The organism is Antarcticimicrobium luteum (assembly GCF_004358185.1).
GTDB classification, from domain to species: domain Bacteria; phylum Pseudomonadota; class Alphaproteobacteria; order Rhodobacterales; family Rhodobacteraceae; genus Antarcticimicrobium; species Antarcticimicrobium luteum.
Genome location: NZ_SMUV01000072.1, coordinates 166,766 through 221,159, shown reverse-complemented (window position 1 = coordinate 221,159; position 54,394 = coordinate 166,766). Strand labels below are relative to the sequence as shown.

Sequence of the window (54,394 nt, the reverse complement as noted above, 5' to 3'; positions counted from 1 at the left end):
TGCGCCAGTTCGCCCGGGGGCAAGAGGCGCTGGTGGTGCGCAACGGCTGGTTCTCCTATCGCTGGTCGCAGATCGTGGAAACCGGCGGGCTGACCACCAGGACCACGGTGATGAAGGCGCGCCAGACCGGCAATGCGCAGCCCGCCCCCTTTGCGCCGGCCCCTGTAGAGGAGGTGGTCGCGGCGATCCGGGCGGAACGGCCCGGCGTCGTCTTCGCCCCGCATGTGGAGACCGCGGCGGGGGTGATCCTGCCCGACGATTACGTCACCGCGCTGGCTTCGGCCGCGCATGAGGTCGGCGCGCTGATGGTGCTCGATTGCATCGCCTCCGGTTGTGCCTGGGTCGACATGGGCAAGACCGGCGTCGATGTGCTGATCTCGGCCCCGCAGAAGGGCTGGAGCGCCTCGCCCTCGGCCGGGCTGGTGATGCTGTCGGAGCGCGCGGAGGCGCGGCTGGCCGAGACCGAGAGCGACAGTTTCGCGCTGGATCTCAAGAAATGGCGGCAGATCATGCAGGCCTATGAGAACGGCGGTCACGCCTATCACGCCACCATGCCGACCGATGCGCTGCGCGTCTTCCGCGACACCATGGCCGAGACGCGGGAGTATGGGTTCGACAAGCTGTGCGCCGCACAGTGGGAGCTGGGCAATTCCGTGCGCGCGATGCTGAAGGACAAGGGCGTCGTTTCCGTCGCCGCCGAGGGCTTCGGTGCGCCGGGGGTGGTGGTCAGCTATACCGGCGATCCGGAGATCCAGAACGGCAAGAAATTCGCCGCATTGGGGATGCAGATCGCCGCCGGCGTGCCGCTGCAATGCGATGAGCCGGAGGATTTCAGGACCTTCCGGCTGGGGCTCTTCGGGCTCGACAAGCTTTACGACGTGCCGGCCACGGTGGCGCGGCTGAAGGCGGTTATCGACCAGGTGCTGTAAAGCGCGACGCTGAACCAACGTTCCGCCGGGCGTTTTCGCCGGGCAGCGCCCGTCCGCCCCCATGGGCGGGCGCTTCGCTTCCGCCCGCGGCCGGGCGCCGCCCTAAGTTCTTTTGAATACGCCTTTCAGCGCACGCCCAGACCCATCTGCATCAGCGTCTTGCGCACCGGGGCCAGCGAATAGAGCGCGCTGAGCCCTGCGGCGCGAACATCGCGCAGCGGCTGCGCGCCCGCCATGGAGGCGCGGTTCAGCAGGTCGATGCCGGTCACCCGCACCATCACCTCGGAATGGCGCGCCTTGTGATAGGCCTCCAGCATCTGGGCATCGCCCAGCCCCTCGGGCCGGGCCTCGGCCAGCTCCAGCAGGGCGCGCAGATCGCCCAGCGACATGTTCAGCCCCTGCGCGCCGATCGGCGGCACCACATGCGCCGCCTCGGCCATCAGCGCCACGCGCTCGCCGGCCATCCGCTCGGCCCGCTGGCTGATGATCGGCCAGACCGTGCGGCGCGAGGCGAGTTGCAGGGGCCCGAACAGGCTGCAGGAGCGTTCGGTCATCGCCGCATTGAAGGCCTCGGCCTCCATCTGCATCAGCTCCATCGCGCGCGGTCCGCGCTCCATCCACACCACGGCGGAGGAGGGGCTGCCCTGATAGTCGGGCAGCGGCACCAGCGTGAACGGCCCGCCGGAGCGGTGGATCTCGGTCGAGACGTTTTCATGCGGGATCGGATGGGTGGTGGCGAAGGCCAGCGCCTTTTGCCCGTACCGCATGGCGTGCACCGGGATGCCGGCGGCCTCGCGCATTGGCGAGGTACGCCCGTCGCAGGCCAGCACCAGCCGGGCGGTGACACGGGCCCCGTCGGAGAGGCCGACGCGGGCCTCGGCGGTGCGGGTGAACAGCGTGGTGGTGCCGGTTCCGGGGCGGAAATCCACGTTGGGCAGCCCGGCCAGATGCGCCACCAGCTCGCGCCGCAGCAGCCAGTTGGGCAGGTTCCAGCCGAACGGCTGTTCGGAGATGTCGGCGGCGTTGAATTCGCGCACCACGCGCGGTTCCGGCATTTCGCCGCCGGCGTCGACGATGCGCATGATCTGCAATGCGGCGGCCTCACCGGCCAGCCGGTCCCACAGCCCGCAACGCGCCATCAGCGCCTGACCGGGTTGCAGAATCGCGGTGGTGCGCAGGTCCGAGCCTTCGGCATCGCGTTCGGTCACCGGCGGGGCCGGATCGACGCAGATCACATCGAATCCCGCATGGCCAAAGGCGGCGGCCGCGGTCAGGCCGGCGATGCCGCCGCCGGAAATCAGGATGTCGCAGGTTTGGCTCATGGCGTGCCTCCGGGCTTTGCCACATTCCTAGTGCGTCGGCGGGGCAGAGGCCAGACGACATCCTGACCCGGGGGACAGGTCAGCCCCAGGCGATGGTGATCAGCAGAAGGTAGATCACCGGCACCAGCGCCAGCGCCGGGATGTACAGGCCGGGAATGCCGAACAGCGCGACCGAGGTGGCCCAGAGCGCGAGAAAGAGGACGACGGCAACCAGCACCCAGACGGTGGTTCGGGTGTCGGGATGGTTTGAGCCATGGTGATCGGACGCGTGATCGGGCGCGGAGGCGGACATGTTCAACCTTTCGAGTTGGGGTATCGGAACCGTCTAGGTATGGAATGCTGCCGCAATTTGAACGCGCGAATTGTCGCAATGCTGCAATGCGGCGCCTTTGGGCCGATGCTCAGGTCAATTGGGACAGGAACTCTGTCAAATTGTCGGTGTGATGATGGATATGCTCGGCGTCATGCCGGTCGGGGGCCACATGCACGGTGCGCATTCCCATCTGGTGCGGCGCGGCCAGGTTGCGCGGGTCGTCCTCGAACATCGCGGCGCGAGCGGGCTCGACCCCGTCGCGGGCGAACACCGCCTCGAAGGCTTCCCGCTCGGGCTTGGGGCGAAAGTCCGCGTGTTCGACGCCATAGACCGCGTCGAACAGCCCCGCCAGACCGCGCGCCTCCAGCACCCGTTCGGCATAGGGGGCTGAGCCGTTTGTATAGACGATGCGCCGGCCCGGCAGATCGGCGATATGGGCGGCCAGATCGCTGTCCCGTTCGAGATGATCGAGCGAGATGTCATGCACCTCGACCAGATAGCGGGCTGGGTCTATCCCGTGCACCCGCATCAGCCCGGCCAGGGTGGTGCCGTACTCTGCCCAGTAGGTCTTGCGCAGCCGGTCGGCCTCGGGCCGGGTGAGGTTCAGCGTCTCCATCACATAGCGGGTCATGCGCTGCTCGATCTGGTCGAACAGCCGCGCCTGCGGCGGATAGAGCGTGTTGTCCAGGTCGAAGACCCAGTGCGAGACGTGGTGAAAGGCGTGTTTGACCATGGCTCCGATGTAATCCTGCATTACCCATGTGACAATGGCGTCCTTGATCGGCCGGTGCCAGGGACTGTATGCATCTTCCACCAAGAGGAGAGTAACCGCCGCATGAACCAGAGCAAGCAACCGCCCAAGGACGCCTATTCCCTGATCCTCGAGGCGATCGACATTGGCGTCTACCGACCCGGCGACCGACTGGTGGAGAGCGAACTGGCCGAGCGCTTCGGCATGTCGCGCACGCCGATCCGCGAGGCGTTGCAGCGGCTGGAGACGCAATCGCTGCTGGAACGCGACGGGCGGTCGCTGATCGTGGCCTCGCTGGATCACAACCAGATGGCCGAGCTCTATGTCGTGCGGCGCGAGCTGGAGGGGCTGGCCGCGCGCCTGGCGGCGCGCCACGCCACCGAGGAAGAGGTCGGCGTTCTGCGCGAGATGGTCCGCGATGACGATGCGCTGGTCGGCGACCCGGTGGCGCTGTCGCGGGCCAACCGGCGGTTCCACAAGCAGATCCACCTGGCCTCGCACAACCGCTATCTGGTGCAGCAGCTCGATCTGGTGCACCGGACCATGGCATTGATGGCGACCACCTCGCTGGCGGCCGAGGGGCGCGGCGAGATCGCCCAGAACGAACATGCCGGTATCGTCGCCGCGATCGAGGCGCGCGATGAGGAGGGGGCGGAAAAGGCGCTGAAAGAGCACATCTCGATCGCCTTCATGACCCGTCTGAAGCAGGACGCGAACGAGCGCGAGACCGCGCGCTGAGCCGGTCGGTGCGGACCCGGGGGCGGTCTGGCCGGACCTGACCGTGCCGGGTCTTGTCCCAGTAGAAGGGTTTGAGAAACAGCTCGTACATCGCCTTGTAGACGGCGACGATGCCCAGAATGTAATACAGCGTCAGCGTCGGCACCCAGCCTTGCAGAAACCGCCGCTCCGGGCTGGAGACGGCCACCAGCCCGATCAGCATCGCCAGAACCTCGGCCGAGATCGACAGGGTGATCCCGGCCTCCAGCACCGAATGCGGCACCAGCGGCCCGATCGGGTGTGGCAGGCCCAACGCCAGCATCCAGAACGACCAGATCAGCGGCGCCAGCAGAAACTGTCCCAGCGTGCCAAGGAAAAACGCCTGCATCCCGAGAAAACGCCGCGGACCCAGGTCCGACCAGAGCTGCGCCGGATGGCGCATGTGAACCAGATAGGTCACCATGAACCCCTTGAGCCAGCGGGAGCGCTGGCGGACCCAGGGCCAGGGGCGGCAGGCGGCCTCCTCATAGGTGACGGTGTCGAGCATCTCGGTGCGGTAGCCGGCGCGATAAAGCCGCACACCCAGATCGGCATCCTCGGTCACATTATGCGCATCCCATCCGCCCAACGCCTCGAGCGCGGCACGGCGGAAAAAATGCGTGGTCCCGCCCAGCGGCACCACCAGCCCCAGCCGGGCGATGCCGGGCAAGATAACCCGGAACCAGCTTGCATATTCGATGGCGAAACAGCGGGCACGCCAGTTGGTGCAGGGGTTGTAGAAATCGAGGATGCCTTGGATGCAGGCAACCTCGGGCGCGGCGGTGGAAAAGCTGGCGACGATGCGGTCGATCTGGTCGGGGGCGGGGGCGTCCTCGGCATCCCAGACGCCGATCAGCTCGCCGCGGCAGAAATCCAGCGCATAGTTCAGCGCCCGCGGCTTGGTGGTGAGGCCGCGATGGGCCGGCACCTCGAGGACGCGCATCCAGGGCGGCAACTCGATCCGAGCCAGCGTGCGGCGGGTGGTGGCGTCATGCTCCTCCAGCACCAGAAAGACCTCAAGCAGCGCCTTGGGATACCGCAGCCGCGACAGACGGCGGATCAGCGCGCCGGCGATCTCGCGTTCCCGGTAGAGCGGCACCAGGACCGAGACGCGGGGCAGGCGGTGGGGCCGGGAGAGGGCCGCCGGCGATACCGGATCGGGGGCGGTGAGATGCCGGTGGCTGAGCAGATGGGCCACGCCGCCGGTCAGCCGCAGCGCCATGAACAGCAGCAGGGTCAGCATCGCCATGGCGCTGGCCAAAGACAGGCTGGCCATCGGCGCCCAGGTGATGACGCCGGCGCCGCAGAGCATTGCCAGCGCGATGTTGCGCCGGCTGCCCGGGGTCCAGCCCCGGCAGCTCAGCCGCGCGGGCACCCGGGTGCAGGCGCCCTCGGCCAGTTCGATTGGGCAGGCGCGCGCGATGGCCGACTGGACCTGGATCGGGGTGGCCAGCACCGGCCGGACCGGGCCGAACACCTCGGCGAGGACCGTGCGCAGGTGGCCGAAGCGGTGCGGCTCGGCTGTCGCGATCTCGACCAGACCGCCGGTCCGGCGCAGCGGGATCAATTCATGCGCGGCCCAGAACCGCGCCGGCAGGCGCGTGGTCAGGTCCGGGTCGGGCGTCTCGCGCAGGGGATCGACCGCCTGCAGCCCGAATTGCAGGGCAAGGGCGGCATAGACGGCGCGCTGCGTCGTCCAGCCCTCGGCCACCAGAATCTCGCCGATCCGGGCATTGAGCCGAAGCTGCATCTGCAGCCCGACGACCAGCTGGCCCGGTGTGATCGCTCCGCTCTCCACCAGGATACGGCCAAGCGGAACCACAGCCGTGGCCGCGTGAAAGGGCGACGCCGCCGCCCTGTGGCGCAATTGCTGCATGCCCACACCCAGAAACACACTTGTACACAGGGGCGCAGTCTGGGGTGGTCAGCGTTAACGAGTGATTAAGGCCAGGTCCGACCGCCCGGCGCAGCCGCGCGCCGGGGCAAGTGGGGCAGGTCGGGCATGCCCGGGGTCAGGCGGGCAGTTTGCGCGCCTCCATCGCCTCGGCAAAGCGCTCGAACAGATAGAAACTGTCCTGCGGGCCGGGGCTGGCCTCGGGGTGGTACTGCACCGACCAGACCGGGCGGCCCTGCATGCGGATGCCGCAGTTGGAGCCGTCGAACAGCGAGCGGTGGGTTTCCACCACGCCCTCGGGCAGGGTCTGGGCATCGACGGCAAAGCCGTGGTTCATCGAGGTGATCTCGACCTTGCCGGTTTCCAGATCCTTGACCGGGTGGTTGGCGCCGTGATGGCCGTGGTTCATCTTGACGGTCTTGGCCCCCAGCGCCAGCGCCAGCATCTGGTGGCCCAGGCAGATGCCGAAGACCGGCAGATCGGTCTTGTCCAGGATCGCGCGGATCATCGGCACCGCGTATACCCCGGTGGCGGCCGGATCGCCGGGGCCGTTGGACAGGAACACGCCGTCGGGTTCATGCGCCAGCACCTCGTCGGCGGTGGCCGTCGCGGGCAGCACGGTGACGTCGCAGCCGGTGCTGGCCAGACAGCGCAGAATGTTCCGCTTGGCGCCATAGTCCAGCGCTACCACCTTGTATCTGGGCGATTTCTGCGGGCTGTACCCCTCGGGCCAGGCCCAGCGCATTTCGTCCCAGCGATAGGACTGCGCGCAGGTCACCGTCTTGGCCAGGTCCAGCCCCTCAAGCCCGCAGAAGCCGCGGGCGGCGGCGACCATCGCCTCGATGTCGAACTTGCCCTCGGGGTCATGGGCCAGCGCCACATGCGGCGCGCCCTGCTGGCGGATGACGCGGGTCAGCCGGCGGGTGTCGATGCCGCCGATGGCGATGCGGCCGCGCCGTTCAAGCCAGCCGGTCAGATTTTCGGCGCTGCGCCAGTTCGAGGGGGCGGTCGGATCCCATTTCACCACCATGCCGTCGGCGACCGGATCGCCGGTCTCGTCGTCTTCGGGGTTGACGCCGACATTGCCGATATGGGGGAAGGTGAAGGTGACGATCTGGCCGGCGTAGGAAGGATCGGTCATGATCTCCTGATAGCCGGTCATCGCGGTGTTGAAGCAGAGCTCGGCGACGGTCTGGCCGGTGGCGCCAAAGCCGGTGCCGTAGAACACGGTCCCATTGGCGAGCACGAGGCAGGCGGTGGGCTTGGTCGGGGCAGTCAGGGCCATGGCGCGACTCTCCTTACGGTCAAATTGGTGGATAGGTAAGGGGCGCCGGGTTCGGGGTCAAGTCCGGCTGAATTTTGGGAGGTTTATATTAATCAATGACTTAGGTGAAATGCGCCGGGTTGTCCCAGGCTTTTTCGTCCTATAGTGTCAGGAGTTCGATTCCATGGGGATGGACGGAACAGATGGATATGCGCACGCGGGTCAACACGGCCCTGAAACAGGCGATGAGGGAAAAGGCAGCCGCGCGGCTGTCGACGCTCCGTCTGATCAACGCAGCGATCAAGGACAGGGAGATCGCCGCCCGCGGCGATGGCGAGGATGCCTCGGTCAGCGACAGCGAAGTGCTGGAAATCCTTGGGAAAATGACCAAGCAGCGCAAAGAGAGCGCGCGCGCCTACGAAGAGGGCGGTCGGCTGGATCTGGCCGCGCGCGAACGCGAGGAAATCGCGGTGATCGAAGAGTTCCTGCCGCGTCAGCTGAGCGAGGACGAGGTCGAAAAGGCGGTCCGCGAGACGGTGATGGAGACCGGGGCCGAGTCGATCCGCGACATGGGCAAGGTGATGGCGGCGCTGAAATCGCGCTATACCGGACGAATGGACTTCGGCAAGGTCGGCCCGAAGGTCAAGGACCAGCTCTGCGCCGGCGGCGGCTGCTGAGGCCCGGGCGGGCCGTTTACCCGGGTTAACGGGCCGCTCCGCCGGTGAATCCGTGCCCCGCGCCGGGCCGGGCCCGGGGGCCGAACGGGGAGTTTCGCGGCCGTTTCGTACAGTCCCCATCGGGCGCGCCGCAGATCGCGGCGGCGCATTGGGGGGTTTTCCCCGCATTCCGTACAAATGACGCAGGATCATGCCACCCGCGCCGCGCGTTGCGGTAGCAGAGGTTAACGGCGCGGCGGTTCGTCTCCGGGCGCGTCCTCTCCGGGCATGAGAAGGCGCAGGTTGCGTGGATTCAGCCGCGCACCGGTTTCGTCGTCGCAGAGCACCGGGGTGACCCTCTGGCCGGTCTGGCGCGAGACCAGGCGATAAGGCGAACCCTCGGGCGAGGGCAGGGCGCAGTTGGCCCAGGTGATCAGCGAGACCAACACCGGGAACAGATCCTTGCCGGTTTCGGTAAGGCGGTATTCGAACCGCGGCGGGCGCTCCTGATACTGTTCACGGCGCAGCAGGCCCTTGGCCTCCAGCGTCTTCAGCCGGTCGGCGAGCAGATGGCGGGTGATGCCGAGGCTCGCCTGGAAATCGTCGAACCGGCGCACCCCCAGAAAACAGTCCCGCAGGATCAGCAGGGTCCAGCGTTCGCCGATGACCGAGAGGCCACGGGCGACGGGGCAGGCTTCGTTCTCAAGGTCGGTCCAGCGCATGGGGTGTCTTTAGCACGTCTTGACGAGTTCTGAAAAGGAACTTAGTTACCGAGTCGGTTCCGAAAAGGAACTTAGTGATTGGTCGATGACCTGTATGGAGCCGGCGCGCATCCCCTTGCCGCGACCGGGGCAGAGAAGGAAGGGCTTTTGTCATGACGGAAACTGCAACGCAGGAGAGCCGGCCGATCCGCCGTCGCGGCCGGGGAAAACGAGCGGGCAAACCCTCACCTCCCTTGTTCGGTCTGGTCCGGGGCGCGGCGCGGGGTCTGTCCCTGGCCGCCCCCGCCCTGGCCGCGATCTTGCTTGAGCGGGTGTTCCTGACGCCGCGCCGCTACCGGATGCCGGAGCGGGAAAAGGTCTGGATGGCGGGGGCGGAGGTCTGGCGCATTCCCTTCGATGCGGGGCGGCTGATACCGCTTTACGCCTGGGGGGAGGGGCCGGTGGTTCTGCTGGTGCACGGGTTTGCCGGGCGGGGCAGCCAGATGGGCGCATTCATCGCGCCGCTGCGGGCGCAGGGCTATCGCGTGGTGACCTTCGATGCGCCGGCGCATGGCGCGGCGGACGGGCGGCAAAGCTCGGTTCCCGAGGCGGCCGAGGCGCTGGTCAGGGTGGCGGCACATCTGGGGCCGCTGGCCGCGGTGATCGCGCATTCCGCCGGGGCGGCGGCCTGTAGCGTGGCGCTGGCCCGCGGCATGGACTGCGGCAAGGTGGTCTATATCGCACCGAACGAGGATCTGGGCGGGTTCCTGGGCCGCGCGGCCGGGTTCCTAGGAATGACGGACCGGGTGGCGAAAAAGACCCGGGCGCGGATCGAGGTGCGCTATGGCGTGGGCTTCGAGGCGCTGCGCGGCGCGGCGCTGGCCGCGGAACAGAGCATTCCGGCGCTGATCGTGCATGACCGCGAGGACGAGATGATCCACTTCGAGGACGGCGCGCGGATCGCGCGGGCCTGGCCGGGGGCCGAGATGATCGAGACCCGGGGGCTGGGCCATGCGCGTATCTTGCGCGACGATGGTGTGGTGGAGGCGGCGGCGCGGTTCATCGGACCGGCCGGCGCGCCCGCCTAGGGCCGCAGGGCGGTGACCAGATCGTCATAGAGCGCCTTGCGCTCGTCCTCGGAGAGAAAGGCGCCGATCTCGACCTCGCGGCCGCCGCCGCGCAGGGTGACATAATTGGGCACCGGGCCGCCATGGGCGTGCAGCTCGGGGCTGGCCCAGTAGCGGTTGCAATCCCATTCCTGCACCTGGCCGTCGGGATTGTGGCGGGTCAGGTGGGCGTGGTCGCGGGTGAGGGTGAGCACCTCGAGAATGCGTCGCTGGTGATAGCTGCGGGTGAGCGCGAACCAGAGGCCGCCCACTGCCAGCAGGATGAACGGCAGGATCCCCCAGAGCAGCACCGATCCCAGCAGCGCCAGCAGCGGCACCATCAGCAGGGTGAAGGTGCTGAGGACAAAGATCGCCAGCCCCCGCGGCGGCAGCGAGTTGTGCGGCCAGAGGTGCAGCTCGCGGGTCTCGGCCGCGGTATCGGGATCGGTCCAGTTGTACGGCATGGCTGTGCATTCAGGATTTAGCATGTCACGGCGGTTTGTCGAGACAGGCGGGCGGGATTTTGCCCGCGACGCGCGGCGGGGCCGGACCGCTGCCGAAAACGCGGGCAAGAGCGCCGGCGACGGACAGGGTGCCGGCCGGATGCCGGGTGCGGGCGAGGGGATGCGGCAGAGGGCCCGGATCGCCGCGATGGGACGGCGGGGCGGGTTCCCTTGGAGCCAACGAAAAAGGCCCCGGCACTGTGCCGGGGCCTTTGGATCGTTCGTGTGGGGGGCACCGTTAGTGGGCGTGGCCCTTGTCCCAGTCCTCGCGCTTGGGCAGCTGCTCGAACGTGTGTTCGGGCGGCGGCGAGGGCAGGGTCCATTCCAGCGTGTCCGCGTATTCGTTCCAGTAGTTGTTTTCGGTCACGCGGCGCCCCTTGAGCAGGGCGTAGATCACGATGCCGAAGAACAGCAGGAACGAGGCGAAGGACAGCAGCGCGCCATAGGAGCTGATCTTGTTCCAATAGGCGAAGGCCTCGGGATAGTCGATGTAGCGGCGCGGCATGCCCTGACGGCCGAGGAAGTGCTGCGGGAAGAAGGTCAGGTTGACGCCGATGAAGAACATCCAGAAGTGCAGCTTGGCCAAAGGCTCGGAATACTGCCGGCCGGTCATCTTGCCGAAGTAGAAGTACATCCCGGCGAAGATGGTGAAGGCCGCCCCCATCGACATGGTGTAGTGGAAGTGGGCCACCACATAGTATGTGTCGTGATAGGCCCGGTCCACGCCCGCCTGGCTGAGCACGATGCCGGTGACACCGCCGATGGTGAACAGGATCAGGAAGCCGAAGGCGAACAGCATCGGCGCCTTGAACTCGACCGAGCCGCCCCACATGGTGGCGATCCAGCTGAAGATCTTGACCCCTGTCGGGACCGCGATGACCATGGTCGCCAGCATGAAATAGGCCTGCTGGTTGAGGCTCATGCCGACGGTGTACATGTGGTGCGCCCAGACGACAAAGCCCAGAACCCCGATCGCGATCAGCGCCCAGACCATCGGCAGGTAACCGAAGATCGGCTTGCGCGAGAAGGTGGCGATCACGTGGGAGACCAGGCCAAAGCCGGGCAGGATCACGATGTAAACTTCCGGGTGGCCGAAGAACCACAGGATGTGCTGATACAGGATCGGGTCACCGCCACCGGCCGGATCGAAGAAGGTGAAGCCGAAGTTGCGGTCCATCAGCAGCATGGTGATGGCGCCGGCCAGAACCGGCAGCGACAGCAGGATCAGCCAGGAGGTGACGAAGATCGACCAGGCGAACAGCGGCACCTTGAACAGGGTCATGCCGGGGGCACGCATGTTCAGGAAGGTGGTGATCATGTTGATCGCGCCGAGGATCGAGCTGGCGCCCGAGACGTGAACCGCGAAGATCGCCAGGTCCATCGACATGCCGCCCTCGTTCACCGACAGCGGCGGGTAGAGCACCCAGCCCACGCCGGAGCCGAGCTGGTCGTTGCCGCCAGGGGTCAGCATCGAGGCCACGCCCAGCGAGGTGCCGGCGACATAGAGCCAGAACGACAGGTTGTTCATCCGCGGGAACGCCATGTCCGGCGCGCCGATCTGCAGCGGCATGAAATAGTTGCCGAAGCCGCCGAACAGGGCCGGGATGACGACGAAGAACATCATCAGCACGCCGTGATAGGTGATCAGCACGTTCCACAGGTGGCCGTTGGGGGTGCATTCCCCGGCACCCGCGCCGAACAGGCGGAACCCCTCGAGGCACATGTACTGGACGCCGGGTTCCATAAGTTCCAGGCGCATGAAAACGGTGAAGGTCACGGAAATCAGACCGGCGAGGGCCGAGAAGATCAGGTAGAGAAGCCCGATATCCTTGTGGTTGGTCGACATGAACCAGCGGGTAAAGAAACCGCGCTGGTCCTCGTGCTCGTGACCATGAATGGCTGCGTCTGCCATTTGGTGCCTCCTGTTGCGTGTGACAGCGTGCCGCCCTTGAGAGCGCACGTATTCATGCAGGTTTTAGAATGACCGAGGGGGGGCATCAATGACAGAATTTGATCTGGATCAAGATTAATTGTCGCGCCCCCCGCCCCGTTTGGGCCGATCGCGCGGCTGGTCCGGGGGCGGATCGGGCGAGAACCCAGGGATAGCGGACGGCTTGACGGGCCGGGCGCGGGCGCCCAAAACGGGCGCGACCGAGGACAACAACCGCGAGCCGGACCCAAGCCATGACCTATGATCCCGACAACATCTTTGCCAAGATCCTGCGCGGCGAGCTGCCGTGCCACAAGCTTTATGAGGATGAGGAGACCTTTGTCTTCCTGGACATCATGCCGCGCGCCGACGGCCATTGTCTGGTGATTCCCAAGACGCCGTGCCGCAACATCCTGGACGCCAGCGAGGCGCAAATGGCGGCGGTGATGCGCACCACGCAGAAGATGGCGCGGGCGCTGATGGCCGCCTTCGACGCGCCCGGTGTGACGGTGCAGCAGTTCAACGAGGCCGCCGGCGGGCAGGAGGTGTTCCACCTGCATTTCCATCTGCTGCCGCGCCAGGAGGGCGACCGGCTGCGCCCGCCGGGGCAAATGGCCGATCAGGCGGTGCTGGCCGGTCACGCCGAAAAGATCCGGGCGGCGCTGGCGCAGATGTGAGAAAAGGGGGCGGTCCGCCCCCTCCTGGCCGGTGGCCAGATCATTCCCGGGAATATCGAAAGCCGGAAAAGACCGGGGCGCCCGCGGATCGCGCCGGGCGCCCCGATCTTGGTTTCAATGAGCCCCGCCGCAGGGACGGTGATCGCCAAAGGCGTGGAGCACAGCGCAGGCGCCGTCCTCGTGGCCGTCGCAGGCCCCGGAGATGCGGGCGAGTTCACGCTCCAGCCGTTGCAATTTGGCGATTCGCGCGCGCAGGTGCTGGCGTTGGCGGCGCGCGATGTCATGGGCGCGGTCGAGCTCTGAGCCGGAGGCCCCTTCGAGCGAGATCAGCGCGGCGATATCCTCCAGCGGCAGGCCAAGATCGCGGGCGTGGCGGATGAAGCCCAGCCGGGCGAGCGCGGCCTGGGTGTAGCGGCGCTGGTTCCCGGGGGTGCGGGCGGCGGCCTCCAGCAGGCCCTTGTCCTCGTAAAACCGGATGGTTGGCACCTTGACCCCGGTGCGCCGCGACATTTCGCCGATGGAAATCATGATTGGCCCCTTGAAGCTCTAGCGACTAGAGAGATTAGGTTGCCTGGCGACTCAGGACAAGGAGCGCGGGCATGCCGCAGGATCAATCCCATCATCACAACCACCATCATCATGTGAGCGCCGAGACCGGCGATGCCCGGGTGGCCTGGGCGGTGGCGGTGAACATGGCGCTGACGGTGGCGCAGATCGTGGGGGGGATTCTGTCCGGCTCGCTGGCGCTGATCGCCGATGCGCTGCACAATTTCTCGGACGCGATCGCGCTGATCATCGCCTTTGGGGCGCGGCGGATCGCGCGGCGTCCGGCGGATGCGGCGATGAGTTTCGGGTATGGCAGGGCCGAGGTGGTGGCGGCGCTGATCAACTACACCACGCTGGTGGTGCTGGCGCTTTATCTGATCTACGAGGGCGTCATGCGCGTGCTCGAGCCCGAGCCGGTCGATGGCTGGCTGGTGGTCTGGATCGCGGTTCTGGCGCTGGCGGTGGATCTGGCGACGGCGGCGCTGACCTATGCGATGAGCCGCGACAGCCTGAACATCCGCGCCGCCTTTCTGCACAACCTGGCCGATGCGATGGGTTCGGTCGCGGTGATCGTGGCCGGCTCGCTGGTGATCCTCAAGGGCTGGACCTGGGTCGATCCGGTGGTGACGCTGCTGATCGCGGGCTACATCCTGTGGCATGTGAAGGCCGACGCCGGCGAGGTGATCCGGGTTCTGATGCTGGCGAGCCCGCCGTCGATGGCCGCCGAGGAGGTGGCCGGCGCGGTCGAGGCGGTGGACGGGGTGGCCGAGGTGCATCACGTGCATCTCTGGGCGATGCAGGAGCGGGCGGCGGCGCTGGATGCGCATCTGGTGATCGCCCCCGGAGACTGGGGCCGCGCCGACGCGGTCAAGGCGGCGGTCAAGGCGATGCTGGCCGAGCGCTTTGGCATCGGCCACAGCACGCTGGAACTGGAATGCGCGCGCCACGCCTGCATGGGGGCCGCGCGGTTTGGCGACGGGGCCGCCTAGGCTGCGGGCGTAACGGAGGGCGCTGCGCGGCGGCGCTTGCGCGCCATGATTCCGGGCAAGGGGGAGTTTTACTCCTCCGCCCCGAACACCTGCTCGAAACTGCGCTTCAGCGCGACGTCGAGGTCGTCCATGGTGACCGGCAGGCCGAGGTCCACGAGGCTGGTCACCCCGTATTCGGTGATGCCGCAGGGGACGATGCCGGTGAAATGCTCCAGCTCGGGATCGACGTTGATCGAGATGCCGTGAAAGCTGACCCATTTGCGCAGGCGGATGCCGATGGCGGCGATCTTATCTTCGGCCAGGGCTCCGGTGACGGTGCGCGGCTTTTCCGGGCGTTCGACCCAGACGCCGACGCGCCCCTCGCGGATATGGCCGGTGACGTTGAATTCGGCCAGCGCCGCGATCACCCAGGCCTCGAGCATCTGGACGAAACGGCGCACGTCGCGGCCGCGGCGGTTGAGGTCGAGCATGACGTAAACCACACGCTGGCCAGGGCCGTGATAGGTATATTGCCCGCCGCGCCTGGCCTCGAATACGGGAAAGCGGTCCGGGTCGGTCAGATCCTCGGGGCGGGCGCTGGTGCCGGCGGTGTAGAGGGGCGGGTGTTCCAGCAGCCAGACGCATTCGGCGGCCTCGCCGGCGGCGATGGCGGCGGCGCGGGTCTCCATGAAGGCGAGGGCGGTGTCATAGCCGGTCAGCCCGTCGGTGATTTTCCATTCGACCATCCTGCGCCTCTCCTGTGCCGCTGCGGGAGAATCTGATAGACCCGGGCGACGGAAATGTCAGGCCCCGCCGTGAGATTGATACGGATCAACGCGGCCGATGCCACGCTGCGGCAAAAGCAGGCACAACAGGACAGGGCGAGTGCAATGACGCAAGCGAATTCGGAGAGCGCCGCCGGCAAGGCCGCCGAAATCGAGGCGCGGCTGGGGCTGGGTCGGCACCGGGCGCGCCGGGTCGGCTGGCTCTGGGCACTGGCGCTGGTCGTGGTGCTGGCGGGGGGGCTGGCGCTGTGGCGCGGTTCGGGCGCCGGGGACGATGCGGCCGCCTATCGCACCGGGGCGGCGCAGCGGGCCGATCTGGTGGTGATGGTCACCGCGACCGGCACGGTGGAGCCGACGAACCTGGTCGAGATCTCGTCCGAACTGTCGGGTACGCTGCGCGCGGTCGAGGTCGATTACAACGATCAGGTGACCGCCGGGCAGGTGCTGGCGACGCTGGATACCACCAAGCTGGAGGCCGAACTGGCCGTGGCCGTGGCCAATGTGACCGCCGCCGAGGCGCAGTTGGTGCGCGCCCGGGCCACGCTGGAGGAGGCGCGCGCCAATTACGACCGCGCCGCCGCGCTGGACGAACGCGGGGTGGCGAGCCATCAGACCCTGATCACCCAGCGTGCCGTCTATGACCGGGCGGCGGCCGATGTGACCGTGGCCGCGGCCAACCTCGATCTGGCGCGGGCGCAGCGGGGTCTGGTGGAGGCCGATCTGAACAAGGCCTGCATCTGTTCGCCGATCAACGGGGTGGTGCTGGACCGGGCGGCGGACCCGGGCCAGATCGTCGCCTCGGCGCTGTCGGCCCCGGTGCTGTTCACCGTCGCCGAGGATCTGACCGAGATGGAGGTACAGGTGGCGGTGGACGAGGCCGACATCGGCGCGATTTCCGAGGGCGACGCGGTGGTGTTCACGGTGGACGCCTATGACGACCGGGTGTTTCCGGCTGAGATCAAGACGATTCGTTACGCCTCGGAGAGGGTTGAGGGCGTGGTCAGCTATACTGCGGTGCTGGCCGTGCGGAACGAAGATCTGTCGCTGCGTCCGGGCATGACCGCCACCGCCGATATCATCGTGGCCGAACTGACCGATGTGCTGACGGTGCCCAACGCGGCGCTGCGCTATGCCCCGGCGGTGGAGAGCGGCGACGACAACGACAGCGGCGGCGGCTTGCTCGCCATGATCATGCCGCGCCGGCCCGAGGACGGACCCCGCGCCAGCGGCAAGTCGGTCTGGGTGCTGCGCGATGGCCAGCCGGTGCAGGTCGCGGTGGTGCCCGGAGCCAGCGACGGCAGCCGGACCGAGATCACCGGCGGCGATCTGCGCGAGGGCGATCTGGTGATCCTGGGCGAGGGGGGCTGAGCCGGTGCCGGAACAGGCCCGGTCCGGCGCGGCTCCGGCGGTGATCGAGCTGCGCGGCATCACCCGCGTCTATGGCCGCGGCGAGGCCGAAGTGCGGGCGCTGGACGGCATCGACCTGACCATCCGGGCGGGGGAGTTCGTGGCGATCATGGGGCCGAGCGGCTCGGGCAAGTCGACGGCGATGAACGTGATCGGCTGCCTCGACAGCCCGACGGCGGGGGAATACCTGTTCAACGGGGTCGATGTGGCCGGGCTGGACAAGGACCAGCGGGCGCTGCTGCGGCGGCATTACCTGGGCTTCGTGTTCCAGGGCTACAATCTGCTGCCGCGCACCCCGGCGCTGGAGAATGTCGAGCTGCCGCTGATCTACAAGGGGCTGGGCGCGACCGAGCGGCGCGCCCGCGCGCTGGTGGCGCTGGAACAGGTGGGGCTGGCGCATCGGGCCGACCATGACCCCTCGGAGCTGTCGGGCGGTCAGCAGCAGCGGGTCGCCATCGCCCGCGCGCTGGCCGGCTCGCCCGAGGTGCTGCTGGCGGACGAGCCGACCGGCAACCTCGACACCCACCGTTCGGCCGAGATTATGGAGCTGCTGGTGCGGCTGCGGGCCGAGACCGGGTTGACCATCGTGATGGTCACCCATGAGGAGGACATGGCGGCCTATGCCGACCGGCTGATCTGGATGGTGGACGGGCGCATCGCCGAGGACCGGCCCACCAAAGGGGGCGCGCGCGATGCTGGGTGAGACGATCAAGCTGGCGGTGCGGGCGATCTGGCGCAACGCGCTGCGCTCGTTCCTGACCGTGCTGGGCGTGGTGATTGGCGTCGCCGCGGTGATCGCCATGGTCACGGTCGGGCAGGGCTCGTCGGCGCAGGTGACGCAGGACGTGGAAAAGCTGGGCACCAACGTTCTGATCGTCCGGCCCGGGCAGAACGCCATGGGGCCGCGCAGTTCCAGCACCTCGGCGCGGCCGTTCGACCTGCGCGACGTGGCGCGGCTGATCCGCGAGGTGCCGGCGGTGGAGACCGCCAGCGCCGCCGAACAGAGCCAGATGAGTGTGGTCGCGGGCAATCTGAACCACCGGGCCACGGTGGTCGGGGCCGGCAATGCCTATCTCGACGCGACCGACTGGGAGGTGGCGCTGGGCCGCCGGTTCCTGGGCGGGGAAGAGCAGGGCGGCCGCGCCGTCTGCCTGCTGGGCGAAACCGTGCGGCAGGAGCTGTTCGGCAATACCGACCCGGTGGGCGACAAGATCCGGATGAAGTCCATCTCCTGCGAGGTGATCGGAGTGCTGGAGGCCAAGGGCGCGTCGAGCTTTGGCAGCGACCAGGACGATATCGTGATGATGCCGGTGCGCGCCTTTCACCGGCGGATCGCCGGCAGCAGCAATGTGAACCTGATCTATGTGGCGGTGCGCGACGGCGTCTCGACCGATCTGGCCAGCTCGGAGATCGAGGCGGTGCTGCGCGAGATGCGACGGATCGGGACGGGGGAGGAGGACGATTTCACCGTGATGGACATGAAGCAGCTGGCCTCGATGCTGACCGGCATCACCGATGTGCTGACCGGGCTGCTGGCGGCGGTGGCGGCGGTCAGCCTGCTGGTGGGCGGCATCGGCATCATGAACATCATGCTGGTCAGCGTCACCGAACGCACCCATGAGATCGGTATCCGCCTGGCGGTGGGCGCGCAGGCGCGGCAGGTGCTGCAGCAGTTCCTGGTCGAGGCGATCGTGCTGTCGCTGATGGGCGGGCTGATGGGGATCGCTCTGGGCCTGGGGCTGGCGGCGCTGGCGGCGCAGGTCATGGCGATTCCGTTCACGCCCGATCCATGGGTGGTGCTGGGCGCCTTCGCCTTTTCGGCGCTGGTGGGGGTGGTGTTCGGCTATTTCCCGGCGCGGCGGGCGGCGCGGCTGGATCCGATCGAGGCGCTGCGCCACCAGTAGCGCCCGCAGTGCGGGCGCGGGGTCAGCCCGGTCTCTTCGCCACCCGGTTCAGCAGCGCCTCATAGCCGTCGACGCCCTGGGCGCCAGTGACCAGATAGGTCTGGTCGAAGATCATCGCGGGCACCCCGTGCACGCCGCGCTCGGCCCAGTGCTGCTGTTTGCTGCGCACACCGGGGGCGTGGCTGCCGTGCGCCAGCGCGGCGCGCGCGGCGGCGCCGTCGAGCCCGGCGGTGACCGCCGCCTGTTCCAGCACCGCGGGGTCCGAGACATCCTCGCCGCGGGCGAAATAGGCATGGAACAGCGCCAGTTTCAGATCGTGCTGGCGGCCCTGCCCCTCGGCCCAGTCGAGCAGCTGATGGGCGGCGAAGGTGTTGACGATGCGGCTGTCGTCGGTGAAGGCAAAGGAAAACCCCAGCCCGTTGCCCAGCGCGACAAGCTTGTCGCGCGCGCGCTGGCTGTCGGCGGCGGTGACGCCGTATTTGCGCATCATGTGGGCGCGCAGGTTCTCGCCCCCGGGCGGCATGTCGGGGTTGAGCTCGAACGGATGCCAGCGCAGCCGCGCCGCCAGGCCGGTCCTGGACAGGGCGCGGCGCAATTGCAGAAAGCCGATAATGCACCAGGGACAGACCACGTCGGAGACGATGTCGATCTGGATGCTGCGCGCGGCAGAAGGGGGAGAAGGGGTGGTCATGGGCGCTCCGGAACTGTCGCCTTCTGGCTAGCACGGGGTGGGGAGCGGGAAAATCCCCGCAATGCCGGATCGGTGCGATTTGCCCCTTCACATCGCCCAAGTGCTCGTCTATATCGCGCGGACACCAGCCCGATAGTGCGGTCGTGGCGGAATTGGTAGACGCGCAGCGTTGAGGTCGCTGTGGGGTAACACCCGTGGAAGTTCGAGTCTTCTCGACCGCACCATCGAGGGCCTGAGTGCCTCCCTTTCAAAACTGTTGATCTGTCCCGCGCCTTGTCGCGCGGGGGCTGCGGCGGTGCGGCTGCCGGGGCGTCCGGCGCCGTCATGCGGGTCGGCGGCGGGCCGTGTTCCGCCGGTTCATGCCGACGCCGGGCCAGTGGCCCGGCGTTGCCGCGTCGGGGCCGCCTCGCCCGGCTCCTAGCCCATCTTTTCGCTGGCGTAGGAGCCGGGCGAGGCGGGGAAGACCACCGTCTTGTTGCCGTTGATGAAGGTGCGGTGGTGGATATGGGCGTGGATCGCGCGGGCCAGCACCTGCGCCTCGACGTCGCGGCCCAGCGTCACGTAGTCGGCCGGCGACTGGGCGTGGGTGACGCGCACGGTGTCCTGCTCGATGATCGGCCCCTCGTCGAGATCGGCGGTGACGTAATGGGCTGTCGCGCCGATCAGTTTAACCCCCCGTTCGAACGCCTGCCTGTAGGGGTTGGCGCCCTTGAAGCTGGGCAGGAAGGAATGGTGGATGTTGATGATCCGCCCGGACATCCTGCGGCACAGCGCGTCGGAGAGAACCTGCATGTAGCGGGCCAGGACGATCAGTTCGGCGCCGCTGTCCTCGACCACGGCCAGCAGCCGCGCCTCGGCCTCGGGCTTGGTCTCTTTGGTGACCTTGATGTGGTGGAAGGGAATGTCATGGTTCACCACCAGTTTCTGATAGTCGAGGTGATTGGAGACGACGCCGACGATGTCCACGGGCAGCGCGCCGATGCGCCAGCGATAGAGCAGGTCGTTCAGGCAATGGCCAAAGCGGGACACCATCAGCAGCACCTTCATCGGCTCGGAGCTGTTGTGGATGTCAAAGTCCATCTGCATCCGCTTTGCCACCGGGGCAAAGTCAGCGGTCAGCTGATCGAGGGGCCGGCCCTCCTCGCTGTCGAAGCTGACGCGCATGAAGAAGCGGCCGGTCTGAAGATCGTCGAACTGGTGGCTGTCGAGGATGTTGCAGCCGGCCTCGGCCAGATAGCCGGCGACCGCGGCGACGATGCCGCGCTGGGTGGGGCAGGAGACGGTAAGGGCGTATGTGCTCATCGGTGATCCGGTCCAGGAGGTCGGGGGCGCGGGCACACGTGCAGGCCCGGCCCCGGGGGGTCCGCTGTCTATGGCAGCGCGGCGGGTGGTGATCCAGCGGCCTTGGCGCGGTTTCGCCGGGTTCCGGGGGCGATGGCGGTCCGCCATGCGCCGGATTGGGACCGCGAGGCCACGATCGGAAATTTTGCCATGGATCGTGGAGGCGGCCGGGACTTGGGGCGCGTCCCCCGGGCGATCATCGGCCGTCTTGCAATCGGCGGCGCGTTCTGCGCATTTTTTGCTGCCGCGGCGGCGTGTGACCGTCCCCCGCCGCCGTTCCGGAGATCCCAATGACCCGCCCAAACGAGACCGATCTGACCCTGCGTGCCTGCGCCGCCGAAGACATTGCGGGCGTCCATGCGATTTATTCAGAGGCCGTGTGCAACGGCACGGCCAGTTTCGAGCTGACCCCGCCAGGCCCGGAGGAGATGGCGGAGCGCTGGCAGGCGTTGCGCGGGGCTGGCTATCCCTATCTGGTGGCGCTCGTCGGCGGGGCGGTCGCGGGCTATGCCTATGCCGGGGCCTATCGTCCGCGTCCGGCTTATCGCGGCGCAGTGGAAAACTCGGTCTATGTGCGCAAGGACTGCCAGGGCAAAGGGGTCGGGCGCGCCCTGTTGGCCGAGCTGATCGCGCGGTGCGAGGCGGCCGGGTTCCGCCAGATGGTGGCGGTGATCGGGGATTCGGACAATCACGGCTCGATCGGGCTGCACCGGGCGCTGGGCTTTGCCGATGTGGGGGTGCTGCGCGCGGTGGGCTGGAAACATGGCCGCTGGCTGGACACCGTGCTGATGCAGCTTCCGCTGGGGCCGGGGGACGGCGCGCCGTTCGAGGGCTGAGCGATGCTGGGGGTCCGTACCGTTGCCGCCGTGGGGCTGACCCAGATGGTTAACTGGGGGATCTCGTTTTACGCGATGGGGGTGTTCGGTCCGGCCATTGCCGCGGATCTGGGCTGGTCGATGGCGTGGACCTATGGCGGGTTGTCCGGCGCGCTGGTGGTGATGGGGCTGAGTTCCGGCCCGGTGGGGCGGATGGTCGATGCCTGGGGCGGGCGCGGGGTGCTGGCGGCAGGCTCGGTGCTGCTGGCGCTGGGGTTCGGGATGCTGGCGCAGACACAGGGCGCGGTGCTCTACGCGCTGGCCTGGCTGGTGCTGGGGCTGGGCATGCGGATGTGCCTTTACGAGGCCGCCTTTGCCGCGCTGGTGCGCGCCGGCGGCGCCGGCGCGCGGCGGGCGGTGTCGCAGGTGACGCTGCTGGGCGGACTGGCCTCGACCGTGTTCTGGCCGCTGGGGCATGTGCTGATCGAATGGATGGGCTGGCGCGGCGCGCTGACCGCCTATGCCGGGATCGCGCTCGTGATGGTGCCGCTTTACTGGGCGATTCCGCCGGGGCGCGCCGTGCCGACCGCCTCCGGCCCGATGCAGCCGGCGGCGGCGCCGGTGCGCCTCTCTGCGGCAGTGCTCTTCGCGGCGATGATCGCCGCGGTCTCCTTCCTCAGCTCCGGGCTTTCGGCGCATCTGATCGGGATGCTCTCGGGCCTGGGTCTGAGCGTCGCCGGGGCGGTGGCGCTGTCGACGCTGCCGGGGATCGCGCAATCCAGCGCCCGGCTGGTCGAGGTGCTGTTCGGTCATCGGATGGACCCGCTGGCGCTGGGCGTGCTGGCGGCGGTGGTGCTGTCGGCGGGGATGCTGGCCGGGCTGGGCGTGGGGGGCGCCGGGGCGGTCGCGGTGGTCTTCGTGCTGGGTTATGGGGCGGGCAACGGGCTGCTGACCGTGGTGCGGGGCACCCAGCCGCTGGTGTTGTTCCCGGTGGCGCGCTACGCGGTGATTTCAGGGCGGCTGATCGCGCCGTCGTTCTTTTCCGCCGCCGCCGCGCCGCTGGTCTATGCCTGGGTGATCGAACAGGCCGGCCCGCGCGCCGCCACCGCCCTCAGCCTGGGGCTGGCGCTGACCGTGCTGGGCTGCGCCTGGACACTTTGGGCCCGGATCGGGCCGGAGCCGCTGGTGGGCGAGGGGGTGTGAGCGATCAGCCGGTGTTAGCCGCGCCCCAGCGAGAACGGCGTTTGCGGCAGCGCGTAGCATTGCCTGAAATAGTCCAGCAGGGCCGAGACCGGGCGCGAGAATTCGGCCCCCCGCCGCCAGGCGAGGCCGACATCCATCGAGGGAATCTCGCGGTCGGTCGTCACCGTGCCGATGCGTTTGCCCTCGAGCGACCAGGGCCGATAGACCATGTCGGAGAGCATGGTCACCCCCTGGCCGTTGGCGACCATGGAGCGCACCGCCTCGACCGATGAGGTGCGCAGCCGGACCCGGGGCTGAAGGCTGGTCATGCTCCAGTATTTCATGGTGGTATGGGCTGCCTCGTCCACCGTGAGCATGATGTAATCCTCTTCCGCGATGTCTTCGAAGCTGGCCTTGCCGCGGCGCTGAAACGGATGGTTGTTGGGTACCCACAGCCGGCGGGTGGAGCGCAGCAGGGTTTCGCTCTCAAGCTCGGGGTTGGTGATGTTCGAGGTCAGCACCACAGCGATTTCGAACCGGTTGGACAACAGCCCCTCTTCGATGCTCTCGCGGTTGAGTTCCGACAGGCGGATCTCCAGCCCGGGATAGAGATTCGCCAGCCGGTCCAGGTGATAGGGCAGGAAATAGCCGATCACCGTGTAGGTCGCGGCGAGCGAGATCACCCCGGTGACGGCGGAATGCTGGCGGGTGAGTTTGGTCGCCTCTTCCAGCTTTTGCAGGATTTCGCGGGCCGAGCCGAGGAATTCGCGCCCCGCCTCAGTCATCTCCATCCCATGGGCGGAGCGCTGGAACAGTTCGGCCCCCAGTTCGGCCTCGAGATCGCGGATCGCGCCGGTGACCGAGGATTGCGAGATCGACAGCACGGTGGCGGCGCGGCTGACCTGACCCGTTTCCGCGGTGGCGACGAAGTATTTCAGGTGGCGAAGGTTGATCATCGAGCTTTATCCGAATTTTCATAATCGGAGTATCAGGATTTTCGATACCATGGATCCTTTCGCCCCGATGAATTCCGATTATCCTTTGTTTTCAGCGATGTGGTTCACGCACTCCGGTATTGGCGTATCGGAAAATCAGAAAATGCACGCGCAGTTTTTAGAAATTTACATGATGCGGGTTTGAAAGGGAAGATGGCCGCAACAGCAACTGAGGCGGAACATGCGTGGCATTATCGATCTGAATTGTGACATGGGCGAAGGCTTTGGCCATTGGACCCTGGGGGAGGCGGCAGACGAGGAGCTGATGGCGCTGATCAGCTCAGCCAACATCGCGGCAGGATTTCATGCGGGCGATCCCAACTCGATGGACCGGGTGGTCAAGCTGGCCCAGCAGCACGGCGTCGGGCTGGGGGCACATCCGGGGTACAACGATCTGCAGGGGTTCGGCCGGCGGTATATCCGCACCAATTCCGAAGAGCTGGTCAATGACATCGTTTATCAGATCGGCGCGATCCGCGAGTTCGGCCGCCGCCACGGCATCCCGCTGCAGCATGTGAAGCCGCATGGCGCGCTCTACATGGAGGCCGCCGTCAACGAGGAGCTGTCGCGGCTGATGATCGACATGCTGCGCAAGACCTGCGGCGAGGCGATCATATTCTGCATGGGCATGTCCAAGACCTATGAGGCGGCCAAACGGATGGGCCAGCCGGCGGTGCGCGAGTTTTTCGCCGACCGCGACTATGACGAAAGCGGTTCGATCGTGTTCGCCCGCAAGGTGGCGCGGCCCGATCCGCAGGCAATCGCGGAAAAATGCCTGCGCGCCTGCCAGCAGGGCGTTGTTCGGACCGTGACCGGCAAGGATATCGAGATCGAGTTCGAATCGATCTGCTTCCATTCCGACACCCCCGGCGCGCTGGAGAACGGCAAGGCGATCCGCGCCACGCTGATCGAGAACGGCATCACCATCGCACCCGCCGCGACCGTACTGGAAAACCTGGCCTGAACGAGAGGCCCCACAGGAGAGAAATGATGGCACAGATCCAATCCCCGCTGCCCGGAACCTTCTATCACAAGCCGTCGCCGGATGCGGCCCCCTACAAGGCCGAGGGCGACGCGGTCGCGGTCGGCGACGTGATCGGGCTGATCGAGGTGATGAAGACCTTTATCGAGGTCAAGGCAGAGGCGGCGGGCACCTTTGCCGGCTATGTCGCCGGGAACGAGGCACCGGTGACGGCCGGCGCGGTGCTGGCGGAACTGGGCGACTGACGATGGGCATCGGACGACTGTTCATCGCCAACCGCGGAGAGATCGCGGTGCGGATCATCCGGGCCGCCAAGGCGCTGGGGATTCACACCATCCAGGCCTATTCCGAGGGCGACACCGAGATGTTGGCGGTCAGGCTCGCCGATGAGGCGGTCAGCATCGGGCCGGCGCCGGCCAGAGACTCCTATCTCGACATCGAAAAGGTGGTTGCGGCGGCGCGTGACAGCAGGGCCGACGCGGTGCATCCGGGGTACGGCTTTCTGTCGGAAAGTCCGGAGTTCGCCCGCGCGCTGGAGGCCGCCGGCATCGCCTATGTCGGCCCGACTGCGGACACCATCGAGCGGATGGGCGACAAGGTCGCCGCGCGGCAGGCCGCAGAGGCGGCCGGCGTGCCGGTGGTGCCCGGCTCCAAGGGGCGGATCGGTACCGTGGACGAGGCCGCCGAGGTGGCCGAACAGGTCGGCTACCCGGTGATGATCAAGGCCGCCGCAGGCGGCGGCGGGCGCGGTATCCGCATCGCCGCGGATGAGGCGGAGCTGCGCACCCTTGCGCCGCAGGCGCAGCAGGAGGCGCAGGCGGCTTTCGGCGACGGCGGCCTCTATCTGGAGCGCGCGGTGCAAAGCCCCCGCCATATCGAGGTGCAGATCCTCGGCGACGGCGAGACGGCTGTGCATGTCTTCGAGCGAGAATGCTCGCTGCAGCGTCGCCGCCAGAAGGTCTGGGAAGAGGCAGGCGCCGCCTGTCTCGACGAGGCGACGCGCGACGCGCTCTGCGCCTCGGCCGTGGCGCTGGCGAAATCGGTGAACTATCGCGGCGCCGGCACGCTGGAATACCTTTATGACGAGGCCCGCAACGAGTTCTATTTCATCGAGATGAACACCCGCATCCAGGTGGAACACCCGGTGTCGGAGATGATCACCGGTATCGATCTGGTGCAGGAGATGATCCGGGTCTGCGGCGGCGAAAAACTGAGCATGACGCAGGCCGAGATCACCCGCAACGGCCATGCCATCGAGGTGCGGATCAACGCCGAAGACCCGCATATGCAGTTCATGCCCTGGCCCGGAAAGGTCGGCGCGATGACCATCCCCGAGGGCGAGGGCATCCGCTTCGACCATTTCCTTTACGAGGGCTATCAGATTCCGCCGTTCTACGACTCGCTTCTGGGCAAGCTGATCGTTCATGCCCCGACGCGGGAACAGGCGATCGCCAGGCTGGCCGAGGCGCTCAAGGGCCTCAACCTTGAGGGGTTGAAGACCACCGTGCCGCTGCATGTGGCGCTGGCCGCCGACAAGGATGTTCAGGCGGGCAGATTTCACACCCAATGGCTCGAGCCCTGGCTCGCGGCCGGAAACCTGACCGCAGCGGCGGCAACACCGGCCGGCGCGCTGGAAACCGCAACAACAGGAGGTGCGTCGTGAAAACACGATATTCATACGGCGGCGACGAACATATCTACGTCGAGGTGGATGAGGAGATGTCGCTTGACGCGTTCTTTATCTCGCTGTCGATGAGCAAGGCGGTGCGCGAGGCCAATATTCCCGGCGTGACCGAGATCTGCCCCGCCAACGCCTCTTTCGAGGTGCGTTTCGACCCCGATGTGATCGCGCCCGACGCGATGATGGCCCGGATCAAGGAACTGGAGCACAAGGCGGAGACCGCCGAAAAGCGCCTGTCGACCCGGATCGTCGAGATCCCGGTCTATTTCCAGGATCCCTGGACGCATGAAACGCTGATGCGGTTCCGCGAACGGCATCAGGATCCCAGCGGTTCCGATCTGGATTACGCCGCGCGCATCAATGGCTATGACAGTGTCGCGGCCTTTATCGAGGCCTTCCATTCGCAGCCATGGTTCGTCTCGATGGTTGGTTTCGTCGCAGGTCTGCCGTTCCTGTACCAACTGGTCGAGCGCGAGAAACAGCTGCAGGTGCCGAAATACCTCAGCCCGCGCACCGACACCCCGAAACAGACGGTGGGCTACGGCGGCTGTTTCTCCTGCATCTACTCGGTGCGCGGCGCCGGCGGTTACCAGATGTTCGGCGTCACGCCGATGCCGATCTTCGACCCGGAGCAGGAAGTCTCGTACCTCAAGGACTTCATGGTGTTCTTCAAACCGGGCGACATCGTGAAATGGAAACCCATCGACCGCGCGGAGTATGATCGCATCCTCGAAGAGGTGGAGCAGGGCGCCTATACCCCCCGCATCGCCGAGGTCGAGTTCGATCTGGATGCCTTCAACGCCGATATGACCGGTTTCAACGCCAAGCTGATGGAGGCACTCAATGACGCTTAAGATTGTCAAACCCGGGCTTGCCACCTCGATCCAGGATCTGGGCCGCCCCGGCTATTTCCACCTTGGTATCCCCGAAGGCGGCGCGATGGACCGCCTGGCGCTGCGCGCGGCGAACATGCTGGTCGGCAACCCCGAGGATGCGGCCTGTCTAGAGGCCGTGTTCATGGGGCCGGAGATCACCTTTACCGCCGATGTCAGCGTTGCCGTCACCGGCGGTTCGATGCCGATCATGGTGGATGGCGAGGCGCGGGACGGCTGGACCAGCTTCACCGTCAAGGCCGGCCAGACCCTCAGCTTCGGTTTTCTGTCAGGTGGCGCGCGGATCTATATCGCCGTCTCCGGCGGCATCGCCACCGAGCCGGCGCTTGGCAGCCGCTCGACCTATCCGATCGGGGCGCTGGGCGGCTTTCACGGCCGCAATATCGCCGAGGGCGACGAGCTGCCCGTCGGCGCGGCTCCGCTGGTGGATGAGGGGCGCAGCGTGCCCGCCGATCTGCGCCGCGGTCCCGGCTCTCCCGCCGAACTGCGGGTGCTGACCGGGCTCTACTGGTACCGGCTGACCGAGAAATCGGGCGAGAACTTCTTCAGCGACACCTGGACGGTGGCGCCGGAGGCCGACCGCATGGGCTATCGCTTCCGCGGCGGTCAGCCGATGGAATTCGTCGAGCGCGAACAGCCCTTTGGCGCCGGGGCGGATCCGTCGAACATCGTCGACGGCTGCTATTCCTACGGCTCGATCCAGGTGCCGGGCGGCACCGAGCCGATCGTGCTGCACCGCGACGCGGTGTCGGGCGGCGGCTATTTCACCCTGGGCGCGGTGATCTCGGCGGATATGGACCTGATCGGGCAGTTGCAGCCCAACACGCCGGTCAAATTCGTCCGGGTCGAGATGGACGAGGCGTTGCAGGCGCGCGCCGACCGCAGGGCCATGTTGGAGAAGATCCGAAAAGAGCTCGTCTAAGAGTCTGAAACGAAACCACAACCGCGGCTTGCCGCATTGAACTGAAGTAACTGACAAGGAGGTCAGAACGATGAATCTTACCCTCAAGCTCGCCGGCGCGCTCGCGCTTGCGACCGCACTCCCCGCGAGTGTTTTCGCGGCGGATGCCTGGTATCCCTATCCCGCAGAAGAGGTCACTCCGGCCTTTTCGGCCGACGGCAAGACATCGGCCGTCACCTATACCCCGCTGGAAAAGGCGGAAAAGCCGTGGAACATCTGCGTCTCCTTCCCGCATATGAAGGATGCTTATTGGCTGGGCGTTGACTATGGCGTCGCCGACGAGGCCAAGCGTCTGGGTGTCAAGATGAACCTGGTCGAGGCCGGCGGGTATACCGAGCTGAACAAGCAGATCGGCCAGATCGAGGATTGCGTGTCCAGCGGTGCCGACGCGGTGGTGATCGGCGCGATCTCTTACGAGGGGCTGAACAACGTAGTCTCCGAAGTGGCCGCCAAGGGAATCCCGGTGATCGACGTGATCAACGGCATGTCCTCGCCCGATCTGGCCGCCAAGTCGCTGGTCTCGTTCAAGACCATGGGCTTTGAGACCGGCAAGTATCTGGCCGAGAAGCACCCCGCCGGATCCGAGCCGGTCAAGGTCGGCTGGTTCCCCGGACCGGCGGGCGCCGGCTGGGTCGAGGCCGCGCATGCGGGCTTCATGGAGGCCGTCAAGGGCTCGGCCGTCGAGGTGCTGGAGCCGCGGTTCGGCGACACCGGCAAGGAAGCTCAGCTGAAGCTGGTCGAGGACGTGCTGCAGGCCAACCCCGACGTGCGCTATCTGGCCGGTACTGCGGTGACGGCAGAGGCGGCACAGGGCCTGATCCGCGAGCGCGGGCTTCAGGGCAAGGTCGATCTGCTGGCCTTCTACATGACGCCGGGCGTCTACACCGGCATCCAGCGCGGCTTCATCCTGGCGGCGCCGGCGGATTCGATGGTCGTTCAAGGCCGGATCGCGATGGATCAGGCGGTGCGCATCCTCGAGGGCAAGGAGTATATCAAGCATGTGGGGCCGAAGATCTTCGTCGTCGATCCGTCGAACATCGCCGACACTCCGCGTGAAAACATCCTGCCGCCGGACGGGTACAAGCCGGTGTTCTCGGTCGAGTAAGACCGCAGGCTGAACTGGCAACGCGGGCCGGGCGAGAGCCGTCCGGCCCGCAATCCTCCCGGAGGCGGATATGCAAGCAACCAAGCTGGTGGAAACGCGCGGCCTGACCAAGCGCTATCCCGGCGTTCTGGCGCTCGACGGCGTGGATTTCGACCTGAACAAGGGTGAGGTCCATGTGCTGTTCGGCGAGAACGGGGCGGGCAAATCGACCCTGATCTCGATGCTGGCGGGCGCCAACAGCCCCAGCGACGGCGAGATCATCCTCAACGGCGCGCCGGTGCATTTCGGATCGGTCGCCGATGCGCAGGCCAAGGGCATCTATACGGTGTTTCAGGAATTCTCCCTGATCCCGACCCTGACCGTGGCCGAGAACATTTTTCTGGGGTGGGAACCGATGCGCGGTCCCTTTGTCGATCATCGCGCCATGCGCCGCCGCGCCCGCGAGATGTTCGAGGAGCTGGATTTCCCCATCGACCCCACCGCCATCACCGCGTCGCTGTCGCGCGCGCAGCAGCAGATGGTCGAGATCACCAAGGCGTTTCACGGCGATCTTTCGGTGCTCATTCTGGACGAGCCAACGGCATCACTCACGGACCGCGAAGTCGATCACCTGTTCGGCTTCATCGCCGCGTTGAAGGAACGCGGCGTCGGCATCGTCTATATCTCCCACCGCATCCAGGAGTTTCAGCGCATCGCCGACCGGGTCACCGTTCTGCGCGACGGCGCCAGGATCGGCACCGTCGCGATGGATGAGACCGATGAGGGCGCGCTGGTCGAGATGATGACCGGCCGGGCCATTTCCGAGATCTATCCGACCATCGCCTGCAATCCGGGCGAGGTTCTGCTGACGGCCAGGGGGGTGAAGACCCCGGGCGTCAACGGCGCCGATCTGGACATCCGCGCGGGCGAGGTTCTGGGCATCGCTGGCCTCGTGGGCTCGGGCAAGTCGCGCCTGTTCCGGGCGCTGATGGGGGTCGCGCCGCGGCAGGGCGGGACCGTCACCCTGAAGGGGCAGGACATCACCCATGCGCCGACGCGGCAAATTCTGCGGGCCGGGCTTCACTATCTGTCGCCCGACCGCAAGGCGGAGGGGCTGGATCTGGCCAAGACCTCGAACGACAATCTGGCGCTGAACCTAGTGATGGGCGGAACCGGCGTGTCCCGGATGGGCTTCATCAACTGGAAGGCGGTCCGCGAGCAAAGCGCCCGGATTGCCGATCGTGTCGAGCTGCACGAAGGGTATCGGGCAAAGCTCGTCTCGCAGCTGTCGGGGGGCAATCAGCAGAAGGTGCTGTTCGGCAAATGCTTCGGGCAGGAGGCCGACATCTATGTCTTTGACGAGCCGACGGTGGGCGTCGACATGGGCACGCGCGCCGCGCTCTACCTGCTGATCAAGCAACTGGCCGAGGCCGGCAAGGCGGTGGTGGTAATCTCCTCCGACCTGCCCGAGGTGCTGCACCTGTCGCACCGGATGCTGGTTCTGGCCCATGGCCATATCTCGGCCGAGTTGAGCGGAACGGAAATGACCGAGGATACGGTCCTGAAACATTTTTTCGATGAAAGCGGAGCCAAGGCATGAGCGAGCAAAGCAAGCAATCCGGGGCCGGCGAGCTGATCGCCCGCGTGTTTGTCAAGGTGGGTGTTCTGCCGTTCTTCCTGCTCGGCGCGCTGGTGATCTTTACCGCGCTGTCGTCCAAGTTCCTGACCGGGCAGAACCTGGTCAACGTGGCGCGGCAGTCAGTCTATCTGGTGCTGGTTTCGATGGGACAGATGCTGGTGCTGATCTCGGGCGGGTTCGACCTGTCGGTGGGCACCGCGATCGCGCTGACCTCGGTGGTCTCGGCCTCGGCCATGGTTTATTTTGCCGGGATCTTTCCCGACGCGATCTGGCTGGCGGTCCTGCTGGGGGCCTTCATGGGGTTTGGCGCGGCGCTGCTGGTCGGCCTCGTCAACGGCATCGGCGTGGCCTATTTCGACGTCTCGCCCTTCATCATGACGCTGGGCGTCTCATCGGTCGGGGCCGGTCTGGCGTTGTTCCTGACCGGCGGCGTGCCGGTCTCGGGCCTGCCCTTTGCCTTTGGCGATACCTTCGGGTTCGGGCGGCTGTGGGGGATACCGATCCCGGTGCTGATCGCGATGGTCTGCATCGTGGTGATGTGGGTGTTCATGTCGCGCACCCGGCTGGGCACCCAGATCTATGCGGTGGGCGGCAATATCAAGGCGGCGCATCTGTCGGCGATCAATACCAAGCGGACGCTGATGCTGGCCTATATGGTCTGCGCCTTCATCGCCTCGCTGACCGGGCTGTTGCTGACCGCCCGCGTTGAATCCGGCGAGGCCAATCTCGGCGGCACCATCGCGCTGGAATCCATCGCCGCCTGCGTGATCGCCGGTGTGTCGCTGCGCGGCGGCATCGGCCGGGTGGAGAATGTGGTTCTGGGCGCCTTCTTCATCGTGCTGGTGCAGAACGGCATGAACCTGGCGCAGGTCAGCTCGTACATGCAGATGGTTCTGCTGGGGGCGCTGCTGATCCTGGCGGTGATCTTTGACCAGTTGCGATATCGCATCATCATGAGCGGGCGCTAGGCCCGGTCTCACGCAGGGGGCGGGCGCAATCCGGCATTGCGGCCCGGCCCCGCTGGCGGCATGATCCTTCGCAGAAGGAGATCGCATGCCAGCAACGACATTTCTGGAGACGCCGCAGGGGCGCCGCCTCGCCTATCATCGCAACGACGGGCAGGGCCCCTGGATCGTGTTCCTGGGTGGGCTGAAATCGGACATGGAGGGCACCAAGGCGTTGCATCTGGAGGCCTGGGCCAGAGCGCGCGGCCATGCCTATCTGCGGTTCGACTATTCCGGTCACGGAGAGAGCAGCGGCACCTTCGAGGAGGGCTGCATCGGCGACTGGCATGAGGATGCGCTGGCCGCGGTCGCTGCGCTGACCGAGGGGCCGGTGGTGCCGGTCGGCTCGTCCATGGGCGGCTGGCAGGCGCTGCTGATGGCGCGCGAGATCCCCGAGCGGATCGGGGGTATGGTCACCGTGGCCGCCGCCCCCGATTTCACCGAGGACGGCTATTGGGCCACATTCACCGAGGCGGAGAAGGCGCAGCTGGACCGCGAGGGCTTTGTCGAGAAACACTCCGACTACATGGAACCCTATGTCATCTCGAAACGCATGATCGAGGACGGCCGCACCCAGCTGGTTCTGCGCGATCCGCTGCGGCTGCCGTTTCCTGTGCGCTGTCTTCAGGGTACGGCGGATACCGCTGTTTCGACAGGGACGGCGCTGCGCCTGCTGGACCATGCGGAGTGCCCCGACATGCGGCTGACGCTGGTCAAGGATGCCGATCACCGGTTTTCCGACGGTCCCTGCCTGGGGCTGATCGAGGCGGCGATTGCGGAGGTTCTGGGGTAGGTTGGATGCGTGTGTTTGGTAAGCGGTTCGGACGGGGGGCGTTTCCCCTCGGTGCAATTGCCCTCCTGCTCTGGATGCTCGGCCCCTATGAGCCGGTGCCGCTCAGCGCCGATTTCGATCCGGCGCGGCTGAGCGGCGGGGTCGGCGCCTATTTGGCGCGGGCTGAGGCGCGGTTCGACGACATCACGCCGGGCGTCGAGAAACGGGTGATCTGGCAGCCGGGGTTCGAGGAACGGCGCACGCCGGTCTCGATCCTTTATGTGCACGGGTTTTCGGCCACCTCGGAAGAGATCCGCCCGGTGCCCGACCTTGTGGCGCAGGCGCTGGGCGCGAACCTGGTCTATACCCGGCTGCGGGGCCACGGCCGCGGCGCCGCCGCCATGGCCGAGGCCGGCGTCGGCGACTGGATGGCGGATCTGGCCGAGGGGCTGGCCGCCGCCCGCGCGGTGGGGGACCGGGTGGCGGTGATCGCCACCTCGACCGGGGCGACGCTGACCGCGGCGGCGCTGCTGGATCCCGAGATGTCGGAGGGCGTCGGGGCGGTGGTCTTCGTGTCGCCGAATTTCGGCATTCACGATCCGGCGTCCGTGTTGTTGACCCTGCCCGGCGCGCGCTACTGGCTGCCGCTTGGGGCCGGGCGCGAGCACGGTTACACGCCGCAGAACCCGGACCAGGCGGTGTATTGGACCACCGCCTATCCCACCGTGGCGCTGATGCCGATGGCGGCGCTGGTGCGCAGGGTGGCGCGGCTGGATTTCGCCCGGGTCGGGGTGCCGGCGCTGTTCTGGCTGTCGGACGACGACCGCACGGTGCGCCCCGATATCAGCCGCAGGATCGCCGCAGGCTGGGGCGGCGATGCGCGGGTGCAGGCGGTGCGGATGGACAAGGGCGACGATCCGAACGCCCATGTGATCGCCGGCGATATCCTGTCGCCGGGACAGACCGACGCGGCGGCGCTGGCGATGGTGGACTGGCTGCGCGCCCAGGGGATGCGCTAGCGGTGCGACGGCGACCGGGCAGCATGCGCGGGCTGGAAGAGCTTGGGCGGGTAAGGCTTTCCAAGCACTTCTATTTCCGCGATTTCCTCTATTCCGAGATCGGCAATTTTCACCACATTCCGAACCTGCCCGACGATCCCGATCTGGCGATCGAGACGGGGCGGGCGCTGTGCGAGACCCTGCTCGATCCGCTGGAGGAGACCTTTGGCCGGGTCGCCATCCGCTCGGGCTATCGCTCGGCCGCGCTGAACCGGTTCGGCAATGAAAACCGGCTCAACTGCGCCGCAAACGACAACCCGCTGGAGTGCCACATCTGGGATCGCGGCCGCGGCGCCGACCGGGTGGCCGGGGCCAGCGTGGCGATCCCATGGTTCGCCCAGCGCTATGCGCAGGGACGCGACTGGCGCGATCTGGCCTGGTGGCTGTACGACCATATCCCGTTTTCCGAGGTCTGGTTCTTTCCGAACCTCTGCGCCTTCAACATCGCCTGGAGGCCGCGTCCGCAGCGGCGCATCGGCAGCTATATCGCCCCGCGCGGCACCTTGCTGGCCGCCGGTGCCGATCCGGGCGAGGCGACGGCGCAGCGCCGCGCGCGCTATGGTGATTTCCCGCCCTTCCGCGGCGTCGTCTTTCCCTGAGGCCGGCAACCGCTTGCCGGGGGCGCGGCAAACCCGCATTGTGTCGGCAGGGCCCGCCGGGGCCGGTGATGCAGCAAAGGAATTCCGATGACCGAAGCGCTGGTCCTGTTGCCCGGAATGATGTGCGATGCACGGATTTTCGAGCCGCAAATCAACGTCCTGAGCCGCGAGCGCGCGGTCATGGTGGCGCCGATCACCCGGGGCGAGCGGATCGAGGAGATCGCCTCGAACATCATCGACCAGCTGCCGCAACGTTTCGCGCTGGCCGGGCTCAGCATGGGCGGCATCGTGGCGATGGAAATCCTGCGCCGGGTACCCGACCGGGTGGCGCGCCTGTGCCTGATGGACACCAACCCGCTGGCCGAGACGCCGCCCGAGGCCGCCGCGCGCGAGCCGATGATCGTCGGCGTACGGGCCGGGCGGCTGGACGAGGTGATGCGGCAGGCGATGAAGCCGGATTATCTGGCACCTGGGCCGGGACGGATGGCGGTTCTGAACATGGTTTATGCCATGGCGGCCGATCTGGGTCCGGATGTTTTCGTGCGCCAGAACCGGGCGTTGCAGCGCCGGCGCGACCAGCAGAGCACCCTGCGCAAATGCAAGGCGCCGACGCTGATCCTGTGCGGCGCCCACGACCGGCTGACGCCGGTCAAGCGCCACAGCTTCATGGCCGAGCTGATGCCCGCGGCCGAACTGACGGTGATCGAAGAGGCCGGCCACCTGCCGCCGCTGGAGGCGCCGGAGGCGACGCTGGCGGCCTTGCGCGGATGGCTGGCCATGCCCCGGGCCAGCGCCGGGGACTGAGCGGACGCCGGACGCGTGCGGGGCGGACCAAAGCCACCCCGCGCCGCGATCTCAGCGCGCCGCGGCGTTGGTGTTGGCGATGCGGGCAGGTTTGCGTTTCTGTACCGGCTTGGTGCTGTTGGTGTTCATGAATTCGATCACCAGCGGCCGGATGTTGTCGCGCCAGGAGCGCCCGGCGAAGATGCCATAGTGGCCGGCGCCGGGTTCCACATGGCTGGCTTTCATGCTGTCGGGAAGGCCGGTGCACAGGGCGAGCGCGGCAATGCACTGGCCGGGGGCCGAGATGTCGTCGTTGGCGCCCTCGACCGTCTTGACCGCCACATTGGTGATCTTGCCGATATCGACCTTGTGGCCATCGACCACGAACTGGTTCTTGGCGATCTCGCCGTTCTTGAAGATCCGCTCAACCGTCGACAGGTAGAATTCGGCGGTCATGTCCATCACCGCAAGATACTCGTCGTAGAACCGGTTGTGGGCGTCGTGATCGCCGGCCTCGCCGCGCATCTCGCGCTGGATCTGGCCCGAGAATGCCTCGGAATGGCGGTCCGAGTTCATCGACATGAAGGAGGCCAGTTGCAGCAGACCCGGATAGACCAGCCGCCCGACGCCCGGATAGCTGAAGCCGACGCGCTGGATTGCGGTTTCCTCCAGCTGGCCCATGGTCACCCGGCGGCCGAAATCGGTCACCTCGGTCGGGGTTGCGTCGGGGTCGATCGGGCCGCCGATCAGGGTCAGCGACAGCGGCTGCGCCTTGGGATCCTGTTCGGCCAGATAGGCAGTGGCGGCCAGCGTCAGCGGCGCCGGCTGGCAGACCGCGATCACATGGGTGTCGGGCCCGAGATGGCGCATGAAGTCAACGAGGTAGAGGGTATAATCCTCGACATCGAACTTGCCGGCGGACACTGGGATGTCACGCGCGTTGTGCCAGTCGGTCACGTAGAGTTCGCAATCGGGCAGCAGGCTGGCCACGGTGGAGCGCAGCAGCGTCGCGTAGTGGCCCGACATCGGCGCCACCAGCAGAACCTTGCGCGGCTGGATGTCCCGGCCGGGCACCTTGAAGTAGATCAGATCGCCGAAAGGCTTTTCGACAACCGTCTGAACCTCGACCACATGATCCTTGCCATCCTCGCAGGTGACGGTGCGGATACCCCAGTCGGGCTTGACCACCATCCTCTGAAAGGTCCGCTCGGTCACCTTGCCCCAGGCCGCCATCCAGTTGAAAACCGGGTTCGGAACCATGCTGAAACCGGGGTAGGAGGCAAACGACTGGGCCGTCGCACCCAGCCACTGGTTGGCATTCCGGGCGGACTCCATCAGGTCGTATGTCATCATATAGCGCATTCGGGTCTCCTAATGTTTGCGACCAACACAACTTGGATCAAACGTCGCTTTGCCTCCCGAACGCTGCGACGGTATTCTGCATAGCAGAAAGAGTAGGGGGGATTCGTTAAAATGACAACTAGTGAGGATGGTGGAGGCGCTGCGCCGGGTGAGCATCTGGACCGGTTGAACGAGAATCTGAGGAAGGTCGAGTCGCTGTCGAAGCGGCTGATGGAGGTCATGTCGCACAAGACCTCGCACAATCCCGCCCTGAACGCCCCCGATCAGGAACTGTTTGCCAAGGCGGCGACCGCCTATTGGACCGGCGCGCTGCAGAACCCCGCGAAACTTCTCGAACACCAGATCGAATTCTGGGGCAAATCGGTCAAGCATTTCGCCGAGGCGCAGCAGGCGCTGGCGCAGGGCAAACTGGCCGCGCCCGAGGATCCCGGCCCGAGCGACCGGCGCTTTTCCAACCCGCTGTGGGACAGCCACCCCTATTTCAATTTTGTCAAACAGCAGTACCTGATCAACGCCGATGCGATCGAACAGGCAGTGGCCGGCGTCGAGGGCATGGATGCCAAGGAGAAGCGGCGGCTGAAGTATTTCGCCCAGCAGATCGTCGACATGATGTCGCCGACCAACTATCTGGCGACCAACCCGGACGCGCTGGAACGCGCGCTGGAGACCGAGGGGCAGTCGCTGGTGCAGGGGCTGGAGAACCTGATCGCGGATCTCGAGGCCAACGACGGCGAGCTGGTGGTGCGGCTGGCCGACGAAAAGGCCTTTGAGGTGGGCGGCAATATCGCCACCAGTCCGGGCGACGTGGTCTATCGCAACCGATTGATGGAAATCATCCAGTACAAACCGGCGACCGAAACTGTGCACGAGATCCCCATCGTGCTGTTCCCGCCCTGGATCAACAAGTTCTATGTCCTTGATCTCAAGGCGCAGAACAGCCTGATCAAATGGATTACCGAGCAGGGCTATACGCTCTTTGTGGTCAGTTGGGTGAACCCCGACAGGTCCTATGCCGAGATCGGCATGGAGGACTATATCGAAGAGGGCATTCTGACCGCGATCCGCGAGGTCAAGGCGATCTGCGGGACCGAACAGGTCAACGCGGTGGGGTATTGCATCGCCGGCACCACACTGGCGCTGACGCTGGCCCTGATGAAGAAGCGGGGCGACAAATCGGTGAAATCGGCGACGTTCTTCACCGCGCTCACCGATTTCTCGGATCAGGGGGAGTTCACCCCCTTTCTTCAGGATGATTTCATCGACGCGATCGAGGCCGAGGTGGCCGAGCAGGGCATCCTGCGCTCTTACATCCTGACGCGGACGTTTTCGTTCCTGCGATCCAACGATCTGGTCTATGCGCCGGCGGTGCGCAGCTACATGCTGGGCGAGGCGCCGCCGGCCTTTGACCTTCTCTACTGGAACGGCGACAGCACGAACCTGCCGGGCCGGATGGCGGTGCAGTATCTGCGCGAGTTGTGCCAGCGCAACGCGTTCTGCGAGGACGGCATCAAGATCCTGGGCGAGGTGCTGCATGTGCGCGACGTGACCGTGCCGCTGATGTCGATCACCTGCGAAACAGATCACATCGCCGCCTGGAAGGACTGCTATCGCGGGGTGCAGCAGATGGGGTCGCGTTCAAAGACCTTCATCGTGTCGGAATCGGGGCATATCGCCGGGATCGTCAATCCGCCGACCAAGAAGAAATACGGCCATTACGCCAATCCCGATCTGACCGCCGACGCCGCCGGCTGGATGGAGGGGGCCACCTTCAACGACGGGTCCTGGTGGCCAAGGTGGGAGGCCTGGCTCGGCAAGCGGTCGGGCAAGCAGGTTCCGGCCCGCAAACCCGGTGATTCGGAGCATCCCAGCCTGGGGCCGGCGCCGGGCACCTATGTGGTGGCCAAGCCAAAAGTCTGATTCAACTCGAAAATCAGCGATCTTTCTGCGGTGCAGCGATTGTTCTTGAAATGCTGCGTCGCAGCATGCATATTGTCCTTGGCTGAACTGGAATACGGGGTTGTCCCGTACAGCGCGCAAGGATTGTGACAATGGCAAATACCCAAGATTTTACCGCGATGATGAAGGATGCGATGGGCGCATTTCCCGTGGATACCTCCGCGATGGAAGGGGCCTTCAAGTCCACCGCGACCCTGAACGAGAAGCTGTCCGGCGTGGCGCTGGAAGCCGCCGGCAAATCCTCGGAAATCTCCAATGCCTGGACCAAGGACACCCTGACCAAGCTGGCCGAGCTGTCGAAAGCCAAGGCAGAGCCGGCTGATTATGCCAAGGCGCTGACCGATTTCGCATCCGCCGCCGCCGAAGTCGCCGCCGAGAACATGTCGGCCTATGCCGAACTGGCCAAAAAGGTGCAGATGGACACCGTCGAGCTGCTGATGGCAGCCGGCAAGGACATCACCGAAGATGCCAGCAAGGCAGTGAAAAAGGCCACCGACGAGGTGACCTCCGCCGCCAAGAAGGCCGCCGCCAAGTAAGGCGCAGAGATTTCAGCTTTTGCACCCCTCTCCTCCCAACCGGTGCAATTGCGTGAGGGCAGGTCGTAAGACCTGCCCTTTTTTGTGATTTGCGGTCCTGCCTGAAAAAAATGCTGCACTGCGGCATAATCCTCTTGAAATGCTGCGATGCAGCATTCATGTTCTGTACAGAAGACAAAAGGGTGAGCGATCACCCAAGCCCCCAAGTCAAAGGATCAGACAGATGACCAACAATGATTACTCCGCGATGATGAAAGACATGTGGAAAGCCCTGCCGGTGGACATGTCCGCCATGGAAGATGCGTTCAAGACCTCGGCCGCGCTCAGTGAAAAGCTTTCCGGCGTGGCGCTGGAAGCGGCCGGCAAGTCCGCCGAGCTTTCGACCCAATGGGCGCAGGACACCCTGGCCAAGATGAACGACGTCTCCAAGGCCAAGGAAGAGCCGGCCGACTATGCCAAGGCGATGACCGATTTCGCCACCGCCTCGGCCGAGGTTGCCGCCGAGAACATGGCCGCCTTTACCGAGATTGCCAAGAAGGTGCAGATGGAGACGGTCGAACTCATGGTCACCGCCGGCAAGGACATGGGCCAGGAGGCCTCGGCCGCCGTGCAGAAGGCCGCCAGCGAGATGGCCGGCGCCGCACAAAAGGCCGCACCGGCCAAAAAGCCGGCCCGCGCCAAGTAAGCCGCAGTCGAAAAATGATCAAAGAGCGGGTCTTCGGACCCGCTCTTTCCTTTTGTTCTGCGCTCGCATAGTGTTTGCTGCATCGCATCGTGTGTGGAGGGCGAGACGTGGCCGAAGAGCAAAAACCCCTGCTGATCAAGCGCTATGCCAGCCGGCGGCTCTATAACACCGAAACCAGCGATTACGTCACGCTGGAGGACATCGCCGGTTTCATCCGTGGCGGGCGCGAGGTCCAGATCGTCGATCTGAAGACGGGCGACGACCTGACCCGGCAATACCTGCTGCAGATCATCGCTGAACACGAAAGCCGGGGCGAAAATGTGCTGCCGGTCAATGTGCTGAACGATCTTGTGCGCAGCTATATGGTTCCCGGCGGGGGCATGATGCCGCAGTTCCTGCAAAGCAGTTTCGAGATGCTGCGCGAGAGCCAATCCAAGATGATGGAGAACATGAACGCCATGAACCCGATGGCGAGCATGCCCGGGTTCGAGGCGTTGCAGGCGCAGCAAGAGGCGTTTCTGAAGGCGATGACCGGCGGGATCGGCGGTGGTTGGTCGGGGCCGGAACGCGAGGGCGCCGGCACGGCGACGCGCGAGGGCGGCGAGGATCTGGATGCGATCAAAAAGCAGCTTTCCGAGCTTCAGGAAAAACTGTCCAAGTTGAAATAGGCCTCCCCGGTCGCTTGGTCATAGTCGCTCAGTCGTACCGGATCGGGCTGCGCAGGCGCGGCTCTTCCAGCCATTCGAAATAGGTCTGCCGCAGCGTCCGCGCCGCCGGCCCGGGGGCGCCGTTGGAAAAGCGCCGCTCGTCCACCTGCGCGACCGGGATCACCCCGCCGCCGGAGGAGGACAGGAACACCTCGTCCGCGGCCCAGAGTTCCTCCAGCGGCAATGGGCGGGTTTCCACTGCGAAACCCTGCGCCGCGGCCATTTCCAGCACGGTGCGGCGGGTGATCCCATGCAGCACCCCGTGATCCGATGTCACCACCCGGTTGCCGAACACCGCAAAGACGTTGAACCCCGGCCCCTCGGTCACATTGCCCTCGTGATCGAGCAGCAGGGTGGTCTCGAATTCCTGGTCCTTGGCCTCGTAGAGACCCGAGGTGAAATCGCCCCAGTGGTAATTCTTCACCTTTGGATCGACGCTGTCCCGCGGGATGCGGCGCACCGATTTGGCGATCCAGACCGTTGTGCCGCGATCCGCCTGATCCGGTTTGACGATATGCACATAGGGCACGCACCAGGCATAGAAATGGTTCTGGCAGTCGCGCGGATCGCGGCTGCCGGGCACCGGGTTCGGCCCGCGCGCGGCGACCATGGCGACGTAAGCGTCGCGCAGTCCCGAGGCGCCGACCATCGCCTGCAGCGCGCCCTGCACCTCGGACCGGTCCATCAGGATGTTCATCCGCTGCGCCGCGACCGAGGCGAGGAAGCGGTCGAGGTAATCCTCCAGCCGGAAGAACGCGCCGGCCCAGACCGGGACCACGTCATAGGCGATGTCGGAATGGGTGAGGCCCCAGTCGGTCACGCCGATGCTGGCTTCGGAAATCGGGATGATGCGGCCACCCATCCAGGCGGCGCCTTGGCTCAGATCGGTCATGTGGCCAGCGTGGCCCGGAGCGGGGCGTTTGGCAAGCCCGCAGCGATTGCCCCCATGGCGCGCGCGGTGGCGTTGGCCTAATCTGGCCGAAACCCGGACCGGAGGAGATCGTCCAATGATGCCCCGATTTCTGGCCGTGGCCATGCTGACAGTCTGCTGGGCGATCGCCGTCAGCGCGTCGGAGCAGAGCGTGCCCGACACGGGGTCACATCGTGACGAGGTTTTCCACCCCGCGCTCGACGCCATCTGCGGCCGGGGCGCGCGGATGTCCGAAGGCTGCGCAGCGATCCGGGCGCGGCGGATTGTCGACGCCGCGGACCCGCCGTGGCGCGCCATCGGTCGGGTGAATTTCGCCAGTATCGAGATCCGCCAGCACTGCACCGGCACGCTGGTGGGCGATCGGATGGTGCTGACCGCGGCGCATTGCCTCTACAACGTTCCACGCAAATCCTGGATCCCGCCGACAAGCCTGCGCTTCGCCGCTGGCTATCAGCGCGGACAGCCGGTGGCGCAGGCCCGGGTGCTGCGCTATCTGCTCGATCCGGCGCAGGACAGCGCCAGCCGCGATTTCCGGGGCGGGATGACGCGCGACTGGGCGCTGCTTGAGCTTGAGGCGCCGATCGGGCGCGATGTCGGTTTTCTGCCACTCGCCGAGCCCGAGGCGGGCGAACCTGCCCGGCTTGCCGGCTATGCCGGGTTGCGCCCGCATGTGCTGTCGGTGGCGGAGGATTGCGGCGCATGGACGCCGCTCGCACAGAGGGGCATCGCGCTCACCGCCTGTTCGGCGATGCCCGGCGATTCCGGCGCACCGCTGCTGGTCGAGCGGGACGGGGCGCTGTTGGTGGCCGGTGTCTTTTCAACCATCGTCGTTACCGAAGGCGGGATCCCGCACAGCCTCGCCGTGGCCGCGCCGGTCTTTGCGCCCGCCCTGCGCGCGGTCTTGGCGAATTAGGGCGGTCCAAATGGATAAGGGCCGCGGCGTCCTGCGCGCGCGGCCCCCCTAGCCCACGTGGTCGGTGGCGGACCTCAGGTGCCGTAGGCGCGCAGCGGCCCGGCGGCCGCGGCGGCGGCCGAGGTGAGCACATCGGCGATGGCATCAAGCTGGTCGGGTTTCAGGTAGACCGGCAGGCGCACGTCGCAGGCGTGCATCAACATGGCGCGGGTCTGCGGCAGCTCGGGCAGATCCTGGATGAACTGCCAGTTCCAGAAGGCGCGGGCGTTGTCGGTGCTCAGCCCGAAGATCTGCACCTTGACCCCGTTCGCGCCGGCGGCCTCGGCAAAGGCGCGGGTCTGCGCCTCGTCCATGCCGACCAGGTTGAACTGGATCGAATCCGGCGCCCGCACCTCGGGGCCCAGCGGATCGGGGACCGACAGGAACGGCGAGGTGTTGAGTTTCGCCGCCACGTAATCGTGGTTGGTCCGCCCATCGCGGACCCGGCGCAGCAGTTCGGGCAGTTGCGGGCGGATGACGGCCGCCGACAGGTTGCTCATTCTCAGATTGTAAAGCGGCAGCTGGTTCTGCCAGCGGGCAAAGGCGGCCTCGAGCGCGCCGGTGTTGTCGCCGTGCGGGCCCTTGTGCTTTTTCCAGTTGTGCTCATAGGCGCCCGACATGATCACCGCACGGGCCACCAGATCGGCGTCGTCGGTGATCAGGATGCCGCCTTCGCCGGCATTGATCATCTTGTAGGACTGGAACGAGAAACAGCCGATCTTGCCGATGGTGCCGATGTTCTTGCCATCCCAGACGGTGCCCAGAGAATGCGCCGCATCCTCGATCACCGGAATGCCGCGCGCGTCGCAGAGCGCCATGATCGCGTCCATGTCCGAGGTATGGCCGCGCATGTGGCTGATGATGACGGCGGCGATGTCCTGATCAAGCTTGGCTTCGAAATCGGCCAGGTTCACCCGATAATTCTCGCCCACCTCGCACAGGACCGGCTGGCAATCGGCATGCACCACCGACGAGGGCACGGCGGCAAAGGTGAAGCCGGGGATCAGAACGCGCGCATCCCGCGGCAGATCCAGCGCCTTGAGGGACAGAAACAGAGCCGCCGAACAGGACGACACCGCCAGCGCGTATTTGCTGCCGATCATATCGGCAAACTCCCGCTCCAGCAGCGCGACCGGCGCATCCTGCGGCGCGGTATAGCGGAACAGATCCCCCGATTGCAGCAGCGCATCGATCGCCTCGCGGGCGGCGGGGGGAATGGGCTCGGCGTCGTGGACGTTCGGGATGCGTGTCATATTTCTGTTTCCTTAATAGAGCCTTTCAAAAAAATAAAACAAAGGCGCGGGAAAGCCAAGCGGGCGCATGGTCCGACGGGCGGAAACCGGCGCAGATTCAATCGGTCGTTGCCGTTCGGAAACAGTGCCGGGTTCAGAACCCCAGTCGGTCGCGCAGCGAAAACCAGGTCATCGCCAGGACCAGCAGCGGGTTGCGCAGGGCCGCGCCGCCCGGGAACGGCGTGTTGGGGATGCGCGCCATGGTGTCAAAGCCCTGCGTCTCACCCCGGATCGCCTGCGCCATCAGCTGCCCGGCATGGGTGGCGGTGCCCACCCCGTGCCCGGAGTAGCCCGAGGCGGACAGGATGTTGGGCGCCACCCGCGCCAGATAGGGCAGCCGCTTCATGGTGATCGCCAGCGTCCCGCCCCAAGCATAGTCGATCTTGACGTCGCGCAGATGCGGATAGATCTCGCACATCGGCTTGCGCACCTTGGCGGCGATGTCCGAGGGGAAGCGGTAGCCATAGCTTTCGCCGCCGCCGAACAGCAGCCGCCTGTCGGCGCTGAGACGGAAGTAATTGACCACGAAGCGGCTGTCGGCGACCGCGATATCCTTGGTCAGAACCTTTGCCGCCGCCTCACCCAGCGGTTCGGTCGCGGCGATGAAATTGTTGATCGGCATCACCCGCGCGGCGACCTGGCCGTTGAGCCCGCCGAGATAGCCGTTGCAGGCAAGGACCACGTGATCGGCGGTCACCGTACCGCCGGCGCAGCGCAGCCGGGCGGGGCGGCCCTCGGTTATTTCAAGCACCTCGGTGCCTTCGTGGATACGCACGCCGGCGTCACGCGCCGCGCGGGCCAGCCCGAGGGCGAAGTTCAGCGGATGCAGATGACCGGCGCCCCAGTCGACCACGCCCCCCCGGTAATCGGGCGAGGGGCAGAGCGCGTGAAAGCCTGCGGCGTCCATTACCTCGATCCGGTCATAGCCATAGCGGCTGTTCAGAAGATCGGCATAGGCGTGCAGATGGCTGACGTCGCTCTTGGACGAGCCGGCCCAGGCGACGCCCGGTTTCAGGTCGCAGTCGATGTCATGTCTGGCGATCAGGCCCTTGACCAGATCCTTGGCCTCTTCCCCCAGTTTCCAGAGCGTCTGCGCCTCGTCCGCGCCGACCAGGGCCTCCAGCCCGTCCTGTTCCACCCGCTGGCCGCTGCCGAGTTGCCCGCCGTTGCGTCCCGAGGCGCCAAAGCCCACGCGCTGTGCCTCCAGCAGCACCACACTGAGGCCCGCCTCGGCCAGATGCAGCGCGGCCGACAGCCCGGTATAGCCGGCGCCGACAACGCAGACATCGGCGCGCGTGTCGCCCTCCAGTGCCGGAAAGGGCGGCAGGTCATGGGCCGTGGCGGCATACCAGCTGTTCGGGTACACGCCGGTTTTGTCGTTGGAATAGAGCAGGTTCAGGCCCATCGCCCATCCTTTCCGCGCCGCCTCTGCGACGTCTTTCTTGGCCGGATATGCCGCCGCCCCGGCTGTGGGCCGGGGCGCTGGCCGGATTCCGGGATTACACGTTCAGCAGCAGATGTTCCCGCTCCCATGGCGAGATCACCTGGAGGAACTCCTCGTATTCCGCCCGCTTGACGATGCCATAGACCCGGCAGAATTCCTCGCCCAGCACCGCGCGGAGATCCTTTGACTCCTCGAACAGATCCAGCGCCTCGCCCATGACCTGGGGAATGTCCGGCTCGTCGCTGTAGGCGTCGCCGCGCTGTTGCTTGTCGGGGCGCAGTTCCTGAATCAGGCCGAGATAGCCGCAGGCGAGGCTGACGGCGATGCCCAGATAGGGGTTGCAGTCCATCCCCGCGAGGCGGTTTTCCACCCGCCGCGCTTCGGGCCCCGAGATCGGCACGCGGATGCCGGTGGTGCGGTTGTCGCGGCCCCAGCTGAGGTTGATCGGCGCGGCGTGGTCGCGCACGTAGCGGCGATAGGAGTTCACATAAGGCGCAAGCACCGCGATCGCCGAAGGCAGGTGTGTCTGAAGGCCGCCGATGAAATGGTAAAAGGCGTCCGTTTCGCCGCCCTGCGGGCCGGAGAACAGGTTTTTTCCGGTTTCGATGTCGATAATCGAATGGTGCACATGCATGGCGCTGCCTGGCTCATCCGCGATCGGTTTGGCCATGAAGGTGGCAAAGCAGTCGTGGCGCAAGGCCGCCTCGCGAATCAGCCGCTTGAAATAGAACACCTCGTCGGCCAGCTTGACCGGGTCGCCGTGGCGCAGGTTGATTTCCAGCTGACCGGCGCCGCCCTCCTGGGTGATGCCGTCGATTTCGAAACCCTGCGCCTCGGCGAAATCATAGATGTCGTCGATCACCGGGCCAAACTCGTCCACCGCGGTCATCGAATAGGCCTGCCGCGCGGCGGCCGGGCGGCCGGAGCGGCCCATCATCGGCTGGATCTCTTTCGCGGGGTCGACATTGCGGGCGACCAGATAGAACTCCATCTCTGGGGCCACCACCGGCTCCCAGCCCCGTGCGCGATAAAGCTCGACCACCCGCTTGAGCACGTTGCGCGGGCTGAACGGGATCGCCTCGCCATCGCGGTCAAAGGCGTCGTGGATCACCTGCAGCGTCCAGTCGCCGGTCCAGGGGGCGGCAGTGGCGGTGGACATGTCCGGTTTCAGGATCATGTCGCGCTCGATAAAGCCGTCCTCGCCGGCGGCTTCGCCCCAGTCCCCGGTGATGGTCTGGTAAAAGATGCTGTCGGGCAGGTGAAAATAGGCCTGGCGCGCGAATTTGCTTGCCGGCACGGCCTTGCCGCGGGCGATGCCGGGCAGGTCCGAGATGATGCATTCCACCTCGTCCAGGCGGCGCCCTTCGAGATAGGCCTGCGCGGCCTCGGGCAGGGTTGTCAGCCATTCGGTCATTTCGACCTCTCTTTCAGAAAAAACTCGGCCATGAACCGGGCGATGCGGGCATCGTCCAGAGGCGCGTCAAGGTGTTCGCGCGCCTCGGAGAGCAGCGCCTCGGGCACCACCCCCTTGCCGCGGGTGCGGATAAGCCCGTCGATGAAATCGGCGCCGTATTCGGGATGCGGCTGCACCGTCCAGATGCGATCGCCATAGGCCAGGACGGCGTTTTCGCAGAACGCGTTGCCGGCCAGAACCCGCGCCCCTTCGGGGCGTTCGGTGACCTGATCCTGATGCCAGGCGTTCAGCGCGACGGTCTGCCCGTCCATGTCGTATTCGGTGCGCCCGACAGACCAGCCGCCGGCGAATTTCTCGACCTTGCCGCCAAGCGCCTGGGCGATGATCTGATGCCCGAAACAGACGCCGATCATCGGTTTGCCGCTGTCGCGGATCTCGCGGATGAGCTGCTCCAGCGGCGGGATCCAGTCGTGATCCTCATAGACGCCGTGGCGCGAGCCGGTGATGAGCCACCCGTCGGCGGCGTCGGGCCCGTCGGGAAAGACACCGTCCAGAACGGGATAGCTGTCGAAGGTAAAGCCGTGGCTGCCCAGCAGCGCGCTGAACATCTGATCGTAATCCCCCGTCTCTCCGATCAGAGAGTCGGGGGCGTGGCCGGTTTGCAGAATGCCGATTTTCATGGAACACCAATTGTGGACTGGATCGAAGGTAGGATGTGGCCCCGGGCCGCACAAGTCCGTGCGGCGCGAGGCTCAGACCGTGTCGAGATAGATGTCCACCTGTTCGGCCGGCGAAAGCTCGGCCATGTAATGCAGCTCCTGCCGCTTGGTCAGTACAAAGTTGCGGATCAGGCCCGGATCGAAGATCCGAGGCATCAGCTCGCTGTTGGCGAAGATGTCGATCGCATTGGCCCAGTCGGTCGGCATTTGCTCCAGGTCGAGGTCGTAGGCGTTGCCGGTGATCGGCGCGGGCGGTTCGGCGCCGTCCTCGATTCCGTTCAGCGCCGCGCCCAGCACGGCGGCGATCATCAGATAGGGGTTCACGTCGCCCCCCGCCACCCGATGCTCGATCCGCCGCGCGGCGGGGTTGCCCGAGGGGATGCGCACCGCCGCGGTGCGATTTTCATAGGCCCAGCAAATGCCGGTGGGCGCGTGGTTGCCCGGCACCAGCCGGTCATAGCTGTTGCCGTGGGGGGCAAAGACCAGCGCGGAATCGTGGATCGCGGAAAGGCAGCCGGCGACCGCGTGGCGCAGGGTGTCGGTGCCCTGCGGACCGCCGTCGTCAAATACGTTCCGGCCCGCGTCATCGAGGATCGAGAAATGCATATGCAGCCCCGATCCGGAATAATCCTCATAGGGCTTGGCCATGAACGAGGCGGCAAACCCGTGCCGCCGGGCCATCCCCTTGAGCAGCATCTTGAACAGCCAGGCGTCGTCGGCCGCGCGCAGGGCGTCGTTCTGGTGCATCAGGTTGATCTCGAACTGGCCCAGTCCGGCCTCGGAAATGGCGGTATCGGCCGGAATGTCCATTTCCTCGCAGGCATCGTACAGATCGCCGAAAAAGGTGTCGAAGGCGTCCAGCGCCCGGATCGACATGATCTCGGCCGCCTTGCGCCGCTTGCCCGAGCGCGGCGAGACCGGCACCTGCAGGCTCTTGCCGCTGTCGTCGATCAGAAAGAATTCAAGCTCGACCGCGACCACGGGTTTCAGACCGCGCGCCTTGTAGCGGTTCAGCACCGCGGCGAGGGCATGGCGCGGATCGCCTTCGAACGGGCGGCCGTCGTCGCGGAACATCCAGATCGGCAACAGCGCGCTGGGCGAGCTCAGCCAGGGCATCGGGACAAAGCCGCGCTCGGTCGGGCGCAGAACGCCGTCGCGGTCGCCGCTCTCGAACACCAGCGGGCTGTCGTCGATATCCTCGCCCCAGATGTCGAGGTTCATCACCGACAGCGGAAAGCGGGTGCCGTCGCTGACCACCTTGTCGGCAAAGCGCGCCGGGATCCGCTTGCCACGGGGCTGGCCGTTGAGGTCGGCCGCCGCCACCCGGATCGAGTGGACCTGCGGATTCTTGCGAAGATAGTTATGCATTCTGTCACCTGGCCGGTCGGCGCGCCTCTGGCGCCGGAAACGGCTCAGGAGGGCGCTTGTATAATTTGATCAAATTATTGGTAGCCCGGCGAAGGCGGTCGCGCAAGCGAAGAGTTGCAGGACGGGTGGGCAGCGGGAAAAGTGCCGGGGATTTGGGCGGCTGAGATGGTCAGAGGCGTGCGGGGCCGAGCGGAGGAGGGGAGAGCCGCCGTTTTCGGATTGCGTGTCGGAGGAGGCTTTACCGCAACAGGGTCGGGCGAACCCGCATCCGCATCCGCCGCTCGGCCGGCAGGTGCCGGTTGAGGTGCCGGTTGACCAGGCCGAACACGCCCACGATCGTCAGCGTGACCAGAATGAAATACATCGCCAGAATCGGATAGGGGATGAACGGGTTGAAGGTCTTGTCGGCGAAATAGCTGGCGTAATAGAGCGCATCGCCCTTCTGCCGCCAGGCCGGGAAGCCCGAGAAATAGACCAGCGTGGTGGCATGGAACAGAAAGATCGCCTCGTTGGTGTAGGCCGGCCAGGCCAGCCGCAGCATGGTGGGCCAGGTGATCTTGCGGAATTTCTTCCAGCCGGAGAAGCCATAGGCATCGGCCGCCTCGAGATCGCCGCGCGGGATCGACAAGAGCGCGCCGAAAAAGATCTCGCCCGAATAGGCGGCGGTGTTGAGGAACAGCACGGCCAGCGCGCCCAGCCAGGCCGAGGTGAAGGGATCGAAGATCGAACTCACCCCCTTGAGGCTGAGGAACAGGAAATAGGCAAAGAAGAACTGGATGAAGAGCGGCGAGCCGCGGAACACGAAGATGAACCATTCCGCCGGCTTGCGTAGCGCGCGGTTGGGCGATGCCTTGCCCAGCGCCAGCGCGGTGGCCAGGAAAAAGCCCGCCAGCAGCGCCAGAAGCCCGAAATAGACGTTCCAGATCATGCCCGAGCCGATCAGCGTGAACTGCTGGCACAGGGTGAAATCGTCCCGCGGCAGCAGCCGCTCGCCGATCCCGATCGAACGCAGGGCGTAGTCCTGAACGGTTTGCCAGCAACTCATGGCGGCCCTCCTGCGGTGCGGCGCTGTGCCTCTCCGGCGGCGGTGGCCTGCCCGTGCGACAGGCGGCGCATGATCCGGTCAAGCGCCAGTTCGGAGATGCGGGTGAAGCCGAGATAGAAGACCAGCAGCGCCAGGAAATACCACATCCGCCAGTCGCCATGCGGATAATCGGTGAACCGCGGGTTGGCGGTGCCGCCCAATTCGCGCGCCCAGTAGACGATGTCCTCGACCCCGAGCAGGAACAGCAGCGGCGTCGCCTTGATCAGCACCATCCAAAGGTTGGACAGGCCGGGCAGCGCAAAGACCCACATCTGCGGCACCAGGATGCGCCAGAAGGTCTGGCGGTGGCTCATGCCATAGGCCTCGGCGGTTTCGATCTGGGCGTAAGGCACCGCGCGCATGGCCCCATAGAGCACATTGGCGGCAAAGGCGCCGAACACGATGGCAAAGGTCAGCACCGCAAGGAAGAAACCATAGGTCTCGTGCACCCATTGCGGCGAGGTGCCCAGCGGCATCTTGGCCGCGGCGCAGACCACGAAATCGTTACCCTGACGAACCGGCTGATCCCAGTCGGGGCATTTCACCTGATGGCGCATCCATTCGAACGCCTGGTCCAGCGCGATGACGAAGAACAGGAAAAAGGCGATGTCCGGCACCCCGCGGACCAGGGCGATATAGGCCTTGCCGAACCAGCGCAGCGGCAGCAGACGGGCGCGCGCGGCGCTGGCGCCGCCAAACCCGAACAGCAGCGCGGTCGGCGCGGTGATCGCCAGCAGCAGCAGGACCGTTCCGAAGGAGGCATAGAATCCCATATGCTTGCCCGTCGTCAGGTAACAGGCAAACCATTGCAGCTGGGGCAGGGTGTCGGGATCTGTGCAGAAATTGAACATGCGGCGCGATCAAAGGCCCCTCCCCGGGACGGACCCGGAGAGGGGCGGTTGTGGTCGAAAAGCGTTCAGAACGTGCTGGACACTTCCCATTTCGAGATCAGCGCATTGAGGCTGCCGTCGTCTTTCATCGACTGGATGGCTGCGTCGAACTTGGCCTTCAGCTCGCCATCGGATTCGCGCACACCCATGCCGACGCCGCCGCCGATCGCCTCTTCACGCTCCAGCAGGACCAGATCGGCCTCTGCCTCGGCCACCGGGGCGAGATAGGATTTGTCGGCCAGCACCGCGTCGGCCTCGCCGTTGCGCACCGCAGCGATGGTTTCCTCGGGGGTGGCGAACTCTACCAGGGTCCAGCCATGCTCGGCCACGAAGGCGGCCTGGATGGTGTTGGTCTGGGCCGCGATCACCGCGCCCTCGACATCCAGATCCGCCGACAGCGCCAGATAGGCCGAGGGATCGGGCGGGGTGTAGTTCTGGGTAAAGTCGATCACCTGCTCGCGCTCGTCGGTGATGCTCATGCCGGCGATGATGACGTCGTAGTTGCCCGAGACCAGGTTGGGGATGATCGAATCCCACTCGTTGGTGACCCATTCGCAGGTCAGCTCGGCGCGTTTGCACAGCTCGTCGCCCAGAGCGCGCTCGAACCCGTCGACCTCGCCCTTGTCATTGATGAAGTTCCACGGAGGATAGGCGCCCTCGGTGCCCATGCGGACGGTGTCGGCAGAGGCCAGCCCGGCGCTGAGCGCGAGGGCTGCGGTGGCAAGAACCAGTTTTTTCATGAACGAACTCCCTTATGGTCTGGTTATTGGTGTCACGCTGCGTGGGATGTCGAGGACAGGAACCCGCGCAGGCGTTCCGATTTGGGCGCACCGAACAGCGTTTCCGGCGGGCCCTGCTCTTCGATCCGGCCCAGGTGCAGGAACACCACGTGATCGGACACGTCATGGGCCATTTTCATGTCATGGGTGACGATGATCATGGTCCGCCCCTCGGCGGCCAGATCCCTAATCACCCGCACCACCTCCTGCTCCAGTTCGGGGTCGAGCGCGCTGGTCGGCTCGTCGAACAACAGCGCCTCGGGCTCCATGCAGAGCGCGCGGGCGATCGCCGCCCGCTGTTGCTGTCCGCCTGAAAGCTGCGCCGGATAGGCATCGCATTTGTCGCCGATCCCGACCTTGTCGAGGTACTTGCGCGCCGCCTGTTCCACATCCGCGCGGTCGCGGCCCAGCACGGTCAGCGGCGCCTCCATCACGTTTTGCAGGATGGTCATATGGGCCCAGAGATTGAACTGCTGGAACACCATCGACAGGTTGGTGCGGATGCGCAGCACCTGGCGCGGATCGGACGGCCGGCGGTGCAGGCCGCTGCCCTTCCATTTCACCGGTTCGCCCTTGAACAGGATATCGCCCTGCTGGCTGTCCTCCAGCAGGTTGGCGCAGCGCAGCAGCGTCGATTTACCCGAGCCGGACGATCCGATCAGCGAAACCACGTCGCCCTTGTGGGCGGTGATGTCGACGCCCTTGAGCACCTCCAGTTCGCCATAGCTCTTGTGCAGGTCGCGGATCTCGATGACGGGCGTTGCGTCGGCCACGGTGGCTCCGGGTCTGTTGTAAGGTCAGGTCGATACTAGGGCGGAAAATTCGGTTCAATGCAACTTTCAAAACGCCGGATCGGGGGTGGAAACCGCCGAATTGACCAAAGGTCAGCCGCGATAGTCGCCGTTTCGGGCAGGCGGATCAGGGCGGCGCTCAGGCGCCGGGCGGGGGTGGTGTCGGCACCGAGAGGTAGGCGCTGGGCGGCAGCACCTCGATCCCGCGCAGGTGCAGCGCGGCGCGGTCTTCGGCGGCGAGCGTCCTGACAGCCGTGCGCAGCGCATCGCGCAGCGGCGCCGGATCGCGCCCGGCGGCGGTGACAAAGGGCAACGCGGGGGTGGGCTCGGTGGCGCCGATCACCCGCAGAGCGTCGGTCACCGGGTCATGAGCGCAGAGCAGCGCCCAGGTCAGCGCATCGATCCCGGCGACATCCGCGCGCCCCTCGGCCACGGCGCGGGCCGAGGCCGCATGCGCGCCGGTTCGCAGCAGATCCGCGAACCCGATGCCGCGCGCCGCGAAAAAGGTCGATGGCGCCGCCCAGCCCGATTGGGACAGCGCCTCGTTATAGGCCAGCGTGCCGCCGGCGAAATCCTCTGGCGTCTCGCCCGCCGCATCGGCGCGCACCACCAGGACCGAGTTGTAGTGCCCCGGCGGGCAGCCCGGCAGGCCATAGTCGGGGGTGGCCACCAGCGTGACCGTCCGATGCAGACGGATCCGATAGGGCAGTCCGCAGGTCTGCGCCAGCAGCAGGTCGGGCGATTGCCACACCTCCCAGGGGTCAGCCTCGCGGCTGAGCGTCGCGGGGCCGTAGCCAAGCGCGCGGCGGATGCCGATCCAGAATCTGTCGTTGGCGGCCCGCAGCGGGGCCATGTCGTACATGCCCAGCCAGGCGATCACCCGCGCGCCGCCTTTTGACGCGCCAGCGCCGAGTCGCGGTCGTTCACCCCCAGAAGGTTGGCCACCAGCCGCAGCAGCGCGTCCTCTTCCTGCGCCCGTTCGCCATCGGCCAGCACCACCGACCAGGCGGCCTCGACCACCGCGCGGCGCGCGTCGTAGGGGACCGCGTCCTTGATCGCGCGGGTGAAGCGGACGGTATCGGGTGCCTCGGCCTCCAGCGTCTCGGCCCGGCCGCGCAGCGCGGTCGCCTCGAACGGCGAGAGGCCATAGCGGGCGGCGGTCACCCGGTCGATCCGGTCGCGCTCGGAGCCGGCGTAATCGTTGTCCGCCCGGGCGATGCGCACCAGCAGCGCGGTCAGCGCCAGCCTTGCATCGTCTTCGGTCAGGGGGTCGGGGTCGGGCCGGGTCAGCCGGGTGAGGAAATCACGGAACATGACCGCCGATATATATCCGCGCCGGTCCGACGCCAAGGGCGCGCGGTCAGAGGCGGGCCAGTACCCTGTCGCGCGCCGCCTCGCTGTCGGCAAAGCTGAGACCCATTGCCTTGCGGGCCTCCCCGATGATCTTCAACTCGCCCTCGTCCTGCGCGCCGTCTGCCAGCACCACTTCCCACAGCGCCTCGAGCGCGGCGAGCCGTTCCTCCAGCCCGGTGGTCTCGCGGATCAGCTTGCCGAAGGTGTCGGTATCGGGGGCGGCGGCGTGCAGCTTTTCGCAGGTGGCGCGCACCTTGGCGGCCTCGATCGCGTTGTGCTGGTACATCCGCGCCAGGATGCGGTCGATCAGGCTGATCTCCTCGACCTGATAGTCGCGGTCGGCCTGGGCTACCCGCACCAGAAGCGCCCCGAGCGCAAGCTCTGCATCCGGGTCGGGAAGCGGTGCCGGGGACGATGGTCGGAACGATTGGAACAGCTTTTTCAACATGGCCAGACCCTATCCGTAATTCGCCGACACGCCAAGCGCATCCTAGCCGTCATATCCCTCGACGATGACCAGATCGCCGTCGGAGACGGCGTCGCGGATTTCCTTCGCCGCCCGATAGCCGGCGCTTTCGTAGCAGGCCACCGCCTTTTCATAGCTGTCGAACTCGATCACCACGGTGCGTTTGCGCGCCGCCCCTTCGCGGATTTCCTGTCGCCCGCCGCGCACCAGAAACCGCGCGCCGTATTCGGCAAACGGCACCGCGTTGGCGTCCCTGTAGCGCTCGTAGACCTGCGGATCGCGCACATCCACGTGGGCCACCCAATAACCTTTCGCCATATCCTGCTCTCCCCGTTTGGCGCTGGAAGTCTGCCGCCGTCGCGCGCCCTTGGCAAGCCGCTTGCCCCTCAGCCGGTGAGTCGGGGGCAGCCGAACCGCAGATCGTCCAGCGCGATGCCGCCGGGATCGCGGTTCTCGACCGTCATGCCGGCGATGCGCCCGGCCGGATCGAACAGCCCGTGTTCGGTGATCCCCTCGGGCAGGGTCAGTGTCCTGAGGGCGATGCGGGTTCCGTCGCGCGCATAGAGCGTCAGCGTCACCTCGCCGCGGTGGCCGGTGTTGAGCCCGAGCGCATTGGTATGCTCGGTATGCACGCGCAGCCCCACGGCGCAGACGTTCTGGCGGAACAGCACCGCCACCGCCCCCTCGCCGCGGGCCAGCGGATCGGGCTGGCCCAGCCGTCCCAGCGGATAAAGCGCCATGGTCCCGAAGCCCGCGTGCAGCGACAGGCTGAC

The 54,394-nt window shown here is 66.3% G+C and carries 57 protein-coding genes, 1 tRNA gene and 1 pseudogene (2 of these 59 cut by a window edge); 30 read left to right on the top strand and 29 right to left on the bottom strand.

What is annotated here, in order from left to right; genetic code table 11:
- Positions 1 to 929: the 3' portion of an aminotransferase class V-fold PLP-dependent enzyme gene (locus E1832_RS18195; protein WP_133361188.1), read on the top strand. Its footprint begins 196 nt before the window's first position; 929 of the gene's 1,125 nt are visible here — the last part of the coding sequence; its start codon lies beyond the left edge, outside the window; it ends in the stop codon at positions 927 to 929.
- A 125-nt stretch (positions 930 to 1,054) separates the two neighbouring features.
- Here the strand turns inward: E1832_RS18195 and E1832_RS18190 are convergent, their stop codons facing one another.
- The 3 genes from E1832_RS18190 to E1832_RS18180 form a co-directional block, all read right to left on the bottom strand.
- Positions 1,055 to 2,251, bottom strand: coding sequence for a UbiH/UbiF family hydroxylase (locus E1832_RS18190; RefSeq protein ID WP_133361187.1), 1,197 nt, complete (start codon positions 2,249 to 2,251; stop codon positions 1,055 to 1,057).
- Between the two features lie 79 nt (positions 2,252 to 2,330).
- Positions 2,331 to 2,543: a hypothetical protein gene (locus E1832_RS18185; protein WP_133361186.1), complete on the bottom strand. Its 213-nt coding sequence runs from the start codon at positions 2,541 to 2,543 to the stop codon at positions 2,331 to 2,333.
- Positions 2,544 to 2,652: 109 nt separating this feature from the next.
- On the bottom strand, positions 2,653 to 3,297 hold the full coding sequence (locus tag E1832_RS18180; RefSeq protein ID WP_133361255.1) for a pyrimidine 5'-nucleotidase: 645 nt from the start codon (positions 3,295 to 3,297) through the stop codon (positions 2,653 to 2,655).
- A gap of 102 nt (positions 3,298 to 3,399) precedes the next feature.
- On the opposite strand from E1832_RS18180, the gene E1832_RS18175 reads away from it, so the two are divergent.
- Positions 3,400 to 4,053 (top strand): GntR family transcriptional regulator, encoded by a 654-nt coding sequence (locus tag E1832_RS18175; RefSeq protein ID WP_133361185.1) that lies wholly within the window; start codon positions 3,400 to 3,402, stop codon positions 4,051 to 4,053.
- On the opposite strand, the gene E1832_RS18170 is transcribed toward E1832_RS18175, so the two are convergent.
- Positions 4,004 to 5,947 (bottom strand): glycosyltransferase, encoded by a 1,944-nt coding sequence (locus E1832_RS18170; protein ID WP_245514040.1) that lies wholly within the window; start codon positions 5,945 to 5,947, stop codon positions 4,004 to 4,006. The genes E1832_RS18175 and E1832_RS18170 overlap by 50 nt on opposite strands.
- A 136-nt stretch (positions 5,948 to 6,083) precedes the next feature.
- Positions 6,084 to 7,250, bottom strand: a complete 1,167-nt coding sequence (carA, locus tag E1832_RS18165; protein ID WP_133361184.1) for a glutamine-hydrolyzing carbamoyl-phosphate synthase small subunit — start codon at positions 7,248 to 7,250, stop codon at positions 6,084 to 6,086.
- 182 nt (positions 7,251 to 7,432) lie between these two features.
- Between carA and E1832_RS18160 the strand changes: the two genes are divergently transcribed.
- The gene (locus tag E1832_RS18160) at positions 7,433 to 7,906 is read left to right on the top strand and encodes a GatB/YqeY domain-containing protein (RefSeq protein WP_133361183.1); all 474 of its coding nucleotides are present in this window, start codon (positions 7,433 to 7,435) and stop codon (positions 7,904 to 7,906) included.
- A 224-nt stretch (positions 7,907 to 8,130) separates the two neighbouring features.
- Here the strand turns inward: E1832_RS18160 and E1832_RS18155 are convergent, their stop codons facing one another.
- The gene (locus E1832_RS18155; protein ID WP_133361182.1) at positions 8,131 to 8,607 is read right to left on the bottom strand and encodes a winged helix-turn-helix transcriptional regulator; all 477 of its coding nucleotides are present in this window, start codon (positions 8,605 to 8,607) and stop codon (positions 8,131 to 8,133) included.
- A gap of 152 nt (positions 8,608 to 8,759) precedes the next feature.
- Here E1832_RS18155 and E1832_RS18150 point away from each other — a divergent pair, with 152 nt between their 5' ends.
- The gene (locus E1832_RS18150; RefSeq protein ID WP_133361181.1) at positions 8,760 to 9,674 is read left to right on the top strand and encodes an alpha/beta hydrolase; all 915 of its coding nucleotides are present in this window, start codon (positions 8,760 to 8,762) and stop codon (positions 9,672 to 9,674) included.
- Here the strand turns inward: E1832_RS18150 and E1832_RS18145 are convergent.
- On the bottom strand, positions 9,671 to 10,156 hold the full coding sequence (locus E1832_RS18145) for a DUF2244 domain-containing protein (RefSeq protein ID WP_133361180.1): 486 nt from the start codon (positions 10,154 to 10,156) through the stop codon (positions 9,671 to 9,673). The genes E1832_RS18150 and E1832_RS18145 overlap by 4 nt on opposite strands.
- A gap of 277 nt (positions 10,157 to 10,433) precedes the next feature.
- Positions 10,434 to 12,107, bottom strand: coding sequence for a cytochrome c oxidase subunit I (ctaD, locus tag E1832_RS18140; RefSeq protein ID WP_133361179.1), 1,674 nt, complete (start codon positions 12,105 to 12,107; stop codon positions 10,434 to 10,436).
- Positions 12,108 to 12,379: 272 nt separating this feature from the next.
- On the opposite strand from ctaD, the gene E1832_RS18135 reads away from it, so the two are divergent.
- Positions 12,380 to 12,802 (top strand): HIT family protein, encoded by a 423-nt coding sequence (locus tag E1832_RS18135; protein WP_133361178.1) that lies wholly within the window; start codon positions 12,380 to 12,382, stop codon positions 12,800 to 12,802.
- Between the two features lie 114 nt (positions 12,803 to 12,916).
- On the opposite strand, the gene E1832_RS18130 is transcribed toward E1832_RS18135, so the two are convergent.
- Entirely contained in the window at positions 12,917 to 13,330 is a 414-nt protein-coding gene (locus E1832_RS18130; protein WP_133361177.1) for a MerR family transcriptional regulator, read from the bottom strand.
- A 71-nt stretch (positions 13,331 to 13,401) separates the two neighbouring features.
- On the opposite strand from E1832_RS18130, the gene E1832_RS18125 reads away from it, so the two are divergent.
- On the top strand, positions 13,402 to 14,337 hold the full coding sequence (locus E1832_RS18125) for a cation diffusion facilitator family transporter (RefSeq protein WP_133361176.1): 936 nt from the start codon (positions 13,402 to 13,404) through the stop codon (positions 14,335 to 14,337).
- A 68-nt stretch (positions 14,338 to 14,405) separates the two neighbouring features.
- On the opposite strand, the pseudogene lipB reads toward E1832_RS18125, so the two are convergent.
- Positions 14,406 to 15,071: pseudogene (gene lipB / locus E1832_RS18120) on the bottom strand (lipoyl(octanoyl) transferase LipB); the annotation flags it as partial.
- A 135-nt stretch (positions 15,072 to 15,206) separates the two neighbouring features.
- Between lipB and E1832_RS18115 the strand changes: the two are divergent.
- The 3 genes from E1832_RS18115 to E1832_RS18105 are packed head-to-tail and all read left to right on the top strand — an operon-like array spanning position 15,207 to position 18,412.
- Positions 15,207 to 16,469, top strand: a complete 1,263-nt coding sequence (locus E1832_RS18115) for an efflux RND transporter periplasmic adaptor subunit (RefSeq protein ID WP_133361174.1) — start codon at positions 15,207 to 15,209, stop codon at positions 16,467 to 16,469.
- A 4-nt stretch (positions 16,470 to 16,473) separates the two neighbouring features.
- Entirely contained in the window at positions 16,474 to 17,211 is a 738-nt protein-coding gene (locus tag E1832_RS18110) for an ABC transporter ATP-binding protein (protein ID WP_245514039.1), read from the top strand.
- Entirely contained in the window at positions 17,201 to 18,412 is a 1,212-nt protein-coding gene (locus E1832_RS18105) for an ABC transporter permease (protein WP_133361173.1), read from the top strand. Before E1832_RS18110 ends, E1832_RS18105 begins: the two co-directional genes overlap by 11 nt.
- A 22-nt stretch (positions 18,413 to 18,434) precedes the next feature.
- Here E1832_RS18105 and E1832_RS18100 read toward each other — a convergent pair whose 3' ends face one another.
- Entirely contained in the window at positions 18,435 to 19,103 is a 669-nt protein-coding gene (locus E1832_RS18100) for a DsbA family oxidoreductase (protein WP_133361172.1), read from the bottom strand.
- Positions 19,104 to 19,240: 137 nt separating this feature from the next.
- On the opposite strand from E1832_RS18100, the gene E1832_RS18095 reads away from it, so the two are divergent.
- Positions 19,241 to 19,327, top strand: a tRNA-Leu gene (locus tag E1832_RS18095).
- 193 nt (positions 19,328 to 19,520) lie between these two features.
- Here the strand turns inward: E1832_RS18095 and purU are convergent.
- A complete protein-coding gene (gene purU / locus E1832_RS18090) occupies positions 19,521 to 20,405 on the bottom strand; it encodes a formyltetrahydrofolate deformylase (protein WP_133361171.1) in 885 nt (294 codons plus the stop codon).
- A 329-nt stretch (positions 20,406 to 20,734) separates the two neighbouring features.
- Here purU and E1832_RS18085 point away from each other — a divergent pair, with 329 nt between their 5' ends.
- Positions 20,735 to 21,280, top strand: a complete 546-nt coding sequence (locus E1832_RS18085; RefSeq protein ID WP_133361170.1) for a GNAT family N-acetyltransferase — start codon at positions 20,735 to 20,737, stop codon at positions 21,278 to 21,280.
- A 3-nt stretch (positions 21,281 to 21,283) separates the two neighbouring features.
- The gene (locus E1832_RS18080) at positions 21,284 to 22,462 is read left to right on the top strand and encodes an MFS transporter (RefSeq protein WP_133361169.1); all 1,179 of its coding nucleotides are present in this window, start codon (positions 21,284 to 21,286) and stop codon (positions 22,460 to 22,462) included.
- A gap of 14 nt (positions 22,463 to 22,476) precedes the next feature.
- Here the strand turns inward: E1832_RS18080 and E1832_RS18075 are convergent, their stop codons facing one another.
- Positions 22,477 to 23,397: a LysR family transcriptional regulator gene (locus tag E1832_RS18075; RefSeq protein ID WP_245514038.1), complete on the bottom strand. Its 921-nt coding sequence runs from the start codon at positions 23,395 to 23,397 to the stop codon at positions 22,477 to 22,479.
- Between the two features lie 49 nt (positions 23,398 to 23,446).
- Here E1832_RS18075 and E1832_RS23145 point away from each other — a divergent pair, with 49 nt between their 5' ends.
- The 13 genes from E1832_RS23145 to E1832_RS18015 all read left to right on the top strand — a co-directional run bounded on the left by E1832_RS23145 (position 23,447) and on the right by E1832_RS18015 (position 34,913).
- Entirely contained in the window at positions 23,447 to 23,581 is a 135-nt protein-coding gene (locus E1832_RS23145) for a hypothetical protein (RefSeq protein ID WP_280960210.1), read from the top strand.
- Positions 23,582 to 23,617: 36 nt separating this feature from the next.
- Entirely contained in the window at positions 23,618 to 24,400 is a 783-nt protein-coding gene (locus tag E1832_RS18070; protein ID WP_133361168.1) for a 5-oxoprolinase subunit PxpA, read from the top strand.
- Positions 24,401 to 24,426: 26 nt separating this feature from the next.
- Positions 24,427 to 24,663, top strand: coding sequence for an acetyl-CoA carboxylase (locus tag E1832_RS18065; protein WP_133361167.1), 237 nt, complete (start codon positions 24,427 to 24,429; stop codon positions 24,661 to 24,663).
- 2 nt (positions 24,664 to 24,665) lie between these two features.
- Positions 24,666 to 26,081 carry an acetyl-CoA carboxylase biotin carboxylase subunit gene (locus tag E1832_RS18060; RefSeq protein WP_133361166.1) on the top strand — a complete coding sequence of 472 codons (1,416 nt, stop codon included), beginning with the start codon at positions 24,666 to 24,668 and terminating at the stop codon, positions 26,079 to 26,081.
- On the top strand, positions 26,078 to 26,953 hold the full coding sequence (locus E1832_RS18055; RefSeq protein WP_133361165.1) for a 5-oxoprolinase subunit B family protein: 876 nt from the start codon (positions 26,078 to 26,080) through the stop codon (positions 26,951 to 26,953). Before E1832_RS18060 ends, E1832_RS18055 begins: the two co-directional genes overlap by 4 nt.
- Positions 26,943 to 27,914 carry a 5-oxoprolinase subunit C family protein gene (locus tag E1832_RS18050; RefSeq protein ID WP_133361164.1) on the top strand — a complete coding sequence of 324 codons (972 nt, stop codon included), beginning with the start codon at positions 26,943 to 26,945 and terminating at the stop codon, positions 27,912 to 27,914. Before E1832_RS18055 ends, E1832_RS18050 begins: the two co-directional genes overlap by 11 nt.
- A 70-nt stretch (positions 27,915 to 27,984) precedes the next feature.
- Positions 27,985 to 29,058, top strand: coding sequence for a TMAO reductase system periplasmic protein TorT (gene torT, locus E1832_RS18045; RefSeq protein WP_133361163.1), 1,074 nt, complete (start codon positions 27,985 to 27,987; stop codon positions 29,056 to 29,058).
- A gap of 70 nt (positions 29,059 to 29,128) precedes the next feature.
- Positions 29,129 to 30,637 (top strand): sugar ABC transporter ATP-binding protein, encoded by a 1,509-nt coding sequence (locus tag E1832_RS18040; RefSeq protein WP_133361162.1) that lies wholly within the window; start codon positions 29,129 to 29,131, stop codon positions 30,635 to 30,637.
- Complete coding sequence (locus E1832_RS18035; protein WP_133361161.1) at positions 30,634 to 31,644, top strand: ABC transporter permease; 1,011 nt, start codon at positions 30,634 to 30,636, stop codon at positions 31,642 to 31,644. Before E1832_RS18040 ends, E1832_RS18035 begins: the two co-directional genes overlap by 4 nt.
- A gap of 85 nt (positions 31,645 to 31,729) precedes the next feature.
- Positions 31,730 to 32,473 (top strand): alpha/beta fold hydrolase, encoded by a 744-nt coding sequence (locus tag E1832_RS18030; RefSeq protein ID WP_133361160.1) that lies wholly within the window; start codon positions 31,730 to 31,732, stop codon positions 32,471 to 32,473.
- A gap of 74 nt (positions 32,474 to 32,547) precedes the next feature.
- Complete coding sequence (locus E1832_RS18025; protein ID WP_245514037.1) at positions 32,548 to 33,471, top strand: alpha/beta hydrolase; 924 nt, start codon at positions 32,548 to 32,550, stop codon at positions 33,469 to 33,471.
- Positions 33,472 to 33,494: 23 nt separating this feature from the next.
- Positions 33,495 to 34,109, top strand: a complete 615-nt coding sequence (locus E1832_RS18020; RefSeq protein WP_133361251.1) for a hypothetical protein — start codon at positions 33,495 to 33,497, stop codon at positions 34,107 to 34,109.
- 87 nt (positions 34,110 to 34,196) lie between these two features.
- The gene (locus E1832_RS18015) at positions 34,197 to 34,913 is read left to right on the top strand and encodes an alpha/beta fold hydrolase (RefSeq protein ID WP_133361158.1); all 717 of its coding nucleotides are present in this window, start codon (positions 34,197 to 34,199) and stop codon (positions 34,911 to 34,913) included.
- A 51-nt stretch (positions 34,914 to 34,964) separates the two neighbouring features.
- Here E1832_RS18015 and phaZ read toward each other — a convergent pair whose 3' ends face one another.
- Entirely contained in the window at positions 34,965 to 36,254 is a 1,290-nt protein-coding gene (gene phaZ / locus E1832_RS18010; protein WP_133361157.1) for a polyhydroxyalkanoate depolymerase, read from the bottom strand.
- 111 nt (positions 36,255 to 36,365) lie between these two features.
- Here phaZ and E1832_RS18005 point away from each other — a divergent pair, with 111 nt between their 5' ends.
- The 4 genes from E1832_RS18005 (at position 36,366) to phaR (ending at position 40,099) form a co-directional block, all read left to right on the top strand.
- Positions 36,366 to 38,171, top strand: a complete 1,806-nt coding sequence (locus E1832_RS18005; RefSeq protein ID WP_133361156.1) for a PHA/PHB synthase family protein — start codon at positions 36,366 to 36,368, stop codon at positions 38,169 to 38,171.
- A gap of 131 nt (positions 38,172 to 38,302) precedes the next feature.
- On the top strand, positions 38,303 to 38,746 hold the full coding sequence (locus E1832_RS18000; RefSeq protein ID WP_133361155.1) for a phasin, PhaP: 444 nt from the start codon (positions 38,303 to 38,305) through the stop codon (positions 38,744 to 38,746).
- 223 nt (positions 38,747 to 38,969) lie between these two features.
- The gene (locus E1832_RS17995; protein ID WP_133361154.1) at positions 38,970 to 39,431 is read left to right on the top strand and encodes a phasin family protein; all 462 of its coding nucleotides are present in this window, start codon (positions 38,970 to 38,972) and stop codon (positions 39,429 to 39,431) included.
- A gap of 107 nt (positions 39,432 to 39,538) precedes the next feature.
- Entirely contained in the window at positions 39,539 to 40,099 is a 561-nt protein-coding gene (gene phaR, locus E1832_RS17990) for a polyhydroxyalkanoate synthesis repressor PhaR (protein ID WP_133361153.1), read from the top strand.
- Positions 40,100 to 40,127: 28 nt separating this feature from the next.
- On the opposite strand, the gene E1832_RS17985 is transcribed toward phaR, so the two are convergent.
- The gene (locus tag E1832_RS17985; RefSeq protein ID WP_133361152.1) at positions 40,128 to 41,030 is read right to left on the bottom strand and encodes an aminotransferase class IV; all 903 of its coding nucleotides are present in this window, start codon (positions 41,028 to 41,030) and stop codon (positions 40,128 to 40,130) included.
- A gap of 118 nt (positions 41,031 to 41,148) precedes the next feature.
- Here E1832_RS17985 and E1832_RS17980 point away from each other — a divergent pair, with 118 nt between their 5' ends.
- A complete protein-coding gene (locus E1832_RS17980) occupies positions 41,149 to 41,982 on the top strand; it encodes a trypsin-like serine peptidase (protein WP_245514036.1) in 834 nt (277 codons plus the stop codon).
- 74 nt (positions 41,983 to 42,056) lie between these two features.
- On the opposite strand, the gene E1832_RS17975 is transcribed toward E1832_RS17980, so the two are convergent.
- The 14 genes from E1832_RS17975 to E1832_RS17910 form a co-directional block, all read right to left on the bottom strand.
- Entirely contained in the window at positions 42,057 to 43,274 is a 1,218-nt protein-coding gene (locus tag E1832_RS17975; protein ID WP_133361151.1) for a DegT/DnrJ/EryC1/StrS family aminotransferase, read from the bottom strand.
- A gap of 133 nt (positions 43,275 to 43,407) precedes the next feature.
- Positions 43,408 to 44,718 carry an NAD(P)/FAD-dependent oxidoreductase gene (locus E1832_RS17970; protein WP_133361150.1) on the bottom strand — a complete coding sequence of 437 codons (1,311 nt, stop codon included), beginning with the start codon at positions 44,716 to 44,718 and terminating at the stop codon, positions 43,408 to 43,410.
- Between the two features lie 94 nt (positions 44,719 to 44,812).
- Positions 44,813 to 46,171, bottom strand: a complete 1,359-nt coding sequence (locus tag E1832_RS17965; RefSeq protein ID WP_133361149.1) for a glutamine synthetase family protein — start codon at positions 46,169 to 46,171, stop codon at positions 44,813 to 44,815.
- Positions 46,168 to 46,851 (bottom strand): type 1 glutamine amidotransferase, encoded by a 684-nt coding sequence (locus E1832_RS17960; protein WP_133361148.1) that lies wholly within the window; start codon positions 46,849 to 46,851, stop codon positions 46,168 to 46,170. Before E1832_RS17960 ends, E1832_RS17965 begins: the two co-directional genes overlap by 4 nt.
- A 72-nt stretch (positions 46,852 to 46,923) precedes the next feature.
- Positions 46,924 to 48,258 carry a glutamine synthetase family protein gene (locus E1832_RS17955; RefSeq protein WP_133361147.1) on the bottom strand — a complete coding sequence of 445 codons (1,335 nt, stop codon included), beginning with the start codon at positions 48,256 to 48,258 and terminating at the stop codon, positions 46,924 to 46,926.
- A gap of 238 nt (positions 48,259 to 48,496) precedes the next feature.
- A complete protein-coding gene (locus E1832_RS17950; protein WP_133361146.1) occupies positions 48,497 to 49,303 on the bottom strand; it encodes an ABC transporter permease in 807 nt (268 codons plus the stop codon).
- Positions 49,300 to 50,193: an ABC transporter permease gene (locus tag E1832_RS17945; RefSeq protein WP_133361145.1), complete on the bottom strand. Its 894-nt coding sequence runs from the start codon at positions 50,191 to 50,193 to the stop codon at positions 49,300 to 49,302. Before E1832_RS17945 ends, E1832_RS17950 begins: the two co-directional genes overlap by 4 nt.
- Positions 50,194 to 50,258: 65 nt before the next feature.
- Complete coding sequence (locus E1832_RS17940; protein ID WP_133361144.1) at positions 50,259 to 50,972, bottom strand: transporter substrate-binding domain-containing protein; 714 nt, start codon at positions 50,970 to 50,972, stop codon at positions 50,259 to 50,261.
- 32 nt (positions 50,973 to 51,004) lie between these two features.
- Complete coding sequence (locus E1832_RS17935; RefSeq protein ID WP_133361143.1) at positions 51,005 to 51,784, bottom strand: ABC transporter ATP-binding protein; 780 nt, start codon at positions 51,782 to 51,784, stop codon at positions 51,005 to 51,007.
- A gap of 157 nt (positions 51,785 to 51,941) precedes the next feature.
- The gene (locus tag E1832_RS17930; protein ID WP_133361142.1) at positions 51,942 to 52,682 is read right to left on the bottom strand and encodes a phosphate/phosphite/phosphonate ABC transporter substrate-binding protein; all 741 of its coding nucleotides are present in this window, start codon (positions 52,680 to 52,682) and stop codon (positions 51,942 to 51,944) included.
- A complete protein-coding gene (locus E1832_RS17925; protein ID WP_133361141.1) occupies positions 52,679 to 53,116 on the bottom strand; it encodes a tellurite resistance TerB family protein in 438 nt (145 codons plus the stop codon). The genes E1832_RS17930 and E1832_RS17925 overlap by 4 nt, the downstream gene beginning before the upstream one ends.
- A gap of 46 nt (positions 53,117 to 53,162) precedes the next feature.
- Entirely contained in the window at positions 53,163 to 53,603 is a 441-nt protein-coding gene (locus tag E1832_RS17920; RefSeq protein ID WP_133361140.1) for a tellurite resistance TerB family protein, read from the bottom strand.
- 42 nt (positions 53,604 to 53,645) lie between these two features.
- Entirely contained in the window at positions 53,646 to 53,939 is a 294-nt protein-coding gene (locus E1832_RS17915; protein WP_133361139.1) for a DUF1330 domain-containing protein, read from the bottom strand.
- Positions 53,940 to 54,007: 68 nt separating this feature from the next.
- Positions 54,008 to 54,394: the 3' portion of a hypothetical protein gene (locus E1832_RS17910; protein WP_133361138.1), read on the bottom strand. Its footprint extends 309 nt past the window's final position; 387 of the gene's 696 nt are visible here — the last part of the coding sequence; its start codon lies off the right edge, out of view; its stop codon occupies positions 54,008 to 54,010.

Excerpts from the sequence above, each read along its gene's own strand:
- E1832_RS18190 (WP_133361187.1), bottom strand. The coding sequence starts at position 2,251 with ATGAGCCAAACCTGCGACATCCTGATTTCCGGCGGCGGCATCGCCGGC.
- E1832_RS18185 (WP_133361186.1), bottom strand. The coding sequence starts at position 2,543 with ATGTCCGCCTCCGCGCCCGATCACGCGTCCGATCACCATGGCTCAAAC.
- E1832_RS18180 (WP_133361255.1), bottom strand. The coding sequence starts at position 3,297 with ATGGTCAAACACGCCTTTCACCACGTCTCGCACTGGGTCTTCGACCTG.
- E1832_RS18175 (WP_133361185.1), top strand. The coding sequence starts at position 3,400 with ATGAACCAGAGCAAGCAACCGCCCAAGGACGCCTATTCCCTGATCCTC.
- E1832_RS18170 (WP_245514040.1), bottom strand. The coding sequence starts at position 5,947 with ATGCAGCAATTGCGCCACAGGGCGGCGGCGTCGCCCTTTCACGCGGCC.
- carA (WP_133361184.1), bottom strand. The coding sequence starts at position 7,250 with ATGGCCCTGACTGCCCCGACCAAGCCCACCGCCTGCCTCGTGCTCGCC.
- E1832_RS18160 (WP_133361183.1), top strand. The coding sequence starts at position 7,433 with ATGGATATGCGCACGCGGGTCAACACGGCCCTGAAACAGGCGATGAGG.
- E1832_RS18155 (WP_133361182.1), bottom strand. The coding sequence starts at position 8,607 with ATGCGCTGGACCGACCTTGAGAACGAAGCCTGCCCCGTCGCCCGTGGC.
- E1832_RS18150 (WP_133361181.1), top strand. The coding sequence starts at position 8,760 with ATGACGGAAACTGCAACGCAGGAGAGCCGGCCGATCCGCCGTCGCGGC.
- E1832_RS18145 (WP_133361180.1), bottom strand. The coding sequence starts at position 10,156 with ATGCCGTACAACTGGACCGATCCCGATACCGCGGCCGAGACCCGCGAG.
- ctaD (WP_133361179.1), bottom strand. The coding sequence starts at position 12,107 with ATGGCAGACGCAGCCATTCATGGTCACGAGCACGAGGACCAGCGCGGT.
- E1832_RS18135 (WP_133361178.1), top strand. The coding sequence starts at position 12,380 with ATGACCTATGATCCCGACAACATCTTTGCCAAGATCCTGCGCGGCGAG.
- E1832_RS18130 (WP_133361177.1), bottom strand. The coding sequence starts at position 13,330 with ATGATTTCCATCGGCGAAATGTCGCGGCGCACCGGGGTCAAGGTGCCA.
- E1832_RS18125 (WP_133361176.1), top strand. The coding sequence starts at position 13,402 with ATGCCGCAGGATCAATCCCATCATCACAACCACCATCATCATGTGAGC.
- E1832_RS18115 (WP_133361174.1), top strand. The coding sequence starts at position 15,207 with ATGACGCAAGCGAATTCGGAGAGCGCCGCCGGCAAGGCCGCCGAAATC.
- E1832_RS18105 (WP_133361173.1), top strand. The coding sequence starts at position 17,201 with ATGCTGGGTGAGACGATCAAGCTGGCGGTGCGGGCGATCTGGCGCAAC.
- E1832_RS18100 (WP_133361172.1), bottom strand. The coding sequence starts at position 19,103 with ATGACCACCCCTTCTCCCCCTTCTGCCGCGCGCAGCATCCAGATCGAC.
- purU (WP_133361171.1), bottom strand. The coding sequence starts at position 20,405 with ATGAGCACATACGCCCTTACCGTCTCCTGCCCCACCCAGCGCGGCATC.
- E1832_RS18085 (WP_133361170.1), top strand. The coding sequence starts at position 20,735 with ATGACCCGCCCAAACGAGACCGATCTGACCCTGCGTGCCTGCGCCGCC.
- E1832_RS18080 (WP_133361169.1), top strand. The coding sequence starts at position 21,284 with ATGCTGGGGGTCCGTACCGTTGCCGCCGTGGGGCTGACCCAGATGGTT.
- E1832_RS18075 (WP_245514038.1), bottom strand. The coding sequence starts at position 23,397 with ATGATCAACCTTCGCCACCTGAAATACTTCGTCGCCACCGCGGAAACG.
- E1832_RS23145 (WP_280960210.1), top strand. The coding sequence starts at position 23,447 with ATGGATCCTTTCGCCCCGATGAATTCCGATTATCCTTTGTTTTCAGCG.
- E1832_RS18070 (WP_133361168.1), top strand. The coding sequence starts at position 23,618 with ATGCGTGGCATTATCGATCTGAATTGTGACATGGGCGAAGGCTTTGGC.
- E1832_RS18065 (WP_133361167.1), top strand. The coding sequence starts at position 24,427 with ATGGCACAGATCCAATCCCCGCTGCCCGGAACCTTCTATCACAAGCCG.
- E1832_RS18060 (WP_133361166.1), top strand. The coding sequence starts at position 24,666 with ATGGGCATCGGACGACTGTTCATCGCCAACCGCGGAGAGATCGCGGTG.
- E1832_RS18050 (WP_133361164.1), top strand. The coding sequence starts at position 26,943 with ATGACGCTTAAGATTGTCAAACCCGGGCTTGCCACCTCGATCCAGGAT.
- torT (WP_133361163.1), top strand. The coding sequence starts at position 27,985 with ATGAATCTTACCCTCAAGCTCGCCGGCGCGCTCGCGCTTGCGACCGCA.
- E1832_RS18040 (WP_133361162.1), top strand. The coding sequence starts at position 29,129 with ATGCAAGCAACCAAGCTGGTGGAAACGCGCGGCCTGACCAAGCGCTAT.
- E1832_RS18035 (WP_133361161.1), top strand. The coding sequence starts at position 30,634 with ATGAGCGAGCAAAGCAAGCAATCCGGGGCCGGCGAGCTGATCGCCCGC.
- E1832_RS18030 (WP_133361160.1), top strand. The coding sequence starts at position 31,730 with ATGCCAGCAACGACATTTCTGGAGACGCCGCAGGGGCGCCGCCTCGCC.
- E1832_RS18025 (WP_245514037.1), top strand. The coding sequence starts at position 32,548 with ATGCTCGGCCCCTATGAGCCGGTGCCGCTCAGCGCCGATTTCGATCCG.
- E1832_RS18020 (WP_133361251.1), top strand. The coding sequence starts at position 33,495 with ATGCGCGGGCTGGAAGAGCTTGGGCGGGTAAGGCTTTCCAAGCACTTC.
- E1832_RS18015 (WP_133361158.1), top strand. The coding sequence starts at position 34,197 with ATGACCGAAGCGCTGGTCCTGTTGCCCGGAATGATGTGCGATGCACGG.
- phaZ (WP_133361157.1), bottom strand. The coding sequence starts at position 36,254 with ATGCGCTATATGATGACATACGACCTGATGGAGTCCGCCCGGAATGCC.
- E1832_RS18005 (WP_133361156.1), top strand. The coding sequence starts at position 36,366 with ATGACAACTAGTGAGGATGGTGGAGGCGCTGCGCCGGGTGAGCATCTG.
- E1832_RS18000 (WP_133361155.1), top strand. The coding sequence starts at position 38,303 with ATGGCAAATACCCAAGATTTTACCGCGATGATGAAGGATGCGATGGGC.
- E1832_RS17995 (WP_133361154.1), top strand. The coding sequence starts at position 38,970 with ATGACCAACAATGATTACTCCGCGATGATGAAAGACATGTGGAAAGCC.
- E1832_RS17985 (WP_133361152.1), bottom strand. The coding sequence starts at position 41,030 with ATGACCGATCTGAGCCAAGGCGCCGCCTGGATGGGTGGCCGCATCATC.
- E1832_RS17980 (WP_245514036.1), top strand. The coding sequence starts at position 41,149 with ATGCCCCGATTTCTGGCCGTGGCCATGCTGACAGTCTGCTGGGCGATC.
- E1832_RS17975 (WP_133361151.1), bottom strand. The coding sequence starts at position 43,274 with ATGACACGCATCCCGAACGTCCACGACGCCGAGCCCATTCCCCCCGCC.
- E1832_RS17970 (WP_133361150.1), bottom strand. The coding sequence starts at position 44,718 with ATGGGCCTGAACCTGCTCTATTCCAACGACAAAACCGGCGTGTACCCG.
- E1832_RS17965 (WP_133361149.1), bottom strand. The coding sequence starts at position 46,171 with ATGACCGAATGGCTGACAACCCTGCCCGAGGCCGCGCAGGCCTATCTC.
- E1832_RS17960 (WP_133361148.1), bottom strand. The coding sequence starts at position 46,851 with ATGAAAATCGGCATTCTGCAAACCGGCCACGCCCCCGACTCTCTGATC.
- E1832_RS17955 (WP_133361147.1), bottom strand. The coding sequence starts at position 48,258 with ATGCATAACTATCTTCGCAAGAATCCGCAGGTCCACTCGATCCGGGTG.
- E1832_RS17950 (WP_133361146.1), bottom strand. The coding sequence starts at position 49,303 with ATGAGTTGCTGGCAAACCGTTCAGGACTACGCCCTGCGTTCGATCGGG.
- E1832_RS17945 (WP_133361145.1), bottom strand. The coding sequence starts at position 50,193 with ATGTTCAATTTCTGCACAGATCCCGACACCCTGCCCCAGCTGCAATGG.
- E1832_RS17940 (WP_133361144.1), bottom strand. The coding sequence starts at position 50,972 with ATGAAAAAACTGGTTCTTGCCACCGCAGCCCTCGCGCTCAGCGCCGGG.
- E1832_RS17925 (WP_133361141.1), bottom strand. The coding sequence starts at position 53,116 with ATGTTCCGTGATTTCCTCACCCGGCTGACCCGGCCCGACCCCGACCCC.
- E1832_RS17920 (WP_133361140.1), bottom strand. The coding sequence starts at position 53,603 with ATGTTGAAAAAGCTGTTCCAATCGTTCCGACCATCGTCCCCGGCACCG.
- E1832_RS17915 (WP_133361139.1), bottom strand. The coding sequence starts at position 53,939 with ATGGCGAAAGGTTATTGGGTGGCCCACGTGGATGTGCGCGATCCGCAG.